At 59.1% G+C, this 57,671-nt stretch carries 46 protein-coding genes, 3 tRNA genes and 1 pseudogene (1 of these 50 running past the window's edge); 16 read left to right on the plus strand and 34 right to left on the minus strand.

Annotation, left to right across the window (positions count from 1 at the left end):
• Window positions 1–417, plus strand: a 417-nt coding sequence (locus AC3WQN_RS17040) for an oligopeptide/dipeptide ABC transporter ATP-binding protein (protein WP_492606946.1), incomplete at its 5' end; no start/stop codon positions are given.
• A gap of 101 nt (window positions 418–518) precedes the next feature.
• Here AC3WQN_RS17040 and AC3WQN_RS17045 read toward each other — a convergent pair.
• Window positions 519–767, minus strand: coding sequence for a hypothetical protein (locus AC3WQN_RS17045; RefSeq protein ID WP_103399693.1), 249 nt, complete (start codon window positions 765–767; stop codon window positions 519–521).
• 222 nt (window positions 768–989) lie between these two features.
• Between AC3WQN_RS17045 and AC3WQN_RS17050 the strand changes: the two genes are divergently transcribed.
• Complete coding sequence (locus tag AC3WQN_RS17050) at window positions 990–1,340, plus strand: nuclear transport factor 2 family protein (RefSeq protein WP_103399692.1); 351 nt, start codon at window positions 990–992, stop codon at window positions 1,338–1,340.
• A 330-nt stretch (window positions 1,341–1,670) separates the two neighbouring features.
• On the opposite strand, the gene AC3WQN_RS17055 is transcribed toward AC3WQN_RS17050, so the two are convergent.
• Entirely contained in the window at window positions 1,671–3,254 is a 1,584-nt protein-coding gene (locus AC3WQN_RS17055) for a peptide chain release factor 3 (protein WP_103399690.1), read from the minus strand.
• Between the two features lie 330 nt (window positions 3,255–3,584).
• Here AC3WQN_RS17055 and AC3WQN_RS17060 point away from each other — a divergent pair, with 330 nt between their 5' ends.
• The 6 genes from AC3WQN_RS17060 to AC3WQN_RS17085 all read left to right on the plus strand — a co-directional run bounded on the left by AC3WQN_RS17060 (window position 3,585) and on the right by AC3WQN_RS17085 (window position 9,603).
• Window positions 3,585–4,301: an ABC transporter permease gene (locus tag AC3WQN_RS17060; protein WP_095081593.1), complete on the plus strand. Its 717-nt coding sequence runs from the start codon at window positions 3,585–3,587 to the stop codon at window positions 4,299–4,301.
• Between the two features lie 20 nt (window positions 4,302–4,321).
• The gene (locus tag AC3WQN_RS17065) at window positions 4,322–5,224 is read left to right on the plus strand and encodes a glycine betaine ABC transporter substrate-binding protein (RefSeq protein WP_103399689.1); all 903 of its coding nucleotides are present in this window, start codon (window positions 4,322–4,324) and stop codon (window positions 5,222–5,224) included.
• A 15-nt stretch (window positions 5,225–5,239) separates the two neighbouring features.
• Window positions 5,240–5,932: an ABC transporter permease gene (locus AC3WQN_RS17070; protein WP_103399688.1), complete on the plus strand. Its 693-nt coding sequence runs from the start codon at window positions 5,240–5,242 to the stop codon at window positions 5,930–5,932.
• Between the two features lie 222 nt (window positions 5,933–6,154).
• Complete coding sequence (locus AC3WQN_RS17075; RefSeq protein WP_103399687.1) at window positions 6,155–7,312, plus strand: osmoprotectant ABC transporter ATP-binding protein OsmV; 1,158 nt, start codon at window positions 6,155–6,157, stop codon at window positions 7,310–7,312.
• A 225-nt stretch (window positions 7,313–7,537) separates the two neighbouring features.
• Complete coding sequence (locus AC3WQN_RS17080; protein ID WP_103399686.1) at window positions 7,538–7,915, plus strand: hypothetical protein; 378 nt, start codon at window positions 7,538–7,540, stop codon at window positions 7,913–7,915.
• Window positions 7,916–8,439: 524 nt separating this feature from the next.
• Window positions 8,440–9,603, plus strand: coding sequence for a type III PLP-dependent enzyme (locus AC3WQN_RS17085; protein ID WP_103399685.1), 1,164 nt, complete (start codon window positions 8,440–8,442; stop codon window positions 9,601–9,603).
• 354 nt (window positions 9,604–9,957) lie between these two features.
• Here the strand turns inward: AC3WQN_RS17085 and AC3WQN_RS17090 are convergent, their stop codons facing one another.
• Window positions 9,958–10,662: a tetratricopeptide repeat protein gene (locus tag AC3WQN_RS17090; protein ID WP_103399695.1), complete on the minus strand. Its 705-nt coding sequence runs from the start codon at window positions 10,660–10,662 to the stop codon at window positions 9,958–9,960.
• A gap of 57 nt (window positions 10,663–10,719) precedes the next feature.
• On the minus strand, window positions 10,720–11,400 hold the full coding sequence (locus tag AC3WQN_RS17095; protein ID WP_103399684.1) for a Fe2+-dependent dioxygenase: 681 nt from the start codon (window positions 11,398–11,400) through the stop codon (window positions 10,720–10,722).
• Between the two features lie 206 nt (window positions 11,401–11,606).
• Between AC3WQN_RS17095 and AC3WQN_RS17100 the strand changes: the two genes are divergently transcribed.
• On the plus strand, window positions 11,607–13,940 hold the full coding sequence (locus AC3WQN_RS17100) for a TonB-dependent receptor (RefSeq protein ID WP_103399683.1): 2,334 nt from the start codon (window positions 11,607–11,609) through the stop codon (window positions 13,938–13,940).
• A 209-nt stretch (window positions 13,941–14,149) separates the two neighbouring features.
• Window positions 14,150–16,681, plus strand: a complete 2,532-nt coding sequence (locus tag AC3WQN_RS17105) for a PepSY domain-containing protein (RefSeq protein ID WP_103399682.1) — start codon at window positions 14,150–14,152, stop codon at window positions 16,679–16,681.
• Between the two features lie 47 nt (window positions 16,682–16,728).
• Here AC3WQN_RS17105 and AC3WQN_RS17110 read toward each other — a convergent pair whose 3' ends face one another.
• The 6 genes from AC3WQN_RS17110 to ptsP all read right to left on the minus strand — a co-directional run bounded on the left by AC3WQN_RS17110 (window position 16,729) and on the right by ptsP (window position 27,392).
• On the minus strand, window positions 16,729–17,628 hold the full coding sequence (locus AC3WQN_RS17110; RefSeq protein ID WP_103399681.1) for a hypothetical protein: 900 nt from the start codon (window positions 17,626–17,628) through the stop codon (window positions 16,729–16,731).
• Between the two features lie 92 nt (window positions 17,629–17,720).
• The gene (locus AC3WQN_RS17115; RefSeq protein WP_103399680.1) at window positions 17,721–19,970 is read right to left on the minus strand and encodes an alpha-xenorhabdolysin family binary toxin subunit A; all 2,250 of its coding nucleotides are present in this window, start codon (window positions 19,968–19,970) and stop codon (window positions 17,721–17,723) included.
• A gap of 200 nt (window positions 19,971–20,170) precedes the next feature.
• A complete protein-coding gene (locus tag AC3WQN_RS17120; protein WP_103399679.1) occupies window positions 20,171–21,712 on the minus strand; it encodes an alkaline phosphatase D family protein in 1,542 nt (513 codons plus the stop codon).
• Window positions 21,713–21,841: 129 nt separating this feature from the next.
• The gene (locus AC3WQN_RS17125) at window positions 21,842–23,578 is read right to left on the minus strand and encodes a PTS fructose-like transporter subunit IIB (protein WP_103399678.1); all 1,737 of its coding nucleotides are present in this window, start codon (window positions 23,576–23,578) and stop codon (window positions 21,842–21,844) included.
• 11 nt (window positions 23,579–23,589) lie between these two features.
• Complete coding sequence (pfkB, locus tag AC3WQN_RS17130) at window positions 23,590–24,531, minus strand: 1-phosphofructokinase (RefSeq protein ID WP_103399677.1); 942 nt, start codon at window positions 24,529–24,531, stop codon at window positions 23,590–23,592.
• A complete protein-coding gene (gene ptsP / locus AC3WQN_RS17135) occupies window positions 24,531–27,392 on the minus strand; it encodes a phosphoenolpyruvate--protein phosphotransferase (RefSeq protein WP_103399676.1) in 2,862 nt (953 codons plus the stop codon). The genes pfkB and ptsP overlap by 1 nt, the downstream gene beginning before the upstream one ends.
• Window positions 27,393–27,699: 307 nt before the next feature.
• On the opposite strand from ptsP, the gene cra reads away from it, so the two are divergent.
• Together cra and AC3WQN_RS17145 are read left to right on the plus strand one after the other, a co-directional pair.
• Window positions 27,700–28,695, plus strand: a complete 996-nt coding sequence (cra, locus tag AC3WQN_RS17140) for a catabolite repressor/activator (protein ID WP_103399675.1) — start codon at window positions 27,700–27,702, stop codon at window positions 28,693–28,695.
• 3 nt (window positions 28,696–28,698) lie between these two features.
• Window positions 28,699–29,475 (plus strand): TatD family hydrolase, encoded by a 777-nt coding sequence (locus tag AC3WQN_RS17145; protein ID WP_103399674.1) that lies wholly within the window; start codon window positions 28,699–28,701, stop codon window positions 29,473–29,475.
• A gap of 42 nt (window positions 29,476–29,517) precedes the next feature.
• Here AC3WQN_RS17145 and AC3WQN_RS17150 read toward each other — a convergent pair whose 3' ends face one another.
• From AC3WQN_RS17150 to AC3WQN_RS17165, 4 genes and pseudogenes are all read right to left on the minus strand, one after another.
• Window positions 29,518–31,548: a methyl-accepting chemotaxis protein gene (locus tag AC3WQN_RS17150; RefSeq protein ID WP_103399673.1), complete on the minus strand. Its 2,031-nt coding sequence runs from the start codon at window positions 31,546–31,548 to the stop codon at window positions 29,518–29,520.
• 176 nt (window positions 31,549–31,724) lie between these two features.
• Window positions 31,725–32,561 (minus strand): regulatory signaling modulator protein AmpE, encoded by an 837-nt coding sequence (ampE, locus tag AC3WQN_RS17155; protein ID WP_103399672.1) that lies wholly within the window; start codon window positions 32,559–32,561, stop codon window positions 31,725–31,727.
• Complete coding sequence (gene ampD / locus AC3WQN_RS17160; protein ID WP_103399671.1) at window positions 32,558–33,118, minus strand: 1,6-anhydro-N-acetylmuramyl-L-alanine amidase AmpD; 561 nt, start codon at window positions 33,116–33,118, stop codon at window positions 32,558–32,560. Before ampD ends, ampE begins: the two co-directional genes overlap by 4 nt.
• Window positions 33,119–33,281: 163 nt before the next feature.
• Window positions 33,282–34,247 (minus strand): annotated as a pseudogene (locus tag AC3WQN_RS17165) (DUF1631 family protein); the annotation flags it as partial.
• A gap of 332 nt (window positions 34,248–34,579) precedes the next feature.
• Between AC3WQN_RS17165 and nadC the strand changes: the two are divergent.
• Complete coding sequence (gene nadC, locus AC3WQN_RS17170) at window positions 34,580–35,428, plus strand: carboxylating nicotinate-nucleotide diphosphorylase (protein WP_103399669.1); 849 nt, start codon at window positions 34,580–34,582, stop codon at window positions 35,426–35,428.
• Between the two features lie 69 nt (window positions 35,429–35,497).
• On the opposite strand, the gene AC3WQN_RS17175 is transcribed toward nadC, so the two are convergent.
• On the minus strand, window positions 35,498–35,803 hold the full coding sequence (locus AC3WQN_RS17175) for a DUF6388 family protein (RefSeq protein ID WP_095081625.1): 306 nt from the start codon (window positions 35,801–35,803) through the stop codon (window positions 35,498–35,500).
• 305 nt (window positions 35,804–36,108) lie between these two features.
• On the opposite strand from AC3WQN_RS17175, the gene AC3WQN_RS17180 reads away from it, so the two are divergent.
• Together AC3WQN_RS17180 and AC3WQN_RS17185 are read left to right on the plus strand one after the other, a co-directional pair.
• Complete coding sequence (locus tag AC3WQN_RS17180) at window positions 36,109–36,636, plus strand: hypothetical protein (RefSeq protein ID WP_103399668.1); 528 nt, start codon at window positions 36,109–36,111, stop codon at window positions 36,634–36,636.
• Window positions 36,637–36,853: 217 nt separating this feature from the next.
• Window positions 36,854–37,069 carry a PLD nuclease N-terminal domain-containing protein gene (locus AC3WQN_RS17185; protein ID WP_103399667.1) on the plus strand — a complete coding sequence of 72 codons (216 nt, stop codon included), beginning with the start codon at window positions 36,854–36,856 and terminating at the stop codon, window positions 37,067–37,069.
• Window positions 37,070–37,929: 860 nt separating this feature from the next.
• Here the strand turns inward: AC3WQN_RS17185 and AC3WQN_RS17190 are convergent.
• The 16 genes from AC3WQN_RS17190 to rlmE form a co-directional block, all read right to left on the minus strand.
• Window positions 37,930–38,005 (minus strand) — tRNA-Thr (locus tag AC3WQN_RS17190).
• 262 nt (window positions 38,006–38,267) lie between these two features.
• Complete coding sequence (gene pnp / locus AC3WQN_RS17195) at window positions 38,268–40,373, minus strand: polyribonucleotide nucleotidyltransferase (RefSeq protein WP_095145053.1); 2,106 nt, start codon at window positions 40,371–40,373, stop codon at window positions 38,268–38,270.
• A gap of 196 nt (window positions 40,374–40,569) precedes the next feature.
• Window positions 40,570–40,839, minus strand: a complete 270-nt coding sequence (gene rpsO / locus AC3WQN_RS17200) for a 30S ribosomal protein S15 (protein ID WP_003197723.1) — start codon at window positions 40,837–40,839, stop codon at window positions 40,570–40,572.
• Between the two features lie 158 nt (window positions 40,840–40,997).
• Window positions 40,998–41,915: a tRNA pseudouridine(55) synthase TruB gene (truB, locus tag AC3WQN_RS17205; RefSeq protein ID WP_103401049.1), complete on the minus strand. Its 918-nt coding sequence runs from the start codon at window positions 41,913–41,915 to the stop codon at window positions 40,998–41,000.
• Between the two features lie 3 nt (window positions 41,916–41,918).
• Window positions 41,919–42,320 carry a 30S ribosome-binding factor RbfA gene (gene rbfA, locus AC3WQN_RS17210; protein WP_103401048.1) on the minus strand — a complete coding sequence of 134 codons (402 nt, stop codon included), beginning with the start codon at window positions 42,318–42,320 and terminating at the stop codon, window positions 41,919–41,921.
• Window positions 42,321–42,479: 159 nt separating this feature from the next.
• A complete protein-coding gene (infB, locus tag AC3WQN_RS17215; RefSeq protein WP_103401047.1) occupies window positions 42,480–44,993 on the minus strand; it encodes a translation initiation factor IF-2 in 2,514 nt (837 codons plus the stop codon).
• Window positions 44,994–45,019: 26 nt separating this feature from the next.
• Window positions 45,020–46,501, minus strand: coding sequence for a transcription termination factor NusA (nusA, locus tag AC3WQN_RS17220; protein WP_008057419.1), 1,482 nt, complete (start codon window positions 46,499–46,501; stop codon window positions 45,020–45,022).
• Window positions 46,502–46,560: 59 nt separating this feature from the next.
• Window positions 46,561–47,019, minus strand: coding sequence for a ribosome maturation factor RimP (gene rimP, locus AC3WQN_RS17225; protein WP_158248610.1), 459 nt, complete (start codon window positions 47,017–47,019; stop codon window positions 46,561–46,563).
• Between the two features lie 139 nt (window positions 47,020–47,158).
• Window positions 47,159–47,235 (minus strand) — tRNA-Met (locus tag AC3WQN_RS17230).
• A gap of 97 nt (window positions 47,236–47,332) precedes the next feature.
• Window positions 47,333–47,418 (minus strand) — tRNA-Leu (locus tag AC3WQN_RS17235).
• 22 nt (window positions 47,419–47,440) lie between these two features.
• A complete protein-coding gene (gene secG / locus AC3WQN_RS17240) occupies window positions 47,441–47,824 on the minus strand; it encodes a preprotein translocase subunit SecG (protein ID WP_103401046.1) in 384 nt (127 codons plus the stop codon).
• Between the two features lie 4 nt (window positions 47,825–47,828).
• Window positions 47,829–48,584: a triose-phosphate isomerase gene (tpiA, locus tag AC3WQN_RS17245; RefSeq protein ID WP_103401045.1), complete on the minus strand. Its 756-nt coding sequence runs from the start codon at window positions 48,582–48,584 to the stop codon at window positions 47,829–47,831.
• A 66-nt stretch (window positions 48,585–48,650) separates the two neighbouring features.
• Window positions 48,651–49,991 (minus strand): phosphoglucosamine mutase, encoded by a 1,341-nt coding sequence (gene glmM, locus AC3WQN_RS17250; protein WP_103401044.1) that lies wholly within the window; start codon window positions 49,989–49,991, stop codon window positions 48,651–48,653.
• Between the two features lie 16 nt (window positions 49,992–50,007).
• A complete protein-coding gene (folP, locus tag AC3WQN_RS17255) occupies window positions 50,008–50,859 on the minus strand; it encodes a dihydropteroate synthase (protein ID WP_103401043.1) in 852 nt (283 codons plus the stop codon).
• A gap of 8 nt (window positions 50,860–50,867) precedes the next feature.
• Complete coding sequence (gene ftsH / locus AC3WQN_RS17260) at window positions 50,868–52,778, minus strand: ATP-dependent zinc metalloprotease FtsH (protein ID WP_095145061.1); 1,911 nt, start codon at window positions 52,776–52,778, stop codon at window positions 50,868–50,870.
• Between the two features lie 202 nt (window positions 52,779–52,980).
• Window positions 52,981–53,610: a 23S rRNA (uridine(2552)-2'-O)-methyltransferase RlmE gene (gene rlmE / locus AC3WQN_RS17265; protein ID WP_103401042.1), complete on the minus strand. Its 630-nt coding sequence runs from the start codon at window positions 53,608–53,610 to the stop codon at window positions 52,981–52,983.
• Window positions 53,611–53,711: 101 nt separating this feature from the next.
• Here rlmE and AC3WQN_RS17270 point away from each other — a divergent pair, with 101 nt between their 5' ends.
• A complete protein-coding gene (locus AC3WQN_RS17270) occupies window positions 53,712–54,020 on the plus strand; it encodes a YhbY family RNA-binding protein (RefSeq protein ID WP_103401041.1) in 309 nt (102 codons plus the stop codon).
• 9 nt (window positions 54,021–54,029) lie between these two features.
• Here AC3WQN_RS17270 and AC3WQN_RS17275 read toward each other — a convergent pair whose 3' ends face one another.
• The 3 genes in view from AC3WQN_RS17275 to carB are tightly spaced (at most 28 nt apart) and all read right to left on the minus strand, a layout consistent with a single transcriptional unit that may run on beyond the window.
• Window positions 54,030–54,434, minus strand: coding sequence for an MFS transporter (locus AC3WQN_RS17275; RefSeq protein WP_103401053.1), 405 nt, complete (start codon window positions 54,432–54,434; stop codon window positions 54,030–54,032).
• 28 nt (window positions 54,435–54,462) lie between these two features.
• Window positions 54,463–54,939, minus strand: coding sequence for a transcription elongation factor GreA (gene greA, locus AC3WQN_RS17280; protein ID WP_103401052.1), 477 nt, complete (start codon window positions 54,937–54,939; stop codon window positions 54,463–54,465).
• 2 nt (window positions 54,940–54,941) lie between these two features.
• Window positions 54,942–57,671, minus strand: the 3' portion of a protein-coding gene (gene carB / locus AC3WQN_RS17285) for a carbamoyl-phosphate synthase large subunit (RefSeq protein WP_103401040.1). The gene runs 492 nt beyond the window's last position; the window shows 2,730 of its 3,222 coding nt (coding positions 493–3,222); the start codon falls outside the window, past its right edge — the gene reads right to left on this strand; it ends in the stop codon at window positions 54,942–54,944.

The following is a 57,671-nucleotide window of genomic DNA, read 5'->3' on the forward strand; positions in this document are numbered from 1 at the left end:
GCCCAGGTGCTGAACCTGTTCATGGACCTTCAGCAAGAGTTCAACACCGCCTACGTGTTCATCTCCCACAATCTGGCCGTGGTGCGCCACGTCGCCGATCACGTGATGGTGATGTACCTCGGCCGGCCGGTGGAAATGGGCCCGAAGGAAGATATCTACACCCGTCCCCTGCACCCGTACACCCAGGCCCTGTTGTCGGCGACACCGACCATCCACCCGGATCCGGACAAGCCGAAGATCAAGATCGTCGGCGAACTGCCCAACCCGCTGAACCCGCCGTCCGGCTGCGCTTTCCACAAGCGCTGCCCGTACGCCACCGAACGCTGCAGCACTGAAGAGCCGGCCTTGCGCCCGCTCGACAACCGTCAGGTGGCCTGCCATTACGCCGAGCAATTCATCGTAATAAGCCGGGCATGAAAAAGCGCCCTATCGGGGGCGCTTTCTGAACCGCGTTAACCAAACCCCTCCTCCAGGACTGCGCATCAGTCCGCCGGGAGGGGTTTTCTTTTGCCCGCGATCTACGTCTGGCTATCACCTTCATCGGTGTCCGGCTCTTCAGTGGTCGAGTCGTCATCCCCCTTGCTGCCGCCCTGATCCTGGTCACCAGGCTCGGATTCGGATTTGGCGAGCATCAGCTCACCCTGTGCCCCATGCCCACTCGACACCTGCTCACCATGATCCGGGCACTCGGCCCACGCCATCGAGGTCCCCAGGGACCAGATCACCAGCACCTTCAATAGCAACACAATGCGTAGAAACTTGCTCATCGTCGATTCCATCCTTTTTTGTGTGAAGCAGGAGTGCCCGTCTGGCGCTGAGTGAAATCTAGTTCCGATTGAGTCGGTTCTCCAGATAGCGGGCTAATGAATGAGCGGAAATGCCATTGATCAACAGACCGGTTTTGCATAAGGGTTATGGCGAATGGTTATTTCAGAACTAATAAGGTCTTCCACAGGGTTGTTCCGATCATTTCAGACAAAGGTACAGACATGGATCTGTCTCAAACACTGCTGCAACTGGAGCAACGCCTCCTGTCAGAGGTCACTCGACGCGATGCCGATGAAATCTCACGCCTGATCGCCGACGACTTCTTCGAATTCGGCGCCCGCGGCAGCATCTGGACCAAAGCCGAAGTGGTTGAGCAGTTGCCTAAACAGTCCTTCACCCAACGCACCATCAGCGAGTTCGCAGTCAAACCGCTATCAGAACACACAGCACTCGTGACCTATCACTGTCGCAACAACGCCTCGGCAGACAGCTTGCGCAGTTCGATCTGGCGTAAGCAGGACGAGCAATGGCAGATGGTATTTCACCAGGGCACATTTCTGCCTCAGCGGTGACTGTAACAGTCACATCTGACGGACTTACCCGTGGCGAGCGAGCTTGCTCGCGCTGGGCTGTGCAACAGCCCCAAACCGGTCACCCCCGGTTTTCCTGAAAGCCTGCAATAGTCTTGTAGGGGGCGCTTCGCACCCCAGCGCGAGCAAGCTCGCTCGCCACAGGGCAGGTGTTCGGCCTCCCCCCGGACCTGACCTGTGGGTAACGTGGTTGAGATCCTCCGTCCGAAAACGAGAAAAGCCCTACAAGCGTAAACCTGCAGGGCTTCCCGGTCAGACTGAGCCTCTCATTAATCCCGCGCAACGGGGGGCCTGAGTGTTACCCGTCAGCGCTTAATGATGCTCACGCGTCGCACGGAATTTCACATCCGGCCAGCGCTCTTCCATCAGCGCCAGGTTGACCCGGGTCGGGGCCAGGTAGGTCAGGTGACCGCCGCCATCCAGGGCGAGGTTTTCCACCGCCTTGATGCTGAACTCTTCGAGCTTCTTCTTATCGCTGCAATCGATCCAGCGCGCGGACCACACGGTGATCGGCTCGTAGGCGCACTCGACCTTGTATTCCTCTTTCAGGCGGCTGGCGACCACATCGAACTGCAGCACACCGACGGCGCCGAGGATGATGTCGTTGCTGCGTTCCGGGAAGAACACCTGGGTGGCGCCCTCTTCGGCCAGCTGCTGCAAGCCCTGGCGCAGTTGCTTGGATTTCAGCGGATCCTTCAGGCGTACGCGACGGAACAGTTCCGGGGCGAAGTGCGGGATGCCGGTGAAACCCAGGGTTTCGCCTTCGCTGAAGGTGTCGCCGATCTGGATGGTGCCGTGGTTGTGCAGGCCGATGATGTCGCCGGCAAAAGCTTCTTCCAGTTGCTCACGCTCGGACGAGAAGAAGGTCAGCGCATCGCCGATCCGCACGTCCTTGCCAGTACGCACGTGGCGCATCTTCATGCCTTTTTCGTACTTGCCGGAGCAGATACGCATGAAGGCGATACGGTCGCGGTGCTTGGGGTCCATGTTCGCCTGGATCTTGAACACGAAGCCGGTGAACTTCTCTTCCACCGGTTCCACGGTGCGCTCGTTGGCAACCCGGGCCAATGGCTTCGGTGCCCAGTTGACCACGGCGTCGAGCACGTGATCGACGCCAAAGTTGCCCAGTGCGGTACCGAAGAACACCGGCGTCAGCTGGCCGTCCATGAATTCCTGCTGGTTGAATTCGTGGCAGGCGCCCTGCACCAGTTCCAGCTGATCCACAAAGCGGTCGTACTCGTCACCCAAGTGCTCGCGGGCTTCATCGGAATCGAGCTTCTCGATGATCTTCACCTCGGTCCGCTCGTGGCCGTGGCCGGCGGTGTAGACGATGATGTAGTCGTCGGCGAGGTGGTACACACCCTTGAAGTCACGGTAGCAACCGATCGGCCAGGTGATCGGCGCGGCCTTGATCTTCAGGACCGCTTCGATTTCGTCGAGCAGTTCGATCGGGTCGCGAATGTCACGGTCGAGTTTGTTGATGAAGCTGACAATCGGCGTATCGCGCAGACGGCAGACGTCCATCAGGGCGATGGTCCGTGGCTCTACACCCTTACCGCCGTCGAGGACCATCAGTGCCGAGTCGACCGCCGTCAGGGTGCGGTAGGTGTCTTCGGAGAAGTCTTCGTGGCCCGGGGTGTCGAGCAGGTTGATCATGTGATCGCGATACGGGAACTGCATGACCGACGTGGTAATGGAGATACCCCGCTGCTTTTCCATTTCCATCCAGTCGGAGGTGGCATGGCGGTCGGATTTGCGAGATTTCACCGTGCCGGCAACCGCAATCGCCTTGCCCATCAGCAAGAGCTTCTCGGTGATGGTGGTTTTACCCGCATCGGGGTGGGAAATAATGGCGAAAGTGCGGCGTTTCGCGACTTCGGCGGCCTGTTTGGTCATGGGAAATCGCCTGGCAGGTGATTCAAAAAAGGGCGGCGATTATAGCCCAAGTTGATCCCAGAACCGAACCGTTGAGCACATTAGGGGTGGCCAAATGCTGCCTGAGATGGGAACCTTTGAGGCCGTGGAGGCGTCCACTCCCCTGTTACGACCCATCGTCAGGGGCTGAAATACCTGCAAGTCAGCCTGACGAGGCTGTGCTCATGGCTCGATTTCACGCCGCATTTGCCGGCATCGATAGAGCTGCTTTTCGCGAACGCCCTTCCCGGCAGCCAGGTATGGCATGCCACACGGGAAAGCGTGCGCCGACTAAAAAATAGGAGTCCGCCTGTGGCTATCCGCTATGGCAAAGGGCTGACAGGAGGTGCGGTTGTCATCGCGCTTCTGGCCCTGCTGATTCACTGGATCGGCATCAACACGATCGAACTGTACCGCGACGATTTGTTGTTTTACCTGCAAGCTCACCTGATTCTCGTCCTCGCTTCCATGCTGGCCGCCCTTGTCGTGGGCATCCCCGCCGGTATCCTGCTCAGCCGCCCGACCCTGGTCGGACGTGCCGAACGCTTCATGCAACTCTTCAACATCGGCAACACCGTCCCGCCTCTTGCCGTACTAGCCATCGCCCTGGGAGTCCTCGGCATCGGCAGCGGCCCTGCAATCTTCGCCCTGTTCCTCGCCTCCCTGCTGCCCATCGTGCGCAACACCTACGAAGGCCTGAAAAACGTCCAGGGTTCACTCAAGGAAGCCGCCGTCGGTATCGGCATGACCCCACGCCAGGTGCTGTGGCGGGTCGAGTTACCCAATGCCATACCGATCATCATCGGTGGCGTGCGCGTGGCACTGGCGATCAATGTCGGCACCGCACCGCTGGCATTCCTGATCGGCGCCAACAGCCTGGGCAGCCTGATTTTCCCCGGCATTGCCTTGAACAATCAGCCGCAACTGATCCTCGGCGCAGCCTGCACCGCCCTGCTGGCCTTGTTGCTTGACGGCCTGGTGACCCTGGCCAGCCGCCTCTGGCTGGAACGCGGCCTCCGCCCGTCTTAAGCCCCGGCAAAGGAAGACTCATGAAAACCATTCGCTTTTTACTAGGCTGCGTCCTGCTGTGCGCAGGAATTGCCCACGCCGCGGAAAAACCGCTGATTCGCATTGGCGCGCGGGTATTCACCGAACAAACCCTGCTGGCCGAAATCACCGCTCAATACCTGCGCACCCAGGGCTATGACGCTCAGGTTACCGGCGGCCTGGGCAGCAACCTGGCCCGCAGCGCCCAGGAGACCGGGCAACTGGACCTGGTCTGGGAATACACCGGTGTGTCGCTGGTGTCCTACAACCATGTCACGGAAACACTCGACAGCCAGCAGTCACTGGCACGGGTCACTGAGCTGGACGCGAAGAAGGGACTGACCTGGCTCTCACCGTCGAAATTCAGCAACACCTACGCCCTGGCATTGCCGGAAAACATCGCCGCCCGCTACCCGCAGATCAATACGATCAGTGAACTCGACACCGCGTTGCGCAATGCGGCCAACGACCATCCGCTGGTGGCGCTGGACACCGAGTTTGCCAACCGTTCCGACGGTTTGGCGGGCATGGTCAAGCGCTACGACATGGACCTGACCCGCCGCAATATCCGCCAGATGGATGCCGGCCTGGTCTACACCGCGCTGCGCAATGGCCAGGTGTTTGCCGGGTTGGTCTACACCACGGACGGCCGCCTCAGCGCCTTCAAGCTCAAGTTGCTGGCAGACGACAAACACTACTTCCCCGACTACACCGCCGCCCCTGTGGTACGTCAGGCCTACCTCGACACCCATCCGCAACTGGCCGCACAGCTCAAACCGCTGGCCGATCTGTTCGACGACGAAACCATGCGCCAGCTCAACGCCCGGGTCGACGTCAATCATGAAAGCCCGTCTGCCGTGGCCGCTGATTTCCTGCGCCAGCACCCACTGCTTTCTATTCATTGAACCGGAGGAAAAGCCATGGAGCTTTTCAACGCCTTTTCCCACCTGGACTGGCCGCTGGTCCTGCACCTGACCTGGCAACACATCACCCTGGTCGGGATTGCCGTCACCCTGGCGATCCTGGTCGGCGTGCCACTGGGGATCCTGATGACGCGCTTCCCGTCACTCGCCGGCCCCTTACAAGCCAGTGCCACAGTACTGCTGACCATTCCGTCGATTGCCCTGTTCGGCTTGCTGCTGCCGGTGTACTCGACATTCGGCCAGGGTCTGGGACCGATGCCGGCGATTACCGCGGTGTTCCTGTACTCCCTGCTGCCGATCATGCGTAACACCTACCTGGCACTGACCAGTGTGGAACCCGGCATTCGCGAAGCCGCACGCGGCATCGGCATGACCTTCGGCCAGCGCTTGCGCATGGTCGAGTTGCCGATTGCGGTGCCGGTGATCCTCGCCGGTGTGCGCACCGCCGTGGTCATGAATATTGGTGTGATGACCATTGCCGCCACCATCGGTGCCGGTGGCCTGGGTGTGCTCATTCTCGCTTCCATCAGCCGCAGCGACATGTCGATGCTGATCGTCGGCGCGGTGCTGGTCAGCTTGCTGGCCATCTTCGCCGACCTGCTTCTGCAGTGGCTGCAACGCTCGCTGACGAGTAGGGGGTGTTCGCCGCAAATGGCGGGCGCGCCGTCGCCCCACAAAGCGCAAGACTAGGCGCGAGGAGAGAGATTTGGTTTCTTCAAATGAACGACGAGCAACGACGGATTGCGCTTTGTGGGGCACGGCCCTACGGGTTGGAGCTGTGATCCCGCCGGGCTGCGTTGTGGGACTTGAAAAGGAAACGACATTTCCTGCGTCCCACGCCTTGCCCGGCGGGATCACAGCTCCAACGCGCTCCGCCATTTGCGGCGAACACCCCCTACCTGGACTGCTCAAATGATCGAACTTCAAAACCTGACCAAGACCTTCCAAAGCAACGGCAAGACCATCACTGCCGTCAACGATGTGAGCCTGACCGTCAACGAAGGCGAGATTTGCGTGTTCCTCGGGCCATCGGGCTGTGGCAAGAGCACCACGCTGAAGATGATCAACCGCCTGATCAAGCCGACCTCGGGCAAGATCCTGATCAACGGCGAAGACACCACCGACCTCGACGAAGTCACCCTGCGTCGCAACATCGGTTATGTGATCCAGCAGATCGGTCTGTTCCCCAACATGACCATCGAGGAAAACATCGTGGTGGTGCCGCGCCTGCTGGGCTGGGACAAGCAGAAATGCCACGACCGCGCCCGCGAGTTGATGAGCATGATCAAACTCGAACCCAAGCAGTACCTGCATCGCTACCCGCGTGAGTTGTCCGGGGGCCAGCAACAGCGGATCGGCGTGATCCGCGCCTTGGCCGCCGATGCCCCGTTGCTGCTGATGGACGAGCCGTTCGGTGCGGTCGATCCGATCAACCGCGAGATGATCCAGAACGAGTTCTTCGAGATGCAGCGGGCGCTGAACAAGACCGTGATCATGGTCAGCCACGACATCGACGAGGCCATCAAGCTCGGCGACAAGATCGCCATCTTCCGCGCCGGCAAGCTGTTGCAGATCGACCATCCAGACACCCTGCTGGCCCACCCTGCCGATGAATTCGTCAGCAACTTCGTCGGTCAGGACAGCACCCTCAAGCGCCTGCTCCTGGTGAAAGCCGAAGACGCGGCAGACAACGCGCCATCCGTCAGCCCGGACACCCCGGTGGCCGAGGCACTGGAGTTGATGGACGAGCACGACCGGCGTTATGTCGTCGTGACGTGCACCGACAACAAAGCCCTGGGTTACGTGCGCCGTCGCGACCTGCACCGCCAGAGCGGCAACTGCGGGCAATACCTGCGCGAATTCAACGCCACCGCAGCCTATGACGAACACTTGCGCATCCTGCTGTCGCGCATGTACGAGTTCAACCGCTCGTGGCTGCCGGTGATGGATGCCGAGCGGGTGTTTTTGGGTGAGGTGACCCAGGAATCGATTGCCGCTTACCTGAGTTCGGGCCGCTCCCGCGGAACCAAGACCAGTATTGTTTCGCCGGCTGAAGTGGCGCTCACTTAATCGATCAACTTCCATAGTCCATTCCGCTTGGTCCATCTCCATCTTGAAAGGAAATACGGGGATAGGGTCAAGCGCGGGCGCTATGTAAATTTGCAATCGTTAACAAATGAACATTAAACACTGTCAAAAGTGATAGGTCCGCTATTGCCTGGAAAACGCTCTACTTGATCGGGAGCAACGCTACACGCTCTCACAAATAAACTTACCAGGTTATAGAGGTCACCCATGAAAACCAGTAATACGACATTACCTTCCACACCGACACCAGAGGCCAATTCCCTAGCGCCAGAGGCCATGGCTGGTCCACCCACACAAATCATCATAGGGGGTTTAGCAGACCCGCAACTTGTCAAGAAAGGGGGAAACTTCAAACTGGTGATCGCGGCAAAACTCGTCGATAAAGACGGCAGGGAAATTACAGGCGTTACCTCCGTATGGACGACAACTACAGCTCGCGCCACTATCAATCGAGGTCCTGGAGATATGAACGGGACCTTCACTTTAAACGATGTGCAACTCAACACCATTATTCAATTTACCGTTACCACGCAGCAGTACCCAACCATTCGCAAGAGCGTAAGCCTTAGGCTAAACGTCTATTGATCGGCGACCGTTCCCGTATTCCGTCGGTCGAAGAGTGTCGCTTCGATCGACCTTGCTCCTGTTCGGGAGCGCAGCAGCCGTAAATCAGCGAGTACGGTCCTTCTGAAGAACCACCGGCCTGATTTAGGGCCGCTTCGCGCCCCAGCGGGAGCAAGCTCCCTCGCCACAAAAAGCAATGCAAGCGCTCTCGAACATCACTGTCTGGGGAACATCACACTGTCATGCGGGTCGGTTACATCAGTAGCTATCCGGGACCGCACGACGGAAGCGTGCAAAAACGCGACATTTTTTGTTGATCTCAAGCCCCTCACGCCCTAAAGTTCGCGCCGAACGTCCATGCTGGAAACGATCCATCCGGCTCAAGTACTGACGACGAGACAGCAAGGCCAAGGGCAGCACCGCCTCCCGTGGCCTTTTTGCTTTCGGCGACATGCCTTGGGAAGTAGGCGAACCAAAGTGGGGATACGGAGGACGTTCATTTGCACCCATTGATTACTAACGTTTGCCAGTAGGAGTTCCCAAGTATGTCGATCCAGGTCGAAGACTATTTCGCGCGCGACACCTTTCAAAAAATGAAGGCATTCGCCGACAAGCAAGAAACCCCGTTCGTGGTGATCGACACCGCGATGATCAGCCAGGCTTATGACGACCTGCGCGCCGGTTTCGAGTTCGCCAAGGTCTACTACGCGGTCAAGGCCAACCCGGCCGTCGAGATCATCGACCTGCTCAAGGAGAAAGGCTCGAGCTTCGACATCGCCTCGATCTATGAGCTGGACAAAGTGCTCGACCGTGGCGTCAGCGCCGACCGGATCAGCTACGGCAACACCATCAAGAAATCCAAGGACATTCGCTACTTCTACGAGAAGGGCGTGCGTCTGTACTCCACCGACTCCGAAGCCGACCTGCGCAACATCGCCAAGGCCGCACCGGGCTCGAAAGTCTATGTGCGCATCCTCACCGAAGGTTCGACCACCGCTGACTGGCCTCTGTCGCGCAAGTTCGGCTGCCAGACCGACATGGCCATGGACCTGCTGATCCTCGCTCGCGACCTGGGCCTGGTGCCCTACGGCGTGTCGTTCCACGTGGGCTCGCAGCAGCGTGACATCAGCGTCTGGGACGCCGCGATCGCCAAGGTCAAGGTGATCTTCGAACGCCTGAAAGAAGAAGACGGCATCCACCTGAAGCTGATCAACATGGGCGGTGGCTTCCCGGCCAACTACATCACCCGCACCAACAGCCTGGAAACCTATGCCGAGGAAATCATCCGTTTCCTCAAGGAAGACTTCGGTGACGACCTGCCGGAAATCATCCTGGAGCCAGGCCGCTCGCTGATCGCCAACGCCGGCATCCTGGTCAGCGAAGTGGTGCTGGTCGCGCGTAAATCCCGTACCGCGGTAGAGCGTTGGGTGTACACGGATGTGGGCAAGTTCTCCGGCCTGATCGAAACCATGGACGAAGCCATCAAGTTCCCGATCTGGACCGAGAAGAAAGGCGAGATGGAAGAAGTGGTCATCGCCGGTCCTACCTGCGACAGCGCCGACATCATGTACGAGAACTACAAGTACGGCCTGCCGCTGAACCTGGCCATCGGTGATCGTTTGTACTGGCTGTCCACCGGCGCCTACACCACCAGCTACAGTGCTGTTGAATTCAATGGTTTCCCGCCGCTGAAGTCGTTCTATCTTTAAGAGCAGCTGCGAGCTTTAAGCTGCAAGACTGAAAAGCCCATGACGTGTCATGGGCTTTTTTATGCCAGGGATTTGATCATTCGGGAACACCTGCCTTGATCACATCGCCGCTCTCGTCAGACACGGGAATGCGAACACCTACTCCGTGGCGAGCGAGCTTGCTCGCGCTGGGCTGTGCAACAGCCCCAAACCAGTCACCCCGGTTTACCTGAAAGCCTGCAATAGTCTTGTCGGGGGCGCCTCGCGCCCCAGCGCGAGCAAGCTCGCTCGCCACGGGGCCGCGTTCACGCCTGTTTGAACGACATAAGTCAGTACACGTACTTTCCGGGAGCAACTGGCTTGATGGCAAGCCCGTTAAAGGATCAACGCCAGCTCGTCGGCCCGGCGCCGATAATCGACGGCCAGCGCCTGGATTTGCGGATCGCGCGCACTCGCCAACGCCTGGCTCGCCACGCTCAGGAATTTCAGGTTGCCACCCGCCAATGCCTTGCGCAGCCATCCGAGCGCCGCCTCGACCTGCCCCTGAGCGGCCAGCACCGCCGCATAACTGAACTGTCCACGAAAGTCCCCGCCCTCGGCCGAGCGCCGGTACCAGTCAAGCGCCAGCGCAGAGTCCACCGGGCAATAACGCCCCTCTTCCAGGTAGCGCCCCAGCAGGTTCATCGACTTGGCGTGGCCCAGTTCAGCCGCACGGTGGTAACAAGCCAGCGCCTGTACCTGGTCCTCGGCCACCCCTCGTCCCGTGGCGAGCAGGTTGGCGTAATTGTACAAACCCCAGTCCAGCCCGGCGTCGGCCGCCTGGCGGTAGTGTCGTGCAGCGGTGGTGGCATTGGCGGTGGTACCCCAGCCGTGTTCATGGCAGCGACCAAGCATGTTGCGCGCCATCAGGTGCCCGCCACGGGCGGCAATCTCGAACCAGCGCACGGCCAGTGCTTGATCCCTCGCAATGCCTTGCCCATCGAGCAAAATCTGCCCCAGCAACGCTTGGCCGTCGAGAATACCTGCCTTGGCCGCCATCAGAATCGCTTGGGCGGCGCGGGCCGGGCTTTGTGCAAGCATGGCGCTGAGCTGCTCACCGTCCAGGACTTCCTCGCGACGTAAACGGAAGTCCGTCACTTACACCTCGACCCAGCGACGCAGCAGGTTGTGATAGGTGCCGGTAAGGCGAATCAGCGACGGGTGATCGGGCATGTCCTGAGTCAGTTGCTGGATCGCTTCGTCCATCTCGAACAGCAAGGCGCGCTGGCTGTCTTCGCGCACCAGGCTCTGGGTCCAGAAAAACGACGCATAACGCGCACCACGGGTGACGGCATTGACCTTATGCAGGCTGGTCCCCGGGTAGAGCACCAGATCGCCGGCCGGCAACTTCACCCGTTGGGTGCCGAAGGTGTCCTGGATTTCCAGCTCGCCACCGTCGTACTCGTCGGGATCGCTGAAAAACAGCGTGGACGACAGATCGGTGCGCACCCGCTCGATGCTGCCCTTGGGCTGGCGCACGGCGTTGTCGATATGAAAGTCGAAGCTGCCACCTTCGGTGTAGCAATTGACCAGCGGCGGGAACACCTTGTGCGGTAACGCAGCGGACATGAAGCGCGGGTTCTTCCACAGTCGCTCCAGCATCGCGGCGCCGATTTCCTTGGCCAGTGGATGGCCTTCAGGCAATTGCAGGTTGTGCTTGGCCTTGGCCGATTGGTAGCCGGCGGTGATCTTGCCGTCCGCCCAGTCCGCCTGCTCCAGAGCCTCGCGAATGCGCTGCACCTCTTCACGGGAGAACAAGCCGGGAATATGCAGCAGCATGGGGCAGTACCTGAAAGTCAAGGGATCGCAATGATATTGATTCTTATTGACCATGTAAAATCGCATGACGAACGAGACTGTAAAAACCGTAAGGACAAATTGTAAAGAATGTAAATTCAATGCAAATAGCAATGTATCTCAATTGATACAAATACGTATTTACCCTATATTCCGCGACCTCAAATCCTTGGGGAGGGGAATTCACCATGTCACGCCAACCACTACAATCACCCGTCAGTTCACCGCGTTTGCTCGCTTCTGCCATTGGCATGGCGATCACCGCCAGTTCCGCAAGCCAGATGGTTTTCGCGGCCGAGAAGACTGACGAGAAAGCACCGAGCAATGCGATTGCTCTGGATGCCACCAGCGTGACCGGTGAAGCCCAGGACTCGACGTCCTACCAGGTAGAAAAAGCCTCTTCGCCCAAGTACACAGCGCCATTGATCGATACCCCGCGTTCGGTGACCGTGATCCCGCAACAAGTCCTCAAGGACACGGGCGCCCTGAACATGCAGGATGCGCTGCGTACCGTGCCGGGTATCACCTTCGGTGCCGGTGAAGGCGGTAACCCGCAGGGTGACCGTCCCTTCATCCGTGGTTTCGACGCCCAGGGCGATACCTACCTGGACGGTGTGCGCGACACCGGCTCGCAAAGCCGTGAAATCTTTGCCGTTGAATCCATCGAAGTCAGCAAGGGCCCGAACTCCGCCATCGGCGGTCGTGGCGCGGCGGGCGGCAGCATCAACCTGGTGAGCAAGAAAGCCCACCTGGGCGACTCGTTCGACGGCGGCTTCACCTGGGGTTCCGACCAGACCCAACGCTACACCATGGACGGCAACTTCCAGTTCAACGATACCGCTGCCGGCCGCCTGAACCTGATGAGCCACGAAAGCAACGTCGCCGGCCGTGACAGCGTCGACTACGACCGTTGGGGCGTTGCGCCATCCCTGGCCTTCGGCCTGGGCACCGACACTCGCGTCAACCTTGACTACTACCACCTGGAAAGCAACGACACGCCGGATTCGGGTATCCCATACACCGTACCGGCGTCGGGCAAAACCGCTGACCGCACCAAGAGCAACCCGGACAAGCCCTACGCTGGCGGCGACAGCAGCAACTTCTACGGCCTGACCGATCGCGACTTCCGCAAGACCCGTACCGATACCGCGACCTTCGCCATCGAGCACGACCTGAGCGACGCGCTGACCGTCAAGAACACCCTGCGCCACGGCAGCAGCATGCAGGACTACATCCTGACCCAGCCGGACGACAGCAAGGGCAACGTGAACAACGGCACCGTCTGGCGCCGCGCCAACACCCGGGTCAGCAACACCGACACCACCACCAACCAGACCGACCTGTTTGGTGACATCTATATCGCGGGCTTCAAGAACAGCTTCTCCACCGGCATCGAGTTCAGCCGTGAAGAAAGCGAGAAGTCCTCGTACAGCGTCAACACCGACACCGTGCCGGGCGGCAGTGCCAACAGCAACTGCACCCCGTCGATGATCGGTGCGCCAAGCGGCTACAACTGCACCTCGCTGTCCAATCCGACGCCGAGTGATCCATGGAACGGTGCGATTTCGCGCAACTACGCCGGGACAGACACAAAAGCCAACACCCGCGCCATCTACGCGTTCGACACCCTGGAACTGTCGCAGCAATGGCTGCTGAACATGGGCCTGCGTTACGACCACTTCAACACCAAGTACCGCACCTATGACGCGAGCGGTGCGACGATCGTGACCAAAGGCAACGCAGCCAAAGGCGAGGACACCAGCGAGTTCATCACCGGTCAATTCGGCGTCATCTACAAGCCGGCTGAAAACGGCAGCATCTACGCCTCGTATGCCACTTCCGCCACCCCGCCGGGCAACTTCGTCGGTGAAGGCATGGAAGGCAACTCGCTGCCGGGGACTACCGACCGTGCCGGTAACCTGCTCAAGAGCGACATGGAGCCGGAAACCACCAAGAACTACGAAATCGGGACCAAATGGGACCTGCTGAATGATCGCCTGTCGCTGACTGCCGATATCTTCCGCACCGAGAAAGACAACGCCCGCGTCCAGGTCGATTCCACCACCTATGAAAACGCCGGTACCACCCGCGTCCAAGGTCTCGAGCTGTCGGCCACCGGCAAGCTCACCGACAAATGGCAAGTCTTCGCCGGCTACGCCTACATGGACAGCGAGCAAGTCGATGGCGGCCCGATGAGCGTGACCGATGGCAACGAACTGCCAAACACGCCGAAAAACAGTGCCAGCGTCTGGTCGACCTATCAGGTCACGCCGAAGCTGACGGTCGGTGGCGGTGCGTTCTACGTCGATGACGTGTTCGGCAGCGTGGCCAACACCACCATGGTTGATTCCTACGTTCGCTACGATGCCATGGCCGCCTACAAGCTGACCAAAAACATCGACCTGCAACTGAACGTGCAGAACCTGACCGACGAAACCTACTACGACAAAGCCTTCTCGACTCACTTCGCCAACCAGGCGGCGGGCCGTACGGCATTGCTGAGCACCAACTTCCACTTCTAATGGAAGCGGTTAGCGGCCTGTGTGGCCAGTTCTGTTAATCAACTTCGGCGCCAGCATCCGAATTTGAGCTAACGAACTAGCCGTATATGCCACAAGGCCCCGTTCATCCTGATGAGCGGGGCTTTTGTGCGTAAGAAAGAAGGCTTCTCGACAACTCACGGCATAATGCGCGCCGTGAAATACATATTTAAACGAGCAAGGCGGTCGACGTGTTGAAGAAAACCCTGTTCCAGCTGCATTGGTTCTTCGGCATCAGCGCAGGCCTGGTGCTGGCCCTGATGGGCATCACCGGTGCCGCGGTGTCGTTTCAGGACGAGATCCTGCGGGCCCTGAACCCACAGGTCCTGCAGGTGGAAAAACGCCCGGCCGGTGTGCTGCCGCCCGCGGACCTGGTGGCCAGTGTCGAAGCCATCGAAGGCAAGAAAGTCGCGATGCTCTGGGTCGAAACCGACAGCGGCAACGCCGCGCGCGTGTATTTCACCCCGCCCCCCGGCGAACGCCGCGGACAGATGCGCTACTTCGACCCCTACACCGGCCAGTACATGGGCGACGCCGTCGGCCAGGGCTTCTTCGACCTGATGCTGAAACTGCACCGCTTTCTGGCCATGGGTGACACCGGCCGACAGATCACCGGGGCCTGCACCCTGATCCTGATCTTCTTCTGCCTGTCCGGGTTGTACCTGCGCTGGCCGCGCCAGTGGCAAAGCTGGCGGGCCTGGCTGACCCTGGACTGGAAGAAAAAAGGCCGCGGCTTCAACTGGGACCTGCATTCGGTCGCCGGCACCTGGTGCTTGCTGGTGTACCTGCTGGCTGCCCTGACTGGCTTGTCCTGGTCCTATGAGTGGTACAACAAGGGCCTGAACAAACTGCTGTCCGACTCGCCGCAGAGCGAGCGCGCAGGCAAGGGGCGTGGCGCTAAACCGCCGGCAGGTCCGGCACCGGTAGCTGATTACAATGCCATCTGGAGCAGCATCTACAGCACGGCAGGCCCGGGCTTGAGCACCTATAACGTGCGCATGCCGCCAGTGGCCGGCCAAGAGGCGACGGTGTTCTACCTGTTGAAGGATTCACCCCATGACCGGGCACTGAACCAGATCCGCCTCGACCCGGCCACCGGCGTCATCAAGCGGCATGATCGCTACAGCGACAAAAGCTTCAAGGCGCAACTGCTGACCAGCATCTACGCGCTGCACGTCGGCAGTTACTTCGGCATCGTCGGGCGGATTGTCCTGATGGTCGGCGCCGCACTGATGCCGCTGTTCTTCATCACCGGCTGGTTGCTGTACCTGGACCGTCGGCGCAAGAAACGCCAGGTCAAACAGGCGCGCAATGACCTGGCGCCCACCACCGGCAATGCACCAGCATGGCTGATCGGGTTTGCCAGCCAGAGTGGTTTTGCCGAACAACTAGCCTGGCAGACCGCCAGCCAACTGCAGGCTGCCGGGCTTCCGGTCAAGGTGCAGCCGCTGGCCAGCGTCAGCGAGCAGGACTTGCGCGAATCAGCCAATGCGTTGTTCGTCGTCAGTACCTTTGGCGATGGCGAGGCCCCGGACAGTGCCCGTGGTTTCGAGCGTAAAGTGCTGGGCCGGGCAGCGGCTCTTGCCAGCCTCAATTACGCGATCCTTGGCCTGGGTGACCGGCAGTATCAGCACTTCTGTGGCTTCGCCAGACGCTTGCACGCCTGGCTGGCAGAACATGGCGGCACCACGCTGTTTGCCCCGGTGGAAGTCGACAGTGGCGACCCCTACGCCCTGAGCCACTGGCAGCAGCAACTCGCTCATCTGACCGGACAAGCACCCGTCGAGACCTGGAAAGCCCCCGATTACAACAACTGGACCTTGAGTACCCGTGACCTGCTCAACCCCGACAGTGCCGGCTCCGAAGTCTATTTGCTGGGCCTGACCCCGCCCGACACCAGCAGTTGGCTGGCCGGCGACCTGGTGGAAGTGCTGCCACGCAATTGCCCGTGGGCGGTTGAGCACTTCCTGGATGGGTTGGGTATCCCGGGCAACACCCTGGTGCAGCTTGATGGATTGTCCAAGCCCCTGGAGCAAGCGTTGACCAGCCGCCAGTTGCCGGGCAATCGTGCTCACCTGGTGGGCCTGCACGCTCAGGCGCTGGTGGATGCCTTGGTGCCGCTGGCCATGCGCGAGTATTCGATTGCCTCGATTGCCGCCGACGGGGTATTGGAACTGATCGTGCGTCAGGAGCGTCATGCCGATGGCAGCCTGGGCATCGGCTCTGGCTGGCTGACCGAGCACGCCGCCGTGGGTTCATCGATCAGTCTGCGGGTACGGCGCAACAGTGGCTTTCATCTGCCCGCCTCCCCGGCGCCGATGATTCTGCTGGGTAACGGCACGGGCCTGGCCGGTCTGCGCAGCTTGCTCAAGGCGCGGATTGCCGAGGGCCAGACCCGCAACTGGCTGCTGTTCGGCGAACGTAATCGCGTGCATGACTACCTGTGCCGCGATGAACTGGAAGGCTGGTTGATCGAGGGTGACCTGGAACGCCTGGACCTGGCGTTCTCACGGGATCAGGCCGAGAAAGTCTACGTGCAGGATCGCCTGCGCCAACAGGCGGTCGAGTTGCGCAAATGGCTGGCCGAGGGTGCTTCGATCTACATCTGCGGCAGCCTGCAAGGGATGGCCAGCGGGGTGGATAAGGTGCTCAACGACGTGCTGGGTACAGAAGCGGTTGAACAGTTGATCGAACAAGGGCGCTACCGCCGCGACGTTTACTGACACTCACCGGGCGCCGTCAAAGGGGGCGCCCGATGAATCCCGACGGTTCACTCTTCATCCATCCCATAGTTAACCCGGATCTTCATGAAGTCTGACCACTCTCCCAAGCGCTCGGACCTCGATCGAAGGGCAACCAGCACCTCGGTTACCAACTCGCAAGTTAACAGCAGTGCAGAGAATCTCGACATGGGCGTGATCGTAGAGAACCTCTTTATCACCTCCCGAAGAAAATACTGAACCCGGTACAAGAGGTCGCCAAGATTGAACAAGGCGGATGAGGTCGAGGTGTAAACACCCGTCAATCGGTCCAGTTCAGCGCTTATCTTCAGGTCGAGCGCCGAGCGGCCCAGTGAAACGGTCACAGTCCCTCGCCCATGGAAATTGAACCAGTAGTGATCCGCGCCTCCCAACACGACAGGGCGGAATCGAAAAGCGTCACTCTCTCTGGCCTTCAGAATATTGACAAACAGCTTGTGAATATCCTGACCGAGCAGACTCACCACACTGGAAAATGCTTCCACAACGGACAGCGCCTTGGTGCACATCTGAACCAACTGATCTATGACACCGTTCGCCTCGTATTTCCGGCAAATGGCAATATCAGGTTCTGCAAACTCAAAAGAATCGCAACGCATTGCAATCAAGGGAAAGCGCCGGTCAGCCGGAGCAAGGAGCCAGGCTCGACGACAGGCAGCATGAAACACCTCCACCCTGTCGACACAGTCGAGAATGTCCTCACTCAAGACGCCCGCCATATGCTGAACGTAGAGATACCGATCAAGATTCGTTTTCGCCATGCCGCTGAGATCTTTGGCACACCGCTCCAACACCAAGGCGACCTCTGGCCTGGGATTGACCAATATCTCCCTATCCCCCACTAGCGACAAGAATTTATGATAGTTTCGGATAGCGACAAAATCCTCACGTCCAAACAAAAGCACATCCATGGCTTGAATCCGAAAAATTGAAGTCCCGTAAAAAAGTCACGCATCATGACGCATGCTGCGCGACTTATATCCGTGTGCTGACACGACTATAGTTACAGATAGGTTACCGGCTCAAGAAACCTTACAAAGGTTCCAGCTTCTTGTATGAAGCCCGCGACCTGCTCCTGTAGCCCACTGGATTTATGCCCTGTCACGGCCGTCAGAAACTGGTTAACCGCGCCGGTGGCTACCGCATACTCTACGACATACAGTTTTCGCTGATCATCCATAGCATGGAAGGCTTTAATCAGTTCCACTTTGTCGTTGAGAGTACGCCATTTTCTTTTTTCAACGACTATTTCATTATGAACTTCTTCGACAAGCGTCCGCAGCGCATGACTTTCCTTGATCATCAGTACAAACGAAATGCCCTTGGCTGCCCCTTCCAGATCCCGCTTCAATTTCTCGACCGCTGCCATCACCAATTGAACTTGCGTGGGCGTCGCCCCCAACTCTTTCACCTTATCAAAGGTAAGCTCAACAGACTTGAAAGCTTCTGAAAGCCCAATCTTGTTAAGCTCATCCACCGCTTCTGAAATGACTTTCAACTTCTTCTCAGGCTCAACCAACCTGCCTTCCAAGCGGGCCAGCGCTGCAGCATGATCGGTCAAATCGGTATTGAGTGTCTCCATGAACCCCGTTGTTAAACGCTGATCGAAAGGCTCGCTAATAGCGATCAAGCGATTACCCAGTCTGATCGACATGCTGAGTGCTGTTTCGTGCGCTTGCGCCAATAGTTCGACCTGTTCGCCGCGAATATCCTCAACCTCATCGGATCCATCAGCCAACTCCTGATTGAGCGCGACCAACTGAGCAATTCGCGATTTAAGATCAAGTTTTGTAGTCAGCGACAACTCTGCCAAATCACGAAAGCTGCCGTTAGCCTCACCCAGCATTCGTTCAAACGTGCTGTTGACCGCAGGTAAATAGTTGCTTTTGAGGAAATACATTTTGGCTTTGACAGCCTCATCGCCCAGCAAAGCACTGCAACTACGCAGTGTATCGGTCTTCAGCTCCGGATACTTCTCAGTTTGCAACAGCGTTCTCATGCGGTTCATTCCTTGAATACCATATTCGGCTTTAAACTCTTCGTCGGCCTCCTTGAACAGCGCCACCAACGCATCAGCATTTTGATGAATCTCTGTCCACGGCGCTGCCACCAGCCTGAACTGAGTCATAAACTGCCTCAATTTGACAGCGTCCTCCATTTTCGTGATCGCTGTAGCGGACTGACTCGTATAGTCATGGAGCACATTCCAGACATGAATCAGATTCTTTGTAGCGACATCAGCCTCGACCGCAACAATTGTCAGATTTTGCATATCTGACCTTACCCGCTGAAGTGAACCCAGTGTTTTATTCTTACTGGCGAGTCGCTTGATCGCTTCATTCTGCACGTCGCTCAGGTTATTGCGCTCGGCACGAACGTTTTCAGCTTCGACACCGTGATAAATGGCAACGCCCAGCCCCACAAGCGAAAATGATGAAACTGCCGTCAACGACTGATTGACCAGCGCCTTGTACTGAGCATTCAATTCATCAATACTGGCCGTGCGCCGTTCAATCTCTTTATTAAGCTCGCCGACATCAGCAGCGTATGTATTGTGCGATATAAAGGCTGTCAGCAACTTGATCTCGGGGGCTATCCTTTCACGAAGTTCTATACTGAAATCATCCAAACCCTCTTTTATACCGATGACATCTTCCAAGTACTCCCGGACCTGGGTAGAAACCAAGTCCAGTGCATCTCCCAAGTCAGACACAATCTCGGCATCCAACACCAACCCCGGAAATCCATGCCCTTCCTTCAGTTCCCACTCTCGCAGTTGCTCATAGGTAGTAATATTATGTGTTTCCAGCCTGTTCGCTGCACGGACATCACTGTAGATCTCCTCCACTGTCCTGCTGTAAACGGCCATATTCAAACCAAACAGTCTCAAGTGAGTACCGGTGAGCATGATACGCGCACGCAATGGCTGCCACTTTCTGGCATGGTTGTATACTTTTTTGAATGTTGCCAGAAAATCTTCTGGTCGAAAACCGTCCCCACCGCTATCCAGCGCTCCGAAGTTGAGATAACGGTTGACGTCCGTAATATGTTGCGGAAGTGCCAACCCGGCAGCTTCATACTTTCGCAGATCGATGATCTGCTTTTTTGTCAGCAGCAACCCGGCCGGACGAACAATATCGTTCGACGATCCGCTCGACAGTGAAACCATCGTTTTGGGAACCACCGCAGCAAGCCCGGCAACCTCCTCAGCAGTTTTATCTTTTAATGATGCCTCCCACAACTGCGTCTCCATAACAACTCCTTTTGATATTTAAAGCCACCCATCGGCCAGACCATGTAAGACAAGCGCACTATAGAGACCCGCCTGTAAAACACATCAATCAAAAGACTAAACGGCAGCCGCAACTTAGAGCAAGACTGAAAAAGTCTCTTTTGTATGTATTTATTCCCGAAAGCACGCCACAGTAACAAAACGCTTTAGTCCTGCCCCACTTACACTGGTTGCAACTTCTGCTCAAACACCCCCACCCCATCCAGATCGCGCAGCACCACGCTCATCTCCCCCGTCTGCCCATCGATGTTGACCTCGCCAAAAAACTGAAAGCCGGCAAAGGGTGAGGTGTTCTGCGCAAGCGGCACTTTCTCGAACACCACTTGCGGGCCGAAGGTTTTATCCAGCGGGTTGGGTCCGAAGCTGCCCGCGTTCAAGGGGCCGGCGACGAACTCCCAGAACGGCTCGAAGTCCTGAAAGGCAGCGCGATCAGGGTGGTAATGGTGCGCGGCGCAGTAATGCACGTCGGCCGTCAGCCAGACAACGTTGCGCACTGTCTGCGCCCTCAGGAACCCCAGCAATTCTGCAATTTCCAGCTCACGGCCCTGAGCCGGGCCGGGGTCACCATTGGCCACCGCTTCCCAGCGCGGTATACCGGGGCTCACTTCGCCGTCCGGTACGCTCAGGCCAACAGGCATGTCGGCGGCGATGACTTTCCACTGTGCGCGGGACTGCTTCAACTCACGCTTGAGCCAGTCCAGTTGCTCACGCCCCAGGAAAGGTTTCTCTGCGCCCAGGTTGTCATCGTTGGTCCCGCGATAGCTGCGCATGTCCAGCACGAACACGTCCAGCAGAGGTCCGTAACCCAGCTTGCGGTAGATGCGCCCGCCGTTGTCGGCTGCCTGCAAACGCATCGGCGCATATTCGAGCCAGGCTTGTCGCGCCCGACCGACCAGGCTGTGGATATCTTTATCTCTGTAGCGCTCGTCCAGCAACTTGCCCGGCGACCAGTTGTTGACCACTTCGTGGTCGTCCCATTGCCAGATCTGTGGCACTTCGGCGTTGAAGCGACGAATGTTTTCGTCCATCAGGTTGTAGCGATAATTGCCGCGATACTCGTCGAGGGTTTCAGCGACTTTGCTCTTCGCCTCGCTGGTGACATTGCGCCACACGCGGCCGCTTTCGGTGGTCAGTTGCGCCGGCACCGGGCCGTCAGCGTAGATGGTATCGCCGCTGTGGATGAAGAAGTCCGGCAGGCGCAAACGCATGGCCTCGTAGATACGCATGCCGCCGATGTCCGGGTTGATGCCGAAGCCCTGGCCGACAGTGTCACCGCTCCAGACAAAGCGGATATCCCGACGACTCTGCGGCACGCTGCGCAGGTGACCGAACCAGGGCTCGCTGGCCACACCGGTCCGGGCGTCTTCGAAGGACACACGGTAGAAAATCGCCTGGTCGGCGGGTAATCCGGTCAACTCGACGCGTGCCGTGAAATCGGTGCGTGCGTCGGCCAGGGGCGAGACGAACCGGCGAGGGTTGTTGAACAGGCTGCGGGTGTCCCACTCGACGACCATTCGCGCCGGTCGATCGCTGCGACTCCAGATCATTGCCCGGTCGCCCAGCAGGTCACCGGACTGTACCCCGTCGGTCAACTGCGGACGCTCCTTGACCGACGCGATGACCGCCGGAGCCAGGCCAGGCAACAACAGCCCGGCGCCAACGGCTTGCATGACTCGACGACGTCCCGGATCGAATTCGCTCATGGTGTTCTCCCTGAAAAGGGAAACTTAAGCATGCCCGAATGAAACCGTTGTGACAGGCACACATCTGCGTGGCGAGGGAGCTTGCTCCCTCGCCACAGGTCAATAGCTGCCGCCGAAAGCGCCGACAGATCAGGCCTTGGCAGGCTCCAGCGCCAGTTCGGTCACTTCCGGGCGCTTGACCACGGCATAGACCACCGCGGTCAGCAGACTGCCGGCGACAATCGCCAGCAGATACAACAACGCGTGATTGATCGCGTTGGGGATCAACATCACGAACAACCCACCGTGGGGCGCCATCAGCTTGCAGCCGAAGTACATCGACAGCGCGCCGGTCAGCGCGCCGCCGGCAATGCTCGCCGGAATCACCCGCAACGGGTCCTTGGCGGCGAACGGAATCGCCCCTTCGGAAATAAAGCACAGCCCCAGCACCAGCGCTGCCTTACCGGCCTCGCGCTCCGTCTGGGCGAACTTGCGCCGGGCGATGAAGGTGGCAATGCCCAGGCCAATCGGCGGCACCATGCCGGCGGCCATGGTCGCGGCCATCGGTGCATAACTTTGCGAGGCCAGTAGCCCCACCGAGAACGCATACGCCGCCTTGTTGATCGGTCCGCCGAGGTCGACGCACATCATCGCGCCCAGCAACACGCCCAGCAGAATCGCATTGGTGGTGCCCATGCTGTCAAGGAAATGCGTGAGTCCGGCCAGCACCCCGGCCACCGGTTTGCCGACCACGTAAATCATGATCAGGCCGGTGAACAGGCTGGCCAACAAGGGGATGATCAGAATCGGTTTCAACGCTTCCAGGCTTTGCGGCAAGCGCGCATAACGATTGATCGCCTTGGCCGTGTAACCGGCGATGAAGCCGGCAATGATCCCACCGATAAAACCGGCCCCCAGGGTACTGGCCAGCAGACCGCCGATCATCCCCGGCGCCAGGCCCGGACGGTCGGCAATCGAGTAGGCGATGTAACCGGCCAGCAACGGCACCATCAACTTGAACGCGGTGTCGCCGCCGATCTGCATCAGTGCCGCGGCGAGCGTGCCCTCTTCCTTGAACGCGGTGATGCCGAACACAAACGACAAGGCGATCATCAGGCCACCGGCCACCACCATCGGCAGCATGAACGACACCCCCGTCAGCAGGTGTTTGTAGACACCGCTCTTCTCTTGAGCGGCCGGCCCCTTGGCGCCGCTCGAGGCCGCCTCCTGCTTGCCTTCTGCCAGGGCCTTGTTCAGCGTCGCTTCGGCGTGCTTGAGGGCAATGCCGGTACCGCAACGGTAGATTTTCTTGCCAGCGAAACGCTCGGTGGCGACCTCAATATCCGCCGCCAACAGCACCACGTCGGCCTCACTGATGGCTTGCGCGCTCAACGGGTTGCGCGCGCCGACCGAGCCCTGGGTCTCGACCTGCAGGTCGTAGCCCAACCGTTTGGCCGCTTGCTGCAGGGCCTCGGCGGCCATGAAGGTGTGGGCCACCCCCGTCGGGCAAGCCGTGACCGCCACCAGACGTGGTTCCGCCCGGCTCATCGCCAGCGGTTCAGCCACCTGCGGGGCAACGTAGACCTGGGCCTCTGAAGCGCCACGGCGCAGCACCGCGTCGACGTCCTGCAAGGCCTGGGACGGCGTGCTCTGGAACACGCGCTTGCCGACAAACCGCGACATGTCCAGCGGCCCGGTGCTGACCAGCAACACCCACTCGGCCTCCTCAAGGGTCGCGGCGGACAACTGGCGCTCCGGGTGTGCCGGGTCATGCACTTCGACGCTGGTGCTCCAGCCCTGGCGCTGCGCCGCCGCCTCCAGTAACCGGGCGCACAGCACACTGGTGACCATGCCATTGGGGCAGGCCGTAACGATGGCTAACTTCATGACCTACCCTCTTATTGTTCTGTCAGGGGATGAACGCGCACCCCCTGTTCGAGGCGCGCCAGCTGCGCCGCATCGCCGATGCCAAAGCCGATCTGGGTGACCGCCATGGCGGCAATCGCCGTGGCGGTGCGCAACGTCTGTTCAGGCATATCGGCACTAAGCAGGCCGTGGAGCATTCCGGCCAACAATGAGTCACCCGCCCCGACCGTACTGGCCACACGAACCGTCGGCGATGAGGCATGCATCGCCGAACCGACACTGAACCAGTTCACGCCCTCGGAACCGTGGGAAATCACCACATGCTCGATGCCTTTGGCGTGCAGGCGGCTCGCGACTTGGGCCTGGGCGGCCACTGAAAGCGTTTCGCAACCCAGCGCATCGGCCAGCTCCTGGGCATTGGGCTTGATCAACCACGGGCCGGCGGTCAGACCAACGCGCAAGGCTTCGCCACTGGTGTCGAGCGCCACTTTCAAGCCCAATTGCTTCAAACGCACAATCAAGGTCTTCAACCAGTGCGCACTGACGCCCTGGGGCAGACTGCCCGCCACCACCACCGCGTCATGTCCCGGCGCAATCTGCTCCAGACGCGCCAGCAGCGCCTGTTGCGCCACCCCACTGACCACCGGTCCCGGTCCATTGACGTCGGTGATGCGCCCATTGGCTTCGGCCAGCTTGATATTGCTGCGGGTCTCTCCCGGCACACGGATAAACCCGTCGACAAAACCACGCTCGGCGAACAACGCCTCGAACGCCTGGAGATTGTCTTCGCCAAGAAATCCACTGACGGTCAGTTGATGCCCCAGATCGGCCAGTACCTGCGCCACGTTCACCCCCTTGCCGGCAGCATGGGTGTGCATGGTTTCACTGCGGTTGACCTGGCCGGGTTCCAGGTGCGATAGCTGAACCGTGAGGTCCAGCGCCGGGTTGAGGGTCAGGGTTAGAATCTTAGCCATTACAGTGCCTCCACTAACGCGCGCACTTCCTGTGCGCTACCCACGGCCAATGCCTGTTGGGCCAGATATTTTGCCTGCTCAAGACTCAACTCGCGAACCCGCGCCTTGACCTCGCCGATACTGCGCGCCCCTACGCTCAACTCATCCACCCCCAGCCCAACCAGCACCGGTACCGCCAGCGGATCGGCCGCCAGCTCGCCACAGACCCCGACCCACTTGCCATGAGCATGGGCGGCCCGCACGGTGATGTCGATCAGTTGCAGGACCGCCGGGTGTAACCCATCAGCCTGCGCCGATAGCGTCGGGTGACCCCGGTCGATGGCCAGGGTGTATTGAGTCAGGTCGTTGGTGCCAATGCTGAAGAAGTCGACTTCCCTGGCCAGCACCGGCGCCAGCAATGCAGCCGACGGCACTTCGACCATGATCCCCAGTTGCAGGTCGGCCACCGGGATTTCCAGACGCAGGCGTTCGGTCATGTCCCGCGCCTGGCGCCATTCGTCCAGGCTACCGACCATTGGAAACATGATTCGTAGCGGGCGGTTGCCAGCAGCGCGCAGCAAGGCGCGCAACTGCGCTTGCATGATGTGCGGGCGCTGCAGCGTCAGGCGAATGCCGCGCACACCCAGGAACGGGTTTTCTTCCTTGGCAATCGGCCAATATGGCAGCGGCTTGTCACCGCCGACATCGAGGGTGCGCACCACCAGCGGCCGCCCGGCCAGGCCATCGAGCACCCGACGATACTCGGTTTCCTGCGTGGCTTCGTCCGGCGCTTGCGGGTGCGCCATGAAAATCAGTTCGGTGCGCAGCAATCCAATGCCTTCGGCGCCCTGCTCCACCGCACTGAGCACGCCCGCGCTTTCACCGATGTTGGCGAACACCTCCACCGGATGACCGTCGAGGGTGAGCGCAGGTTGATGACGTTGTTCAGCGGCGACCTTGAGCCGTTGCTCGCGGCTGTCGCGTTCTTCAATCGCGCGCTGCAGGGTCGCGGCGTCGGCATCGACATGCAGTCGGCCGCGCTGGCCATCCAGCAGCAACGGGGTGCCCGGCGCCAGTAACAACACTGCCGCGCCCGCGCCGACCAACGCCGGGATACCCAGCGCCCGGGCGACGATAGCACTGTGGGCGGTGGCGCCGCCCCGTGCGGTGAGAATGCCGGCGACCCGGGCTGGATCCAGCCGCGCCACATCGGACGGCCCCACTTCATCCATCACCAGAATGTACGGTTGCGCAGGCTCGCTTGGGGTTTCAATGCCGCACAACTGCGCCAGCACCCGGCGGCCGATATCGCGCAAATCTGCCGCGCGTTCGGCGAGCAAGGCGTCGTGCAAGGACTCCTGTTGCCTGGCTGCCGCGTCGATCACCGCCATCCAGGCCGCTTGCGCACTCTCCCCCTGTTTGAGACGGGTATCGACTTCGTCCGCCAACTCCGGGTCGTCGAGCATTTCCTGGTGAGTGATGAAAATCTCACGAATGGCCTTGGCCTGGCTGCGCTGGATCAGCCCTTCGATGTCGCGGCGCACCTCGGCCAGCGCCGCTTTCAGCCGCTCGCGCTCGATCGCGGAGGACTCGCCACGCAACGGGTAATCAATGGCTTGCTGAACCTGTATATGGGCCGGGCCAATGGCAATCCCCGGCGCGGCGGCAATGGCCTGAACCAGGCTGCCCGGGCTCGGCGCGACGATCTCCATGGCGTCTTCAGCAATCACCGCTGGTTGAACGGTCGCGGCCGGCAAGGGTTCAATGTCTTCCCCCAGCCCCTCTTCAATGGCCGCCAACAAGGCGGGCAAGGCGTCGGCGGCGATGCTTGGCTCGGCGATCAGCTCCAGCACCTGCCCACGACGGGCACCCAGGCTCAGCAGTTTGCTCAGGCTTTTCATCGATACCGCACTGTCCTGGCCATCGACGATCCGCACGCGAATCTCGCCTTCAAAGCGCTTGGCCAGTTGGGCAAGGATTTTCGCTGGCCGCGCATGCAAACCGTGGGCGTTGGCCAGCGCGATGCGAGCGCTGGGCCAATCGGCCGGCAACTCACCACCGAGCACCTCCAGGACTGCGCGACGGCTGGTGGCCCGTCCCAGTTCATGGCCGCGCCCTTCAATCAACAGGGCGCACAACCGCTCAAGCAATGCCTGGTGCGCTTCGCCCAGGCTGGCCAGGCAGAACAACCCGCTCAGTGGCTGGCCAAGGTAACGGATCGGTTTGTCCGGCGTCACGAACGCCAGGCCCGGACGCTTGACCGTTTGCTCGCTGTGCAGCCACCACAAGCCATCGCCCAGGGGCAGCGCTTCAACCTGCTGCAGGACGGCCGCAAAACCGTTGCCCACACAATCGGCCTGACGCAACAACCGCGCGCCCCGCCAGACCAGCTCCTCGAAATCTTCGGCGCAGACCCCCAGGCCGATCATCTGGGCATCCAGCGCCAGTTCCTGCGGGGCGCTTTGCAACAGTTTGAGCAAGGCCTCGGCAGAACCGGCTCGACGCAAGGCCTGGCCCAGATCGGTTTCACCCAAGGCGCGAGTCAGCAGTTGCAGCAGGTGTAAATGTTCGTCGGACTTGGCCGCGATGCCGATCGCCAGGTAAACCATCTGGCCGTCGCCCCAGTCCACCCCGTCAGGGAACTGCAACAGACGCACACCCGTGGTGTGCACCAGATCACGGGTTGCCGGGGTGCCATGGGGAATGGCAATGCCTTGACCGAGAAAGGTCGAGCCCTGGGCTTCACGTGCCTGCAACCCGCCAAGGTAACCCTCGGCCACCAGACCGTCGGCGACCAGGCTGTCAGCCAGCACACGCAATGCAGCGGCTTTATCCACAGCCGACTGGCCCATGGATATCTGCTCTATAGTGAGCTCGAGCATGCTTTCTCCTTTTGGGTACGGGGGCCGCACCAGGTATTGTTTTGAATAAATAAGCTTAGGCTTTAATCCGCGCACTCTCTTTCAGGGCATCCTTTGGCGGTTTCACGGCAGTCATGACCAAAGGCGCCAATGGAGAAGAAAATACGCCTGCTGAAACGTTTAATCTAGATGAATTGGCACGTTACTCGATAATCGCTCATGCTTGAAGTCCAACCGGTCGGATGCTTGCGACATTGGTCGCCTGCCGTAATCGGGTAGGATTGGCCACAATGTCGGGGCAAGCTCGAACAAACAAGGAATTCCCGGGTTGAAACTCAGTGATATTGCCCAGCTGGCCGGTGTGTCCGTGACCACCGCCAGCTATGTCATCAATGGCAAGGCCGAACAGCAGCGCATCAGCAACGCCACGGTCGAGCGCGTCCGCGCGGTGGTCGAGCAGCACGGCTTCACGCCTAATCCTCAAGCCGCCGGGTTGCGCAGTCGGCACACCCGCACCCTGGGCTTTATCCTGCCGGATCTGGAAAACCCCAGTTACGCACGGATTGCCAAGTTGCTGGAGCAAGGTGCCCGGGCGCATGGCTATCAGTTGCTGATCGCCAGCTCCGACGACGCCCCGGACAGCGAGCGGCAATTGCTGGCGCTGTTTCGCGCCCGGCGCTGCGATGCGCTGATCGTTGCCAGCTGCCTGCCAGCCGGCGATGACAGCTATCGCCAGTTGCAAGCCAAGGGCTTGCCGATCATTGCCATCGACCGGGTCATGGAGCCTGAGCATTTCTGCTCGGTGATCAGCGATGACCGCGAAGCCAGCCTGCAGCTCACACGAAGTCTGTTACAACCGGCCCCCAGGCAGATCGCCCTGATTGGCGCGCGGCCTGAACTGAGCATCAGCCAGGAACGTGCCGCCGGTTTCAAACAGGCCCTGGTCGAGTTCGAGGGCCAGGTGCTGATCGAACACGGCGAGTCTTTCAGTCGCGACTGCGGTCGGCAACTGATGGAAGAACTGCTGCAACGCCTGGGTCACTTGCCGGATGCGCTGGTGACCACTTCCTATGTGCTGCTGCAAGGCGTGTTCGATGCCTTGCACGACTTCCCGTTGAAAACCCGTCCGCTGCGCTTGGGCACCTTTGGTGATACCCAGTTGCTGGACTTCCTGCCGCTACCCGTCAACGCCATGGCCCAGCAGCATCGTCTGATCGCCGAAAAGGCCCTGCAACTGGCCCTCGCCGCCATCGAGCAAGACCACTACCAACCCGGCGTACAGGCCATCGCGCGGACGTTCAAGCAGCGCATTCACCAGGACTGAACCGTGGAGCTGATCGACAGCCACACCCATCTGGATTTTCCGGATTTCGACGCGGACCGTCAGGCATTGCTGGCCAAAAGCCGCGCCCTGGGGGTCAAGCGGATGGTGGTGCTGGGGGTTTATCAGCGCAATTGGCAGCGGGTCTGGGACCTGGTGCAAAGCGATGCGCACCTGTATGCCGCATTCGGCCTGCACCCGGTGTATCTCGACGAACACCGCCCCGCCGACCTCACGGAACTGGCCGGCTGGCTGACCCGCCTGGCCGGCCATCGGCAGTTATGCGCGGTGGGTGAATTCGGTCTGGATTACTTCCTGGAGACCCTGGATCGCGAGCGCCAGCAAACCTTGTTTGAAGCACAGTTACAGCTGGCCGCCGACTTCCAGCTACCCGCCCTGCTGCACGTTCGGCGCAGCCACGCGGCGGTCATTGCCACCTTGAAGCGTTTCAAGCTCAAACGTGCCGGGATCATTCACGCCTTTGCCGGCAGCCGCGAGGAAGCCCGCGAGTACATCAAGCTCGGGTTCAAGCTGGGATTGGGTGGGGCGCCGACCTGGCCACAAGCGCTGCGCCTGCACAAAGTGATCGCCGACTTGCCGCTGGAGTCGGTGGTACTGGAAACCGACTCACCGGACATGGCCCCCGCCATGTACCCCAACCAACGCAACAGCCCAGCCCACCTGCCGGCGATTTGCTCGGCCCTGGCACCGATCATGGCCATCAGCCCGGAACAACTGGCGGCCGCCAGCACGGCCAACGCCTGCGAAGTGTTCAACTGGTAATCAACCGCAGCGGCCCTGTGCAAACGACCGTCGTGGCGGCCGTCAGACCCGAAAGGCGCTGATCAAGTGCTTCAACTGCACGACCTGGGCTGACAGGGCGCGACTGGCGTCTTCGGTCTGGTGCGCGCCTTCGGCGGTGCGCTCACCAGCGCGATTGATCTCGACAATGTTTTGGTCGATATCGTGCGCCACGGCGGTCTGCTGCTCGACGGCGGCCGCAATCTGCTGGTTCTGGTCGACGATCATGCCCACCGCGCCGAGGATGTTTTCCAGGGCCTGCTGGACCTTCTCCGATTGCCCGACGGTGCCACTGGCCATCTGATGACTGACACCCATGGCCTTCACCGCGGCCCCCACGCCAGCGTGCAGCCTGGCGATCATCTGTTCGATTTCTTCGGTCGATTGCTGGGTGCGTTTGGCCAGGGTGCGGACTTCATCGGCCACCACCGCGAAACCACGTCCCTGCTCGCCCGCCCGGGCCGCCTCGATGGCGGCATTGAGCGCCAACAGGTTGGTCTGTTCGGCAATACTCTTGATCACTTCCAGCACGCGACTGATGGACTGGCTGTCGCTGGCCAGTTGATTGATCACCAGCACCGACGCGTCGATCTCGCTGGCCAGTTGAGCAATGCTGCCTTGCTGCGACTCGACCAGCCCGCGCCCGCTGATGGTTTCGTCGTTCACGCTATGGGCGCTGCTCACCGCGGCGGCGGCACTGCGCGCCACTTCCTGGGAGGTGGCCGACATCTGGTTCATCGCCGTGGCAACCTGCTCGATCTGCGTGCGCTGACCGGCCACCGCCTGATTGCTCTGGGCTGACACCGTTTGCACCTGGCCGGCCTGACGTTCGACCTCATTGACGGTCTTGCCGACCCGTTCGATCAGGTCATGAATCTTGGCCACCGTGCCGTTGAACACGTTACCCAGCTCACCCAGTTCATCTCGGCTATGGGCGGTGAAGGTCACAGTCATGTCTCCGGCCGCCACTTTGTCCATGACCCCGCCCAGGCGTTTGAGCGTGGTACGGGTGGAGGCATAGAAGCCGCCGTAGAGATAGAAAATCAGCACGAACACCACACTGAGCGCCACCGCTTGCAGCACCATGTGCGTACGGTTCTGCTCCAGGCGTTGCTGCAATTGGACCGCGAGAAACTTCAACGTCGCGTCGTTCAACTGGTAGGTCTGCGCCATCAGACCGGTGACCTGGTCGTAAAACCCCTGCCAAGGTGCATCGAGGGTGTCGGCCATCACCACTTGCTCTTCGAACAGCTCGCTAGCCTGCTTGAGCGTGGCCTGGCTGGCATTGGCCGCCGGTTCCAGCACCTCGCGCGCGGCTTTGCTGGCACCCAGCGCATCCTGCAGTTTGAGTGCATATTCAGCCTGCAGCTTTTCCATCTGCGCCAACAGTTCATCAAAGCGGGTGGACGACGCGGAGTTCAGAAAGCCCTGCCCCAACGAGAACGCGCCCATTGCCCGGCCATCACCGAGGATTTGTGTGATTCGTGGGGTGACGTTGGTGAGCAACTCACTCAACTGACGGATGTCACCCTGGTTGTCCCGGCTCAGGCCGGACTGACTGGTGATGATCTGGCCGAAAATCTGCGCATTGCCGAGCAGCTTGCCAATCATCGCGCTTTTGCTCTGCAGGGACTTTTCCGCCTGCTGAGCCTTGAACGCCGCGATCATTTCATCGCGCTTGGCATCGAACACGCTGACCTGTTCCGGGTCGCTGGTCATTGCGCTCAGCGCTTGCAGGCGCTCCAGCACGCTCTGCTCAAGGGCGCTGATCTTCGATTCGATATCCCCCGCTTTGCCGGACTGGCCGAGAGTGGTGTTGATCTGCACCAGATTGTTCAGGGTTTCCAGGTCGCGCCGCAGGGTCAGGCTGCTGCCCAGCAGGTCGAGGCTTTGCAATTCAACCCGTGTCCCCTGGAACTCACGATATGAATCGCGCACCAGATAGAAGTTGGTTACCAGCATGGGTAGCAGGAACAGCACGCTGATCAGGCTGAACTTCATGCCGAAGCTCAGGCGATTCATCAGTGCAATGGCGGGATAGAGCAAGCTCTTCACTGGAAGTCTCCCTTGGAATTCTTATTGTTATTGGCAGGCACGCAGAGACGGCAGATAGCCACCATGGCGCGCTACTGCTGTATAACTTAAATCGGCGGAAGGTTTTGTAACTTAAGGTTAACGGCAGGATGCTGTGCAGGCCTGTAGCAACTGGCGGCTACAGGCCCACGGCGTCTTCAGAGCAGGACAGTCCAAAGGGCAAAACCGGCATACCAGACCACCGCCGCCCGCAGCATCAGCTCCCAGAGCTGATCCAGACTATTGAGGCCGTCAGGTCCGGTCACCGGCGGTGGAATTTCTCCCGCCACCATGCCGGCTTTCTCGATCAACTGCGCGGCGCTGATGTTCCAGTTCAGCAGTTCATGGAGCATGACCCGGCTGACAGCGACAAAATTACCCACCAAGGCGAAACTTGCCGCCAGCAAGCGTACGGGCAACCAGTCAAAGGCGTGCCGCAGTTGCGCAGCACGCTCCACCAGTGCCGGGCTCTTGCCGTGCTCCGCGGCCAGGGCCAGCAAGCGATAACTCAGGGCCGCCACCGGACCGAGCAGGAAATACCAGAAAATCACCGCGAAAAAGCCCTGATACGCCTCCCACACCAGATAGCCTTGCACCCGTTGCAGCAATTGCTCACCGCTGTCTGCGCACACATCCAGATCGCGCTGGGCGACATGGGCGGCCGCTTGCAGGTCTTCCCGGCGCCAGGCATCACGAAACGGTCCAAGACCACCGAGCAAGTCACCCCGCCCCAGGCTGTAGATCACCACCAGCAAGTGCACCGGCAAGGCCAGCAACCCATAGGCCACCGGCTCCAGTGCCAGTAGCAGCAGGCCAAGCACGGTCACCGGCAACAGCACCAGCAGCGCCAACACCGCCCATGGCCGGTCAGTCATCCGCGAGGTGCTTTCCAGCCGGGTCAGTTCACGCAACCACCCACCGTCACGCTGCACCCGGTGACGCAGCGCCGAGAACTTCTCGATCCAGACTGCCAGCAGTAACACCAGAAAACTCATTGTCCTTCCCCTTTTTCCAACGCCGCGCGATAGCGTGCCCAGTCGAACGCCGGCCCTGGGTCAGTCTTGCGTCCTGGGGCGATGTCACTATGCCCCTGAATACGTTCAGTGGTGATTGCCGTAAAAGCGGCCTGCAACTGGCTAGTGAGCGCCGTCAGCGCTCGATACTGGGTATCGGTGAACGGCAGATCATCGGTGCCTTCCAGTTCGATGCCCAGCGAAAAATCATTACAGCTTTCGCGTCCCTGGAAGCTGGAAACACCGGCATGCCAGGCTCGCTCAAGACAAGAGACAAACTGCGTGATCGTGCCGTCACGCTCGATCAGAAAGTGCGCCGATACGCGCAGGTCGGCGATCCCTGCAAAATAGGGATGTTCGGTGACATCCAGACGGTTCTGAAAAAACTCCTGCACCTTGCCCGTGGCGAACTGCGCCGGGGGCAGACTGATGTTGTGAATCACCAGCAAGGAAATTTCGCCCGAGGGGCGCGCATTGAAGTTGGGGGACGGGCAGTGACGCATCCCGTCAAACCAGCCACTCGCGAGGTCCAGCTGCATACAGATTCCTTCAACAACGGCTTTGACAGGCTTCAGTATGCCGTGATCGCCCCCAATGTTGCGATCACTTGCCACGATTGAGTCGGTGTAACTGGCCAATGACCGACTCCAGGGCCTGATCGAACAACACGCTGTCATCCTCGGCCAGGTACAGGGAGGGGGACTCAAGCGGGTTGCTCCGATCCAAATCGTTCCGGGCGTACGGTGTCGGTTCGTACTGCTGCAAGTGCGAGCGCAAACGCAGCAGGTCGCGCGTCGAGAGGGGTTGCGGCCGGGTACGGGATTCGAGCTCCGGCGCGACACTGCCACGCAGGTGACACAACAGGTGCTGCAAGGCCACGAAGACCTCCTGCACAGGTTCGTCGACCTGAGGGCTGTCTGTTGCACAGGGCTCGACACAGCTGTAGATCAATGAAGGCTCCTCCACAGGGCGCGCCGCAACGGCGTTGAGCTCCGGTAGCACGCCAGTGGCGATCAACAACTGGTTGGCGTGCGCGTAGATCTGGGCGGCTTCGCTCAGCACGTAGCGCTCGAACAAGGTGAGGATGATCAGCTTGACCCGGGTCTCTACCCCCAGGTTGCGCCCGGCCCGCAAGAAAAACTCGCACAGCATCGTCGGCCCCAGCGGGTTATGAGCGTCTTCCAGTGGTTTGCCCAGCAGCGTGCTCAGGCGCAGGGTCAACTGGCCCAGAGCCAGGCCATCGCGATTGAGTGCCCTGGAGACCATGGCGTGCAGCGCCACCTGCCGCTCATGGTCGTCCTGCCGCTCGATCAGGTCGGCAGTCATGGTCAGCGGCAAGCTGGCATGTGCCGGAGCGTACTGGATCAGTCCGCCGAAGGCCTCAAAAAAGCACTCAAGGAAGCCGCGCTCGATATTCTTGCGTTTGAGGCGCAAGTCGCGCATGGCTTCAAAGAAGGTGTTTTGCTCCGAGTTGTCCCGGGCCCGGTCAGCCATTTCAAACAAGGTATCGTCGGCGTTATCGAACAGCACCTGCAAACCCTGGCGCAATTGCTGTGCGGCCTTGTCGCGAATCTGAAGCGCAATCACCGGCAGGTGGGCGAGCGGCGATGGACTCGCCTGATCGGTAGTGCCCTTGTGCAAAGGCACCACATTCCCGTCGTTGTGCATCCAAGCCTCCTGAAAGGGGTAACGCTGCGGTCCGGTATCAACCGTGAACCCCATGGCAAACGCTCGCACCCCGTACACAGCGGTACGCGTAACGCACACCATCAGGTTTCGATGTTCGGGAGGGAGCCGGACTCGTCAAGGCTATGACGTCAATCTCAAGGCGCGATTATCTGGCAAAAGTCTCCCCGAGTGCCAGCGGACTCTGCTCGCGCCCTTGAAATAGCGCCTGGGTCAAGCAAATGCGCAGGGAGTACACCCTCAAGGCATTTGCTGCCTTGGGTTCGCTCCCGGCATGGCCCTATAATCGGGTCACTTTGTTTGTGGAGCCCGTTATGCCGAATCTACGCCTCGCCGATTTGACCGCCGAAATCGAAGCCAACGTGCGCCGTGCGTTGCTGGAAGACATCGGCAGCGGCGACATCACCGCACAACTGATCCCGGCCGAACGCCTGGCCAAAGCCACCATCATTACCCGTGACGCCGCCGTCATCAGCGGTACTGCCTGGGTTGACGCGGTGTTCCGCCAGTTGGACCCACGCGTGGCCGTGCACTGGCAAGTGCGCGACGGTGAGCGCGTGAGCCCCGATCAGATCCTGTTTCACCTCGAAGGCCCGGCCCGCTCGCTACTGACAGGCGAGCGCAGCGCGCTGAACTTCCTGCAATTGCTCTCAGGGGTAGCCACCCGCGCGCAGTACCTGGCCGACTTCGTCGCCGACACCCAGGTCAAGCTGCTGGACACCCGCAAGACCCTGCCTGGGCTGCGCCTGGCGCAAAAGTATGCGGTGACCTGCGGTAGCTGCCACAACCACCGTATCGGCCTGTATGACGCCTTCCTGATCAAGGAAAACCACATCGCCGCCTCTGGTGGCATCGCGCAGGCCATCGCGGCCGCGCACAAGATCGCCCCGGGCAAGCCGGTGGAAGTTGAAGTGGAAAGTCTGTCGGAGCTCAAAGAGGCGCTGGCGGCGGGCGCCGACATCATCATGCTCGATGAACTGAGCCTGGACGACATGCGCGAAGCCGTCCGCCTGAACGCCGGCAAGGCGAAGCTGGAGGCCAGCGGCGGTGTCAACGAAAGCACCTTGCGGCCAATCGCCGAAACGGGCGTGGACTACATCTCGATTGGTGCGATGACCAAGGACGTGAAGGCTGTGGACCTGTCGATGCGCCTCAGTCTCTGAGGTACATCGACAAGCGGTAAGCTACAAGCGGCTCTGCCTTGCCTTGTAGCTTGCCGCTTGAAGTTGCCCTCAAACCACCAGATTGTTCATCTCGCAGTATTCTTCCCATTCGACACCCAGCACTTCAGCCGCTTCCTTGTGCAATGCAAGGCGCGTCGCTTCGTACTCTTCTGGCGTCGAGGTGTACTTGAGCGTCAGCTCCCACGGCTGCAAGCCCTGGGCTTCGGCTTCATCCTCGAACGCCCACTGGATCTGGTCTTTCTGATCATCGGGACTCAGGTCCTTGATCTCGTCCATCAGTTCTGGCGCATCAAGCATGTACTTCCTGAGGGCTTCTGCGTGCCTGTCTTGCTGGGTCATTTCTTTCACGGTCATGGCGTTCTCGCTGATCTGGGGAATGGAAGATGGATCTGGATCATCAAGGATCTCTCTGACGCAGAAAAACCGCTTCAAGCCTGGTTTATCTGGCCTTCAGAACCATTCGGGATCATCTGAAAACTGCTGGGCGATGCTCATGCAGACATCAAATATAGGATGTTTGACCGACGATTTACACGGCTCTTTGCATCTATTCCATAAAAAGCCGTGCACATCAGGTGCAGCAACCTTCGGGAACATAAATCCGCCTCCCAGGTCATAGCGATATGCCATATCGGCACTTCACAAGGAGCTCCACAGTGATGCGCGGTTTCCCGAAGCTTTCGTCCGCCCTGCTGCTCGGCACCCTGACATTGGCCAGCACTACCCACGCCGCGATTGAAGTCTCCTCTGGCCCGGCGTCTTACGACGACAAAATCCCTGCCATCCACAGCTCATTCGATAAGGACACGCTGGTCAGAAGCAACGTCAGCATCACTGATCTGGAGAACCTGCAGAAAACCGTGAAGGCCAATGTCGACGAACTGGAAACCCAGAAGCGCACAATCAGCGACCAGGCCCGCCAGATTGAAGAGCTCAAGCGCAGCAACGGTTCCAGCTCGAGCGCCAGCAACAGCGACATTGCCGACCTCAAGCGTACCGTCAAGGAACAGGAGCGCGATCTGGACACTCTCGCCAGGCAGGTGGAAGACCTCAAGCGCAACAGCGGCTCAAGCGCCAACTCGAACAACAGCGAAATTTCGAACCTCAAGCAACAGGTCAACGATCAGGATCGCACGATCGATCAACTCAAGCGGATCGTCGAGGAATTGAGCCAGAAGGTGAAATAAGGGAAGTGATGCCGAGTCTTCCTGTGCCAGTTCAACGCGTGCCACCGCTAGAATCTGGTCACAGACTCACGCCGCTTTCGGCGTCCGCTGTGCTACCGGTATCCCGGTTGAATCCACAGGTGGATGCGGACATCGACAGGCATCATGACCGAAAGTCGCTGGTGCGCCTTGGATCAGCGAAGTATTTTGCTTATCATCAGTAACAATCCAATTACATATGAGTATTTCCTTGGGCTCTATCTTGTTCGACCTTATCGCCTTCGTCATTTTTGCCCTGGATATCTGGGCGATCTTCAATGTGGTGAAAAGTAATGCAGATACCCTGAAGAAAGTTCTCTGGGTGGCACTGGTTGCATTTCTCCCAGTACTCGGCCTGATCATCTGGGCTCTGACCGGCCCACGCGGCAACATTCGTCACCCCTCATCCAACTGAGGCACAGCGCACGAGCTTAGCGTGATTGATCTGGAGCCGAACACCGAAGTATCCAACGGCCCAGACCAGGCCTGACTGACGTCGGGCCTCGGATTGCCTGTACCACCATCCGCTGAAACCCTCCCGAGATGAGAACCCCACTGACTTCGAGCAGTATGTGTGCATGGCAACAATTCCACGCCATGACTATGGGTAGACCTGACATATAAGCGAATGAGTCGTTTGCAAAAACGCACCATGAGTGACCGTTGTAACGGCAGTTCCTGATCAGGAACCACGGTAACGCCCTGGAAGATTACCTTTGCGCCCGTTGATCTCAGTCTGGTCGCGATCAGATCGAGATTCCTTTCGTACCCATCCAGCAGAACCGCGATTACCCCTCGACAGACATAGTGGCAGGGGGTGTCGTTTTGAGGCATGCCCCCCCCCTGGGGGCGTACCCCTTGTAGTGGGTCAAGGCGAAGTGGCGGAGCCTCACTTTGAGCCGGACGGTTTAAACGTGGGCTATGGCCAGCCCCCAAAACCTTGGGTTGGCAAGGAAAGCCTGGGAAACCATAGACAACAAAAAGCCCGCACCAGGCGCAATACTGTTCAGTTAAGGAAAGGGGGCTCAATACATCCCCCGTGGCGAGCGAGCTTGCTCGCGCTGGGCTGCACAGCAGCCCCAAAACTATCGCCGAGTTCGTTCTGAAAGGCCGCAGTCGCTTTGTTGGGGGCGCTTCACGCCCCAGCGCGAGCAAGCTCGCTCGCCACGGGCGCTTTTACTCGCTTTAAGCGCTTCTTAACTGAACAGCATTACGCACCAGGCGGTGCTTTTTGTGGGATTTCGGGTGGTTTTAAAACCACCTGAAATTATTTAATGGTGCCCGAGACAGGAATTGAACCTGCGACCTTCGCGTTACGAGTGCGCTGCTCTACCGACTGAGCTACACGGGCGGTGGGCTAAACCTAGCACCGCTTTTGAGGTCCGGCAACCTGTGGCGAGGGAGCATGCTCGCGCCGGGTTGCGAAGCAACCCCCAAGGCGCCCGAGCAGGTCCGCTGCGATTGACGACTTACGACTGCTGCGCCCGAACGCGGACCGGCCGGCGGGAGCAAGCTCCCTCGCCACGGTACTTTCCTGCAGACAAAAAAATGCCCCGCGGCGTACACCGCGGGGCATTTTTTACAGCGTTGAAGCAGTCAGCCTAGGGGAGTGATTAAACGCCCGAAGCCTTGGCTGCTGCCACGTCTTTGATGGACAGCTTGATACGGCCGCGGTTGTCCACGTCCAGTACCAGCACTTCCACTTCCTGGCCTTCTTTCAGGATGTCGGTCACTTTCTCTACGCGAGCGTCGCTCAGCATCGAGATGTGAACCAGACCGTCCTTGCCAGGCAGGATGTTGACGAATGCGCCGAAGTCGACGATGCGCTCAACCTTGCCGACGTAGATCTTGCCGATCTCGGCTTCAGCGGTGATACCCAGAACGCGCTGGCGTGCCGCTTCAGCCGCTTCCTTGGTTTCGCCGAAGATCTTGATCGAACCGTCGTCTTCGATATCGATCGAAGCCTTGGTTTCTTCACAGATCGCACGAATGGTCGCGCCACCTTTACCGATGACATCACGGATTTTGTCGGTGTCGATCTTCATCGCGATCATGGTCGGAGCATTTTCCGACAGCTCGGTACGCGACTGGCCAATGATCTGGTTCATCTGGCCGAGGATGTTCAGGCGCGCTTCCAGGGCTTGGCCCAGAGCGATCTCCATGATTTCTTCGGTGATGCCCTTGATCTTGATGTCCATCTGCAGCGCGGTCACACCTTTGGCGGTACCGGCTACTTTGAAGTCCATGTCGCCCAGGTGGTCTTCGTCACCCAGGATGTCGGTCAGGACGGCGAATTTCTCGCCTTCTTTAACCAGACCCATGGCGATACCGGCAACCGGTGCCTTCATCGGAACGCCGGCATCCATCAGGGCCAGGGAAGCGCCGCAGACCGAAGCCATGGAGCTCGAACCGTTGGACTCGGTGATTTCCGATACGACGCGGATGGTGTACGGGAACACGTCGGCAGCCGGCAGCATGGCCTGAACCGAACGACGGGCCAGACGGCCGTGACCGATTTCGCGACGACCAGCGCCACCCATGCGACCACACTCACCTACCGAGAACGGAGGGAAGTTGTAGTGCAGCATGAACGGGTCTTTTTTCTCGCCTTCCAGGGTGTCCAGCAGTTGTGCGTCACGGGCAGTACCCAGAGTCGCGACTACCAGGGCCTGGGTTTCGCCACGGGTGAACAGCGCCGAACCGTGGGTCTTCGGCAGAACACCGACTTCGATGTTCAGCGGACGTACGGTGCGGGTATCGCGACCGTCGATACGTGGCTTGCCGTTTACGATGTTTTCGCGAACGGTGCGGTATTCGATTTCACCGAAAGCCGCTTTGACTTCGCTGGAAGAAGGCTGGCCTTCTTCACCGGACAGCTTGGCAACTACCTGGTCTTTCAGTTCGCCCAGGCGAGCGTAACGGTCGGCCTTGATGGTGATGGTGTAAGCCTGGGAGATCGCTTCGCCGAACTCGGCACGGATAGCGCCCAGCAGTTCGGTGGCTTCAGCCTGGGGAGCCCAGGTCCAGGTTGGCTTGGCAGCTTCGGCAGCCAGCTCTTTAACCGCGTTGATCACAACCTGGAACTCGTCGTGAGCAAACAGTACCGCGCCCAGCATCTGGTCTTCGGTCAGCTCTTTGGCTTCCGATTCAACCATCAATACCGCTTCCGAAGTACCGGCAACGACCATGTCCAGGCTCGAAGCTTTCAGTTGTTCGTAAGTCGGGTTCAGCAGGTAGCCGGTGCTTTCGTGGAACGCAACGCGGGCAGCGCCGATCGGGCCATCGAAAGGAATGCCGGAGATGGCCAGGGCAGCCGAGGTACCGATCATCGCAGCGATGTCCGGATCGGTCTTCTTGCTGGTGGAAACGACGGTGCAGACAACCTGCACTTCGTTCATGAAGCCTTCTGGGAACAGCGGACGGATCGGACGATCGATCAGTCGGGAAGTCAGGGTTTCTTTCTCGGAAGGACGGCCTTCGCGCTTGAAGAAACCGCCAGGGATCTTACCGGCAGCGTAGGTTTTTTCCTGGTAGTGAACAGACAGAGGGAAGAAGCCCTTGCCTGGATCGGCTTGCTTGGCACCAACCACGGTCACCAATACGCTGACGTCGTCGTCAACGGTGACCAATACTGCGCCGGAGGCCTGACGGGCGATACGGCCAGTCTCGAGGGTAACGGTCGACTGACCGAACTGGAATTTTTTGATTACCGGGTTCACGGTGTCCTACCTTCTTTGTGGCTCTTGGGGAACTGGTTTTCTTGCGAAATTCTTGGGCAATGTCGGGAATCGGCCCGGCGTGTATTGTCCAGGTAAAACTACTGTCCAGATAAAACTTGAGGCTGGGAGCCTGCCCTGCGCCAGCGGGAAACCCACTGACGCACGACAGACAACCAACCTCTAGCGCAATCGCTAATTAGCGACGCAGACCCAGGCGAGCGATCAGAGCGCTGTAACGGCTCACGTCCTTGCCTTTCAGGTAGTCCAGCAGCTTACGACGCTGGTTTACCATGCGGATCAGACCACGACGGGAGTGGTGATCTTTACCGTTGGCCTTGAAGTGACCTTGCAGTTTGTTGATGTTGTGGGTCAGCAGTGCAACTTGCACTTCTGGCGAACCAGTGTCACCAACAGCTTGCTGGTAGTCAGCTACGATTTGGGCTTTTTCTTGAACGTCGAGAGCCATGAGGCAATCCTTTTATCAGGAAACTGTTTCAGAAAAACAGCTTCAACAGGCCAGGGACAAATCCCTGTATCTAAAAATGAGTAGTGACCGTGCCTGTTAACAGCCACCCTCGCCAGCCTGCGTAAAAGCTGCTGCGCTTTTACGCAGACTGGTTTCGGTCATTCTGACCGAATCAGTCGACGTGGCGCAATGCGCCCGTCTTCGCTCACTTCACCGATACCGATGAAGCGACCATTGTGATCCTGTACCCGTACCATGCCGAACTTCGGAGCATCCGGAGCGCGCACCGGCTGGCCATTGAGCCAGTAGAACGAGCTGTGCTCCGAGAATTGCAGCAGCGGCCAATCCAGCAGGCCACTGTCCGATGGCATCAGGAAGCGATCGACTGCTTCGTTGCCGCCTTCGGCATGTACCGCTTCCAACTCTTCCAGCGTGACCGTCTGGGCCAGGCTGAACGGACCGGCCTGGGTACGTCGCAGTTCTGCCACGTAAGCGCCACAACCGAGCTGTTCACCGATATCTTCCACCAGGGTACGGATATAGGTGCCTTTGCTGCAATCTACGGCAAAGCGCGCAGTGTCGCCTTCAAAGGCCAGCAATTCCAAGCGCGCTATAGTAACAGAACGCGGTTCGCGCTCCACCACTTCACCTGCACGTGCCAGCTTGTACAGTGGCTGCCCATCACGCTTGAGCGCTGAGTACATCGGCGGTATCTGACTGATTTGCCCACGAAATTTTGGCAAGACCGCTTCGATATCGGCGCGACCAACGGTCACGGGGCGCTCCAGCAAAACATCACCCTCGGCGTCTGCCGTGGTGGTGGTCTTGCCCAATTGCGCCAAGGTTTCATACGCCTTGTCGGAATCGAGCAGGTATTGCGAGAACTTGGTGGCCTCACCGAAGCACAACGGCAACACACCGGTGGCCAGCGGGTCGAGACTGCCAGTGTGACCGGCCTTCTCGGCATTGAGCAGCCAGCGAACCTTCTGCAAGGCCGCGTTGGAAGTGAATCCCAGTGGCTTGTCGAGCAGGATGATGCCGCTGACGTTACGACGGATACGTTTGACCTGAGCCACCGATTACTCCTTGGCGTCCTGGGCTTCGACCGCGACCGGGTGCTGATTGTCTTCAGCCACCGCGCGCTCGATCAATGCCGACAGGTGCGCGCCACGCACGACGCTTTCGTCGTAGTGGAAGTGCAACTGTGGAACGCTGCGCAGTTTCATCTCGCGAGCCAACTGCATACGCAGGAAACCGGCGGCGGAATTGAGCACCTTGATGCTCTGGGCGATATCTTCGGCGCTGTCCTGCCCCATCACGGTGATGAAGATCTTGGCGTGACCGACGTCACGGCTGACTTCAACAGCGGTAATGGTGACCAGGCCGACGCGCGGGTCTTTGACTTCACGACGGATCAGTTGTGCCAGCTCGCGCTGCATCTGATCGCCGATACGTTGGGTACGGCTGTATTCTTTTGCCATGTCTTGTTACCTGTTACTGCCTCACGGTGAAACCCGTGTGGTCTGAAAGCGGCAAACGCCCGGCCTGACAGAAGCCAGACCGGGCGTTGCGTTTAGAGTCCGGGCGATGCGCCGTGCATTTGCATGCGGCTGCCCATCACGGCTCTTGAAGTGCGCGAGTTAGAGGCTGCGAGCAACCTGAACTTTCTCGAAGACTTCGATCTTGTCACCGACCTTGACGTCGTTGTAGCTCTTCACGCCGATACCGCATTCCATGCCGGCACGTACTTCGGAAGCGTCATCCTTGAAGCGGCGCAGGGATTCCAGCTCGCCTTCGAAGATAACGATGTCTTCACGCAGTACACGGATTGGACGGTTACGGTGCACAACACCTTCGATAACCATGCAACCGGCGATCGCGCCAAACTTCGGCGAACGGAACACGTCGCGGACTTCAGCAATACCCAGGATGTTCTCCCGGACGTCACTGCCAAGCATGCCGGTCAGGGCTTTCTTGACGTCTTCGATGATGTCGTAGATCACGTTGTAGTAACGCATATCCAGACCTTCCTGCTCGACGATCTTGCGAGCGCCAGCATCGGCACGCACGTTGAAGCCGAACAGTACAGCGTTGGAGGCCAGTGCCAGGTTGGCGTCGGACTCGGTGATACCACCGACACCGCCACCCACGACACGCACTTGCACTTCGTCGTTACCCAGGCCGTTCAAGGCACCGTTCAACGCTTCCAGCGAACCACGAACGTCAGATTTGAGGACGATGTTAAGCGTCTTCTTCTCTTCCTGGCCCATGTTTTCGAAGATGTTTTCCAGCTTGCCTGCGTGAGCACGAGCCAGTTTGACTTCACGGAACTTGCCTTGACGGAACAGAGCCACTTCACGGGCTTTCTTCTCGTCGGCAACCACGCTCATCTCGTCGCCAGCGTCCGGGGTACCGTCCAGGCCGAGGATCTCGACAGGGATGGAAGGACCGGCTTCCTTGATTGGCTTGCCGTTCTCGTCGAGCATGGCGCGAACGCGGCCATAGTTCGAACCGACCAGGACCATGTCGCCTTGGCGCAGGGTACCGTCTTGAACCAGAACGGTTGCAACCGGGCCACGACCTTTGTCGAGACGCGATTCAACCACGACGCCACGGCCAGGAGCCGAAGGAGTCGCTTTCAATTCCAGAACTTCAGCCTGCAACAGAACAGCTTCGAGCAGTTCGTCCACGCCAGTACCGACTTTCGCCGAAACCGATACGAACGGGGTGTCGCCGCCCCACTCTTCCGAGGTCACGCCGTGAACCGACAGTTCGCTACGGATGCGATCGAGATCGGCGCCCGGCTTGTCGATCTTGTTCACTGCAACAACCAGTGGAACACCGGCCGCTACTGCGTGCTGGACAGCTTCAATGGTCTGCGGCATCACGCCGTCGTCCGCTGCAACTACCAGGATCACGATGTCGGTCGCCTTGGCACCACGGGCACGCATGGCGGTAAACGCGGCGTGACCAGGGGTGTCGAGGAAGGTGACCATGCCGCGTTCGGTTTCAACGTGGTAGGCACCGATGTGCTGGGTGATACCGCCGGCTTCGCCAGCCGCTACCTTGGCACGACGGATGTAGTCGAGCAGCGAGGTCTTACCATGGTCAACGTGGCCCATTACGGTCACGACTGGCGCACGGGAGAAAGCCTCACCTTCAAACTTCAGGGACTCGGCCAGGGAATCTTCCAGGGCGGTGTCGCTGACCAGGGTCACTTTGTGGCCCAGCTCTTCAGCTACCAGTTGGGCAGTTTCCTGGTCCAGTACCTGGTTGATGGTCGCTGGAGTACCCAGTTTGAACATGAACTTGATGATTTCAGCAGCCTTCACCGACATCTGTTGAGCGAGATCGCCAACAGTGATGGTTTCGCCGATCTTCACTTCACGCACGACAGGGCCGGTTGGGCTCTGGAAACCGTGAGCGTTGCGTTTCTTCAGCTTGGCCTTGCCGCGACCACCACGACGGAAGCCATCGCTTTCTTCGTCGGTAGTACGTGGCGCAACGCGTGGCGCAGGCGCCTTTTCCTTGACCGAAGCACGATGCGGAGCGTTTTTGCGCTCGCCATCGCCACTGCCACGACGATTGCTATCGTCGGCGCGTGGTTTGTCCGGACGGCGCGGTTCGTCACGCTTGCGAGCGTCAGCGGCAGGTGCTGCGGCAACCGGTGCTTCACGCACTGGCTCGACAGCTGCAACCGGGGCCGCAACCGCGCCCGAAGGAGCAGATTGCGCAGCAGCAGGCTGGCGACGCGCTTCTTCTTCGGCGCGACGCTTGGCTTCTTCTTCAGCCTTCTGACGTGCAGCATTTTCTACTGCGCGACGTTCTTCCAGTTCGCGTTTGCGCTCGGCTTCGATTTCTTCCGGGCTGCGCTGTACGAAGACTTTCTTCTTGCGTACTTCAACGCTGATGCTTTTGCTGCCAGCAACACGCAGGGTGCTGGTGGTTTTACGCTGCAACGTGATCTTGCGCGGTTCTTCCACTTTCGCCTTGTGGCTGCTTTTCAAGTGAGTCAGCAAAGACTGCTTCTCACTGTCGGTCACATGTTCCTCGGCGGCGGTGTGCGGCAGACCTGCCTCACGCATCTGCTGCAGCAGGCGCTCTACCGGTGTTTTGACCTCATCGGCCAGTTGTTTCACCGTGACTTGCGTCATGCATTTCTCTCCTCAGGCCGCGCCTATTACTCGAACCAATGGGCTCGGGCGGCCATGATCAACTTGCCGGCACGATCATCGTCAATGCCGTCGATGTCGAGCAGGTCGTCAATAGACTGCTCGGCCAGGTCTTCGCGGGTAATTACGCCGCGCACCGCCAGTTCCATCGCCAAATCCTTGTCCATACCCTCAAGCGAGAGCAGGTCTTCGGCCGGATGGGCGTCTGCCAGCTTTTCCTCAGTAGCGATGGCTTTAGTCAACAAGCGATCCTTGGCCCGAGCGCGAAGCTCGTTGACGGTGTCTTCGTCAAAGCCGTCGATGTTGAGCATTTCTTCCAACGGTACGTAGGCAATCTCTTCCAGGCTGGTGAAGCCTTCATCTACCAGCACCTGTGCCAGGTCTTCGTCGACTTCCAGCTCGTCGATGAAGTTGCGCAGGATGTCGCCGGTTTCTGCTTGCTGCTTAGCCTGGATGTCCGATTCGGTCATCACGTTCAGGGTCCAGCCAGTCAACTGGCTAGCCAGACGCACGTTCTGACCACCGCGACCGATGGCCTGAGCCAGATTGTCTGCGCCAACGGCGATGTCCATTGCATGGGCATCTTCGTCAACGATAATTGCCGCAACCTCGGCCGGTGACATGGCGTTGATTACGAACTGCGCCGGGTTGTCGTCCCACAGGACGATATCCACACGCTCACCGCCCAGTTCACCGGACACAGCCTGGACACGCGAACCGCGCATACCAATGCAAGCGCCCTGCGGGTCGATGCGTTTATCTTTCGAGCGGACCGCGATCTTGGCGCGCGAACCCGGATCCCGGGAAGCGGCCATGACTTCGATCAGGCCTTCAGCGATTTCCGGCACTTCAATGCGGAACAACTCGATCAGCATTTCCGGCGCGGTACGCGACAGGATCAGCTGCGGGCCGCGGTTTTCAGTGCGGATTTCCTTGAGCAGTGCACGCAAGCGCACACCGACCCGGAAGGTTTCGCGAGAAATGATGTCTTCACGAGCCAGCAACGCTTCAGCATTGTTGCCCAGATCGACGATCACGTTGTCGCGGGTCACTTTCTTCACGGTGCCGGAGATGATCTCTCCCAGGCGCTCGCGGTAAGCGTCGACAACCTGAGCGCGTTCGGCTTCGCGAACCTTCTGCACGATGACTTGCTTGGCAGTCTGTGCAGCGATGCGACCGAATTCGATGGACTCGATTTTCTCTTCGACAACGTCACCGACCTTGGCGCCAGGATGCGTTTCAGCAACCTTGCTTGGCCAGGTTTCGATGGCCGGATCGTCCAGGTCTGCTTCTTCGACGACCGTCCAGCGACGGAAAGTCTCATAAGCACCGGTGTGGCGATTGATTTCCACACGCAGATCGACTTCGTCCTCGAAACGCTTTTTGGTAGCCGTGGCCAGAGCCAGCTCCAGCGCTTCAAAAATTACGTTTGCCGGTACGCCCTTTTCATTGGATACCGACTCAACAACCAGCAGTACTTCTTTGCTCATCGTACGCCTCGCCTTTCGCAAGCCATTGGATCCGCGGGATCCGCAGTTTCTGGCACGTCTCAGTCAAAACTGGGAATAATGTTGGCCTTGTCGATCATATCGATCGGCAACAGGAACTCATGGTCATCAACCTGCACCACGACGTCCTGTTCTTCTACACCGCGCAGAAGGCCCTGAAAGTTGCGTCGACCTTCAAAAGGCGAGCGCAGCTTGATCTTCACTTGTTCACCGGCAAATTTTGCAAACTGCTCAATAGTGAACAGCGGGCGTTCCATGCCAGGCGAGGAAACTTCAAGGGTGTATTCAACGGCGATCGGATCTTCAACATCCAGCACACCGCTGATCTGACGGCTGACGATGGCACAATCGTCCACCAGCACGCCGCCCTCTTTATCGATATAAACGCGCAACATTGAGTGGCGACCTTGAGCCGAAAACTCAATACCCCAGCATTCATAGCCTAGGGCCACGACCACCGGGGCCAGCAAGGCCTGCAACTGTTCTAGCTTGCTCGACACCTGAACCCCCTCGTGCATGTATGTGCATGCTTTGCAAAATAAAAAAATGGGCGAATCGCCCATCCCTGAAACGCCATCGAATAACGGCGTTATAAAGTGTCCAGCTAACAAAAAGCCCCTGAAAAGGGGCTCCTGAAACTGGTTGCGGGGGCCGGATTTGAACCGACGACCTTCGGGTTATGAGCCCGACGAGCTACCAGACTGCTCCACCCCGCGACAAAGCTGGGGCGGAAGTATACGACCGATCCCTGATAGGGTCAATGTAACCTTCCACCTGCAAGAAAGCCCGCAACAGCGGGCTCTCCTGACTAATTGGTACCGAGAAGGGGACTCGAACCCCTACACCCTATGGGCACAACCACCTCAAGGTTGCGTGTCTACCAATTCCACCACCTCGGCAATACTACGTTTGAAACCCTTCTTACTTCTGCTCTTGAGCTGGAGGCACGTCAGTCGCATTGGTTGCCGACTTTTGCTCTTGAAGCACCGGAACATCATCAGAAGCCGGTTTTTGCACTGGAACTTCCAGAACCGCTGGGTTTGGCAAACCTACTTGAGTCAGCTGGTGAGCTTTCTCTTTAGCAAAGTAACCTAACCCTAAGCTGGTTATGAAAAAACCTGCGGCAAGTATAGCAGTAAACTTACTAAGAAAGGTAGAGGAACCTTGGCTTCCGAACACAGTATTTGAAGCACCTGCTCCGAAAGACGCGCCAGCGTCCGCACCCTTACCCTGCTGCAGCAATACGAGAGCTACTACGCCCAATGCACCCAGCAGATGAAAAACGACTACGACTGTTTCCAGCATTTTTTCAGTTTCCCGCGGCGCGACAGATCGCACCGAACTCATCTGCATTCAGGGAAGCCCCACCAATGAGCCCCCCATCGATATCCGGCATGCCGAACAGTTCGACCGCATTGGCCGCCTTCACGCTGCCGCCGTATAGAAGCCGCACACCTTGTGCGACTTCAGAATTCTCTGCCGCCAACTGAGCGCGAATGGCTGCATGCACATCCTGCGCTTGTTGCGGTGAAGCAGTCAGCCCGGTGCCAATGGCCCAGACCGGCTCGTAAGCGATTACTGCATTTGCAAAAGCGCCAACACCCAGCTCCCCGATGATGCTGTCCAGCTGACGCCCGACAACCTCAAGAGTTTTACCGGCCTCACGCTGCGCCAGGGTCTCCCCTACGCACAACACCGGAATCAAGCCACATGCCTGTGCCGCTGCAAACTTGCGATTCAGTGTCCCGTCGAGCTCGCCGATAATCTGGCGGCGCTCCGAGTGCCCAACGAGCACCAGGGAACAACCTGCATCCACCAACTGACTCGGTGCAATCTCACCTGTCAGCGCACCTTGCATCGGCTCCACCGCAGCGTTCTGCGCGCCGACCGAAATCGACTTTCCTTGCAAGCCATCAATCACTTGATTGATATACAGACAAGGCGGGAACACCGCGACATCAACACCGCTCGGCAAGGCCAGATGACGAAGGTCGTCGATCAGCTCAGCGACGCTGGCGCGGGTACCGTGCATCTTCCAGTTACCAGCTACCATAGGGCGACGCATGCTGTACCTCGTCGGTCAAAGTGGGCGCAGATGTTACCCAACCGAATCATTGCTGGCAAGCCGAATTCAGGCAGAAACTTCAGCGACCAGTTTTGCCAGCTCTTCAGCGTATGCACGAACCTGGGTTTCGTCCTCGCCTTCGACCATGATACGCACCAGCGGCTCAGTGCCGGACTTGCGCAACAAGACCCGACCACGCCCCGCCATCGCCTTGGCAACCCGCTCGCTCGCCTCCCTGACGGTCGCATGCTCGACAGGATTGGCACCGCCGGCAAAACGCACATTGATCAAGACCTGAGGGCACTTGCGCAGCGCCTGCCGAGTCTGGGCGAGCCCTTCCTGGCGCGCCTTCATGGCCATCAGCACTTGCAACGCTGCGATAATCGCATCGCCGGTAGTGGTGTGCTGGAAGCAGACGATATGCCCGGAGTTTTCACCCCCTACTGTCCAGTTACGCTCCAGCAGCTCGGCAATGACGTAACGGTCACCGACATTGGCACGCACGAACGGAATCTTCAGCTCGGCACACGCCAACTCCAGCCCCAGGTTGCTCATCAACGTACCGACTACACCGCCCTGCAGACAGCCACGCTCCTGCAGATCACGCGCGATAATGAACAACAGCTCGTCACCGTCGACAACAGCCCCTGTGTGATCGACCATCAATACGCGATCACCGTCGCCGTCAAAGGCAATACCCAGGTCGGCCTGCTCGGCCAGGACAGCTGCCTGCAGCGACCCCATGTGGGTCGAACCGCAATTGTCATTGATGTTCAGGCCGTTGGGTTGCGCGGAAAGCACCACCACCTCGGCGCCCAACTCGCGAAAGACGCTTGGTGCAACCTTGTACACCGCACCGTGTGCACAATCGATCACGATCTTCAGACCGGCAAAACTGGTGCCGGTAGGCACACTGCTTTTGCAGAATTCGATGTAACGACCCGACGCGTCGTTGATTCGCGACACCTTGCCGATCTTGTTCGACTCGACAACCGTCATCGTCGGCGCATCAAGCAACTCCTCGATCATCAACTCGACGTCGTCCGGCAGCTTGGTTCCCTGCCCGGAGAAAAACTTGATGCCGTTGTCATCATGGGGGTTATGGGACGCACTGATCACGATGCCGGCTTCGGCATGAAAGGTACGGGTCAGATAGGCAATCGCCGGGGTAGGCATCGGCCCCAGCAACATCACATCCGCACCCGCGGAGGTAAGCCCGGCCTCGAGCGCCGACTCGAACATGTAACCGGAGATGCGCGTGTCCTTGCCAATCAGAACCTTGCAAACGCCCATTTTCCGGAACGCCATGCCAGCAGCCCAGCCAAGCTTGAGCATGAAGTCAGGAGTAATCGGGTAGGTGCCGACCCGACCACGAATACCGTCGGTGCCAAAATATTTCTTAGTCATAAGTACTCCATCGTTCTTATTCGGCTGATTCCACAGCAGCGATCATCCGCACCACATCCATCGTTTCGGCTACGTCATGCACGCGCAGGATTCGCGCGCCCTTGACCACCGCCAACGCTGCGAGAGCCAGACCGCCATGCAGCCGCTCCCCCACCGGGCGATTCAGCGCCTGCCCGATCATGCTCTTGCGCGACACCCCGACCAGAAGAGGCCGCCCCAAGTCATGCAGGGCTTCCATATGTTTGAACAGGCTCAAATTGTGCTGCAGGTTTTTCGCAAACCCAAAACCGGGATCGAGAATGATCCGCTCAGCCGGGATACCCACCGCAGCACACTGCGCCATACGCTCAGCGAGAAACTCGCCAACCTCGAGCGTTACATCAGCATAGTGGGGATTGTCCTGCATATCGCCCGGCTCGCCGAGCATATGCATCAGGCACACTGGCAAGCCCGTGGCTGCAGCGGCGTCCAGAGCACCATCGCGACGCAGTGATCGAACATCATTGATCAACCCGGCGCCCAGTCGCGCAGTTTCGCGCATGACCGCAGGCGTCGAGGTATCGACCGAGATAATCACATCAAGTTCACGATGAATCCGCTCGACAATCGGCGCGACGCGCTCGAGCTCCTCAAGCGGCGAAACCGCCCGGGCTCCCGGCCGAGTCGACTCGCCCCCCACATCAATCAAGGTGGCGCCGGCAGCGACCATCGCCTCGGCATGTTTCAGGGCAGCATCAAGCTGACTGAAACGACCGCCATCGGAGAAGGAATCGGGAGTGACATTAAGAATACCCATGACATGCGCATGGGCCAAATCAAGAACCCGGTTGCCGCAAGGCAACCGGGTTGAGGACTGAACAAAAGTCATTTCAAACCTTAGACGTCGGCAGCCGGGCCGCCGATAGGGGTTTCCGGACGCTCGTCCTGGACAACAGGAGGCGTACCGGAAGTACCGGTACCACCAGACCAGTCACGCGGTTCGCGTGGAGGACGACCCGCCATGATGTCGTCGATCTGATCGGCATCGATGGTTTCGTACTTCATCAGCGCATCGGCCATCGCGTCCAGCTTGTCGCGATTGTCCGTCAGGATCTGCTTGGCCGTGCCGTAGCACTGATCAATGATGCTACGCACTTCAGAGTCGATCAGCTTGGCCGTCTCGCCCGAGAAGCTGGCGTGTTGACCGCCGCCGCCACGACCCAGGAACACCTCACCTTCTTCTTCGGCATACATCAAGGGACCGAGTTTTTCGGAAAGACCCCACTTGGTCACCATGTTCCGGGCGATCTGGCTGGCACGCATGATGTCGTTCGAAGCACCCGTGGTGACACCGTCAAAGCCAAGGGTCATCTCTTCGGCGATACGACCGCCGTAGAGCGAGCAGATCTGACTGATCAAGGCGCGCTTGGACAGACTGTAGCGATCTTCTTCCGGCAGGAACATCGTCACGCCCAGTGCGCGACCACGCGGGATGATCGAGACCTTGTAGACCGGGTCGTGCTCAGGCACCACTCGACCAACAATGGCGTGACCGGCTTCGTGATAAGCGGTGTTCTGCTTCTCTTTTTCGGACATGACCATCGATTTGCGCTCAGCGCCCATCATAATCTTGTCCTTGGCCAGTTCGAATTCCTTCATCTCGACGATGCGCTTGCCGGCGCGAGCCGCGAACAGCGAGGCCTCGTTCACCAGGTTGGCCAGGTCAGCACCAGAGAAACCCGGGGTACCGCGTGCGATCACCGCCGGAGCGACGTCGTCACCCATCGGCACTTTGCGCATGTGAACCTTGAGGATCTGTTCACGACCACGGATGTCCGGCAAACCGACGACAACCTGACGGTCGAATCGACCTGGACGCAGCAGCGCCGGGTCAAGCACATCAGGACGGTTGGTCGCGGCGATGACGATGATGCCGTCATTCATTTCGAAACCATCCATCTCTACCAGCAACTGGTTGAGGGTCTGTTCACGCTCATCGTGACCACCGCCCATGCCGGCGCCACGATGGCGACCGACGGCGTCGATCTCGTCGATGAAAATGATGCAGGGGGCGTGCTTCTTGGCCTGTTCGAACATGTCGCGAACACGGCTGGCGCCGACACCCACGAACATTTCGACGAAGTCGGAACCGGAGATGGTAAAGAACGGCACCTTGGCTTCACCGGCAATCGCCTTGGCAATCAACGTTTTACCGGTACCCGGAGGGCCAACCATCAGCACACCGCGAGGAATACGACCGCCCAGGCGCTGGAACTTACCCGGATCACGCAGGAATTCGACCAGCTCGCCGACCTCTTCCTTGGCTTCGTCGCAACCGGCAACGTCAGCCAGGGTGGTTTTCACCTGGTCTTCGGAGAGCAGGCGCGCCTTGCTCTTGCCAAAGCTCATCGGCCCGCCCTTGCCGCCCGCGCCGCCCTGCATCTGGCGCATGAAGAACATGAAGACGGCAATGATCACCAGGATCGGGAAGCTTGCAACCAGTAGCTGGGTCCAGATGCTTTGCTGCTCAGGCTGCTTACCCTCGACAACGACGTGGTTGTCCACGAGGTCACCGATCAGACCGTTGTCCTGAATAGCCGGACGAATGGTCTTGAAGCTGTCGCCATCCGTGCGCTTGCCGGTAATGACATAGCCGTCCACGGCTACGCGCTCGACCTTGCCATCCTTGACCTGCTGGATGAAGTCGGAATAGTTGAGGGTCTGTGGCTCGTTAGGGCTGGAGAAGTTGTTCATCACCGTCACGAGGACAGCCGCGATGATCAACCACAGGATAAGATTCTTTGCCATATCGTTCAATTAACTACCCTCTGAAGCAAGCTCCGCAACTGGCGCGCGCCTCGCATGATATTCACCGGCCTAACTTACTACATTACCTACAACTCTGGCAGGCGCCGTCTGTAACCCTTTGTGAAACATTGACTACACAATATTCGTTAATGCTTGTGGGGCGAAATACTAAAAACCTATCACCCCGCAAAAAATCCTCGTTTTACTCACTCGGGCCGCGGTAGCCCCAAGCCAGCATGTATTGCTCGCGAGAGCTGCCACGGGAAGAGTCCGGCTTGATCATCTGGACCTTGTCGAATTTCTGACGAGCGTCCTTCACGTAAGCATCGAACCCTTCGCCCTGAAAAACCTTGATCACAAAATTACCGCCAGGCTTGAGTATCCGAGCCGCCAAATCAAGAGCCAGCTCGCAAAGAAACATGGCTTTTGGCATGTCCACCTCAGGCGTACCACTCATATTGGGGGCCATATCGGAAATCACAAGGTCCACCTGCGAATTACCCACGGCCTCAAGGATCTGAGCGAGCACCTGGTCCTGGGTGAAGTCACCCTGGATGAAAGTCACGTCCGGAATGCTGTCCATTTCCAGGATGTCCGAGGCAATCAGACGCCCCTGACCACCGATCAACCGACTAGTGACCTGCGACCAGCCACCGGGCGCTGCACCCAGGTCGACAACGCTCATGCCCGGACGGATCAGCTTGTATTTCTCCTGGACCTCCAGAAGCTTGTAACTCGCACGTGAACGGTAGCCATCCTTCTGCGCCTGCTTCACATAGGGATCATTGACATGTCTTTTCAGCCAACCAAGGCTTGTCTTGGAACGCGCCATTGGGCACCTCGATGATAAGGGTCGTGATTAATTGGGCGGATCCACGCACCCTCGGGTAAAATGGCCGCCATTTTACAGAATCCAGACGAAAGGGTCAGATTATGCCGCTCACTCAAGAGCAGAAGAAACAGTACAAATCCATTGGCCACCATCTGAAACCAGTTTTGACTGTGGCTGACAACGGTTTGACGGAAGGTGTTTTAGCCGAACTGGAACGCGCATTGAGCGATCACGAGCTGATCAAGATCAAGCTCAACATCCTCGATCGCGAATCGCGCCTGGCTGCCATTGCAGAACTGTGCAAGGTCGGCAAAGCGGATCTGGTACAGGTCATCGGCAAGATGGCGCTGATTTACCGCAAGAACTTCAGCGTAAACAAGCAACTGTCGAACGTCCATCGCTTCAAGTGATGAAACGGGTCAAGGGTGTGCTTCGCGCACCCTGCCACCCCAACCTGGCACCGGCTGCATGACCAGCAGCAAACCGGAAAAGCCCAGGACCAGGTAGCTGAACAGCAACCAATGCTCCGCCTCAGGCCATTCGATGCGCACCACGAAGTACATCGTGCTCGCGTACAGCGCCATCAACAGCAATTGTCCGCGCATATCGCGCCATAGACTGGCAAGGCCCTTGGTCTGAACCAGCACCAAAACCTGAAAAACCACGCACGCAGCTGAAAACCCAACCAGCAGCGCACTCAGCATGCCTGAAATCTCATGGATCAGCAGCGGCGCCAGACCAATTTGGTCCAGCACCGGCAGCAGACCGACGTGCAACAACCACAGGCCGCCGACCCATAACACCTGGGTCAGCTGCCAAAGCATGGCGCCCGCGCGATGCAGGCGCCCGCCCTCAGACATGGCGAACTTCGACAATCTCGTACTCGATAACGCCACCAGGCGTTTTCACCGCCACCACGTCACCCTCTTCCTTGGCGATCAAGGCGCGGGCCAGCGGCGATCCGACCGAAATCTTGCCAAGTTTGAAGTCAGCCTCATCCTCACCCACTATGTGGTAAGTGACGCGCTCATCAGTCTCGACGTTGGCGATTTCAACGGTGGTGCCGAAAATCACTTTACCGGTGTGAGGAATGGACGTGACATCGATGATGACCTGATTCTGAATCCGACCTTCAATGTCACGAATCCGCGCCTCGACCATACCCTGCTGCTCGCGAGCAGCATGGTATTCGGCGTTTTCCTTCAAATCACCCAGCTCGCGAGCCGTACCGATGTCCTGGCTCAGCTTGGGACGTACGACCTTGGTCAGGTGAGTGTGTTCTTCTTCCAGGGCGCGAGCGCCCTGAACAGTCATGGGGTACTTGGTTATGCTCATGCCTTCAATCCTGCGTGTAGATCCTGCAAGCGGCGCACGGTCTTCTCGGGACCGAACTTCAGCGCTTCGCAGATAGCCTCGCCTGCAGCAATGGTGGTGGTGCAGTAAATCTTGTGCTGCAAGGCATTACGACGAATGGAGTACGAATCAGCGATCGACTGACGACCTTCGGTGGTGTTGATGATCAGCGTGACTTCGTCATTCTTGATCATGTCGACCACGTGCGGACGGCCTTCGGTCACCTTGTTCACACGACGCACTTTCAGGCCTGCAGCCTCGATCAGCTTGGCAGTACCGGCAGTGGCGACCACTTCGAAGCCCAAGTTGATCAGATCACGGGCTACGCCTGCAACCAGCGGCTTGTCATCGTCACGCACGCTGATGAACGCAGTACCGCCGGTCGGCAGCACTTCGCTGGCACCCATCTGGGCCTTGGCGAAGGCTTCGCCGAAGGTGTCGCCCACACCCATCACTTCGCCCGTGGACTTCATCTCCGGGCCGAGGATCGGGTCAACGCCAGGGAATTTGGCGAACGGGAACACCGCCTCTTTCACGCTGTAGAAGTTCGGAATGATTTCCTTGGTGAAGCCGATTTCCTTCAGGGTTTTACCGGCCATCACGCGTGCCGCGATCATGGCCAGGGAAACACCGATGCACTTGGAGACGAACGGTACGGTACGCGAAGCGCGCGGATTGACTTCAATGACGTAGATGTCGTCGCCTTGCAGCGCCAACTGAACGTTCATCAGGCCGACCACGCCCAGCTCCAGCGCCATCTTCTTGACCTGCTCGCGCATCTCGTCCTGGATGTGCAGCGGCAGCGAGTACGGCGGCAGCGAGCACGCGGAGTCACCGGAGTGAACGCCGGCCTGCTCGATGTGCTGCATGATTGCGCCGATCACCACATCCTTGCCGTCGCAGACCGCATCCACGTCCATTTCGATGGCGCAGTTGAGGAAGTGATCCAGCAGCACAGGGCTGTCGTTGGAGACCTGAACCGCTTCACGCAGGTAGCGCTTGAGTTCTTCTTCTTCGTAGACGATTTCCATCGCACGGCCGCCCAATACGTAGGACGGACGCACCACCAGCGGGTAGCCGATCTTGCCAGCGGCACGAATGGCTTCGTCTTCGCTGCGCACGGTGGCGTTTGGCGGCTGACGCAGGTTCAGGCGCTGGACCATTTGCTGGAAACGCTCACGGTCTTCAGCACGGTCGATGGCGTCAGGGCTTGTGCCGATGATCGGCACGCCAGCCGCTTCCAGGGCGCGAGCCAGCTTCAACGGAGTCTGGCCGCCGTACTGGACGATCACGCCTTTCGGCTTCTCGACGCGCACGATTTCCAGCACGTCTTCCAGGGTCACTGGTTCGAAGTACAGGCGATCGGAGGTGTCGTAGTCGGTGGACACGGTTTCCGGGTTGCAGTTGACCATGATGGTCTCGTACCCGTCATCGCGCAGCGCCAGTGCCGCGTGAACGCAGCAGTAGTCGAACTCGATGCCTTGGCCGATACGGTTCGGACCGCCACCCAGGATCATGATCTTGTCGCGACCCGATGGCGCCGCTTCGCACTCTTCTTCGTACGTCGAGTAGAGGTAAGCGGTATCGGTAGCGAACTCTGCAGCGCAGGTGTCAACGCGCTTGTAGACCGGGAAAATTTCCAGCTTGTGGCGATGCGCACGCAAGCTCTTCTCGGTCACGCCCAGCAGCTTGGCCAGACGCTGATCGGAGAAGCCTTTGCGCTTGAGGCGGAACATCAGGTCTTTGTCGATCGCCGACAGACCCAGGGTCTTGACCTTCTCTTCTTCCTTGATCAGATCTTCGATCTGCACCAGGAACCAAGGGTCGATCATGTTCATGCCGAAGATATCTTCGACCGTCATGCCAGCGCGGAAGGCGTCAGCCACGTACCAGATACGTTCGGCGCCCGGCACGGTCAGTTCGCGCTTGAGCACGCTCATGCTTTCCGGATTGCTCAGGTCGAGCTTCTCGTCCAGACCGCAAACGCCGACTTCCAGACCGCGCAGGGCTTTCTGCAGGGACTCCTGGAAGGTCCGGCCGATGGCCATGACTTCACCGACCGACTTCATTTGAGTGGTCAGGCGGGCGTCAGCCTTGGCGAATTTCTCGAAGGCGAAGCGTGGCAGCTTGGTCACGACGTAGTCGATGGACGGCTCGAAAGACGCCGGGGTCTTGCCACCGGTGATGTCGTTCGACAGCTCATCCAGGGTGTAGCCCACCGCCAGCTTGGCAGCGACCTTGGCGATCGGGAAGCCGGTAGCTTTCGAGGCCAGCGCCGAGGAACGGGATACACGCGGGTTCATCTCGATGACGACCATGCGACCGGTGTCCGGGCAGATGCCGAACTGGACGTTGGAGCCGCCGGTTTCCACGCCGATCTCGCGCAGTACCGCCAGGGAGGCGTTACGCAGGATCTGGTATTCCTTGTCAGTCAGGGTCTGTGCCGGAGCAACGGTGATCGAGTCACCGGTGTGCACGCCCATCGGGTCGAAGTTTTCGATCGAGCAAACGATGATGCAGTTGTCCTTCTTGTCGCGGACAACCTCCATTTCGTACTCTTTCCAGCCGATCAGGGATTCGTCGATCAGCAGCTCTTTGGTCGGAGACAGGTCCAGACCTCGGGCGCAGATTTCTTCGAACTCTTCACGATTGTAAGCAATACCGCCACCGGTGCCGCCCATGGTGAAGGACGGACGGATGATGCACGG

The organism is Pseudomonas sp. FW300-N1A1, from assembly GCF_058789115.1.

Excerpts from the sequence above, each read along its gene's own strand:
- AC3WQN_RS17045 (WP_103399693.1), bottom strand. The coding sequence starts at position 767 with ATGAGCAAGTTTCTACGCATTGTGTTGCTATTGAAGGTGCTGGTGATC.
- AC3WQN_RS17050 (WP_103399692.1), top strand. The coding sequence starts at position 990 with ATGGATCTGTCTCAAACACTGCTGCAACTGGAGCAACGCCTCCTGTCA.
- AC3WQN_RS17055 (WP_103399690.1), bottom strand. The coding sequence starts at position 3,254 with ATGACCAAACAGGCCGCCGAAGTCGCGAAACGCCGCACTTTCGCCATT.
- AC3WQN_RS17065 (WP_103399689.1), top strand. The coding sequence starts at position 4,322 with ATGAAAACCATTCGCTTTTTACTAGGCTGCGTCCTGCTGTGCGCAGGA.
- AC3WQN_RS17070 (WP_103399688.1), top strand. The coding sequence starts at position 5,240 with ATGGAGCTTTTCAACGCCTTTTCCCACCTGGACTGGCCGCTGGTCCTG.
- AC3WQN_RS17075 (WP_103399687.1), top strand. The coding sequence starts at position 6,155 with ATGATCGAACTTCAAAACCTGACCAAGACCTTCCAAAGCAACGGCAAG.
- AC3WQN_RS17080 (WP_103399686.1), top strand. The coding sequence starts at position 7,538 with ATGAAAACCAGTAATACGACATTACCTTCCACACCGACACCAGAGGCC.
- AC3WQN_RS17085 (WP_103399685.1), top strand. The coding sequence starts at position 8,440 with ATGTCGATCCAGGTCGAAGACTATTTCGCGCGCGACACCTTTCAAAAA.
- AC3WQN_RS17090 (WP_103399695.1), bottom strand. The coding sequence starts at position 10,662 with ATGCTTGCACAAAGCCCGGCCCGCGCCGCCCAAGCGATTCTGATGGCG.
- AC3WQN_RS17095 (WP_103399684.1), bottom strand. The coding sequence starts at position 11,400 with ATGCTGCTGCATATTCCCGGCTTGTTCTCCCGTGAAGAGGTGCAGCGC.
- AC3WQN_RS17100 (WP_103399683.1), top strand. The coding sequence starts at position 11,607 with ATGTCACGCCAACCACTACAATCACCCGTCAGTTCACCGCGTTTGCTC.
- AC3WQN_RS17110 (WP_103399681.1), bottom strand. The coding sequence starts at position 17,628 with ATGGATGTGCTTTTGTTTGGACGTGAGGATTTTGTCGCTATCCGAAAC.
- AC3WQN_RS17115 (WP_103399680.1), bottom strand. The coding sequence starts at position 19,970 with ATGGAGACGCAGTTGTGGGAGGCATCATTAAAAGATAAAACTGCTGAG.
- AC3WQN_RS17120 (WP_103399679.1), bottom strand. The coding sequence starts at position 21,712 with ATGAGCGAATTCGATCCGGGACGTCGTCGAGTCATGCAAGCCGTTGGC.
- AC3WQN_RS17125 (WP_103399678.1), bottom strand. The coding sequence starts at position 23,578 with ATGAAGTTAGCCATCGTTACGGCCTGCCCCAATGGCATGGTCACCAGT.
- pfkB (WP_103399677.1), bottom strand. The coding sequence starts at position 24,531 with ATGGCTAAGATTCTAACCCTGACCCTCAACCCGGCGCTGGACCTCACG.
- ptsP (WP_103399676.1), bottom strand. The coding sequence starts at position 27,392 with ATGCTCGAGCTCACTATAGAGCAGATATCCATGGGCCAGTCGGCTGTG.
- ampE (WP_103399672.1), bottom strand. The coding sequence starts at position 32,561 with ATGAGTTTTCTGGTGTTACTGCTGGCAGTCTGGATCGAGAAGTTCTCG.
- ampD (WP_103399671.1), bottom strand. The coding sequence starts at position 33,118 with ATGCAGCTGGACCTCGCGAGTGGCTGGTTTGACGGGATGCGTCACTGC.
- nadC (WP_103399669.1), top strand. The coding sequence starts at position 34,580 with ATGCCGAATCTACGCCTCGCCGATTTGACCGCCGAAATCGAAGCCAAC.
- AC3WQN_RS17175 (WP_095081625.1), bottom strand. The coding sequence starts at position 35,803 with ATGACCGTGAAAGAAATGACCCAGCAAGACAGGCACGCAGAAGCCCTC.
- AC3WQN_RS17180 (WP_103399668.1), top strand. The coding sequence starts at position 36,109 with ATGCGCGGTTTCCCGAAGCTTTCGTCCGCCCTGCTGCTCGGCACCCTG.
- AC3WQN_RS17185 (WP_103399667.1), top strand. The coding sequence starts at position 36,854 with ATGAGTATTTCCTTGGGCTCTATCTTGTTCGACCTTATCGCCTTCGTC.
- rpsO (WP_003197723.1), bottom strand. The coding sequence starts at position 40,839 with ATGGCTCTCGACGTTCAAGAAAAAGCCCAAATCGTAGCTGACTACCAG.
- rbfA (WP_103401048.1), bottom strand. The coding sequence starts at position 42,320 with ATGGCAAAAGAATACAGCCGTACCCAACGTATCGGCGATCAGATGCAG.
- infB (WP_103401047.1), bottom strand. The coding sequence starts at position 44,993 with ATGACGCAAGTCACGGTGAAACAACTGGCCGATGAGGTCAAAACACCG.
- nusA (WP_008057419.1), bottom strand. The coding sequence starts at position 46,501 with ATGAGCAAAGAAGTACTGCTGGTTGTTGAGTCGGTATCCAATGAAAAG.
- secG (WP_103401046.1), bottom strand. The coding sequence starts at position 47,824 with ATGCTGGAAACAGTCGTAGTCGTTTTTCATCTGCTGGGTGCATTGGGC.
- tpiA (WP_103401045.1), bottom strand. The coding sequence starts at position 48,584 with ATGCGTCGCCCTATGGTAGCTGGTAACTGGAAGATGCACGGTACCCGC.
- glmM (WP_103401044.1), bottom strand. The coding sequence starts at position 49,991 with ATGACTAAGAAATATTTTGGCACCGACGGTATTCGTGGTCGGGTCGGC.
- folP (WP_103401043.1), bottom strand. The coding sequence starts at position 50,859 with ATGACTTTTGTTCAGTCCTCAACCCGGTTGCCTTGCGGCAACCGGGTT.
- ftsH (WP_095145061.1), bottom strand. The coding sequence starts at position 52,778 with ATGGCAAAGAATCTTATCCTGTGGTTGATCATCGCGGCTGTCCTCGTG.
- rlmE (WP_103401042.1), bottom strand. The coding sequence starts at position 53,610 with ATGGCGCGTTCCAAGACAAGCCTTGGTTGGCTGAAAAGACATGTCAAT.
- AC3WQN_RS17270 (WP_103401041.1), top strand. The coding sequence starts at position 53,712 with ATGCCGCTCACTCAAGAGCAGAAGAAACAGTACAAATCCATTGGCCAC.
- AC3WQN_RS17275 (WP_103401053.1), bottom strand. The coding sequence starts at position 54,434 with ATGCTTTGGCAGCTGACCCAGGTGTTATGGGTCGGCGGCCTGTGGTTG.